44 protein-coding genes (2 of these 44 cut by a window edge) are annotated in these 57,671 nt (G+C 47.8%); 8 read left to right on the forward strand and 36 right to left on the reverse strand.

Annotated elements, in window-relative coordinates:
• From ABXS70_RS15405 to ABXS70_RS15460, 12 genes are all read right to left on the reverse strand, one after another.
• Nucleotides 1–242 carry the 5' portion of a hypothetical protein gene (locus ABXS70_RS15405; RefSeq protein ID WP_342555418.1) on the reverse strand. 64 nt of this gene lie to the left of the window's left edge, so only the first 242 of its 306 coding nucleotides appear in the window; its start codon is at nt 240–242; the stop codon falls past the left edge of the window.
• 234 nt (nt 243–476) lie between these two features.
• The gene (locus ABXS70_RS15410) at nt 477–3,527 is read right to left on the reverse strand and encodes a glycoside hydrolase family 2 TIM barrel-domain containing protein (protein ID WP_366288946.1); all 3,051 of its coding nucleotides are present in this window, start codon (nt 3,525–3,527) and stop codon (nt 477–479) included.
• Between the two features lie 173 nt (nt 3,528–3,700).
• Nucleotides 3,701–4,531, reverse strand: a complete 831-nt coding sequence (locus ABXS70_RS15415) for a carbohydrate ABC transporter permease (RefSeq protein WP_342555416.1) — start codon at nt 4,529–4,531, stop codon at nt 3,701–3,703.
• Nucleotides 4,524–5,423 carry a sugar ABC transporter permease gene (locus ABXS70_RS15420; protein ID WP_123064406.1) on the reverse strand — a complete coding sequence of 300 codons (900 nt, stop codon included), beginning with the start codon at nt 5,421–5,423 and terminating at the stop codon, nt 4,524–4,526. The genes ABXS70_RS15415 and ABXS70_RS15420 overlap by 8 nt, the downstream gene beginning before the upstream one ends.
• A 128-nt stretch (nt 5,424–5,551) precedes the next feature.
• Nucleotides 5,552–6,847, reverse strand: a complete 1,296-nt coding sequence (locus ABXS70_RS15425) for an extracellular solute-binding protein (RefSeq protein WP_342555415.1) — start codon at nt 6,845–6,847, stop codon at nt 5,552–5,554.
• A 330-nt stretch (nt 6,848–7,177) separates the two neighbouring features.
• Nucleotides 7,178–8,950, reverse strand: coding sequence for a sensor histidine kinase (locus tag ABXS70_RS15430; protein WP_366288951.1), 1,773 nt, complete (start codon nt 8,948–8,950; stop codon nt 7,178–7,180).
• A 64-nt stretch (nt 8,951–9,014) separates the two neighbouring features.
• Nucleotides 9,015–10,556 carry a response regulator transcription factor gene (locus ABXS70_RS15435; RefSeq protein WP_366288954.1) on the reverse strand — a complete coding sequence of 514 codons (1,542 nt, stop codon included), beginning with the start codon at nt 10,554–10,556 and terminating at the stop codon, nt 9,015–9,017.
• Nucleotides 10,557–10,839: 283 nt separating this feature from the next.
• Nucleotides 10,840–13,914 (reverse strand): X2-like carbohydrate binding domain-containing protein, encoded by a 3,075-nt coding sequence (locus tag ABXS70_RS15440; RefSeq protein WP_366288957.1) that lies wholly within the window; start codon nt 13,912–13,914, stop codon nt 10,840–10,842.
• Between the two features lie 383 nt (nt 13,915–14,297).
• Nucleotides 14,298–15,179: an SMP-30/gluconolactonase/LRE family protein gene (locus ABXS70_RS15445; RefSeq protein ID WP_366288960.1), complete on the reverse strand. Its 882-nt coding sequence runs from the start codon at nt 15,177–15,179 to the stop codon at nt 14,298–14,300.
• Between the two features lie 14 nt (nt 15,180–15,193).
• The gene (locus tag ABXS70_RS15450) at nt 15,194–15,853 is read right to left on the reverse strand and encodes an SGNH/GDSL hydrolase family protein (protein WP_342555410.1); all 660 of its coding nucleotides are present in this window, start codon (nt 15,851–15,853) and stop codon (nt 15,194–15,196) included.
• A 68-nt stretch (nt 15,854–15,921) separates the two neighbouring features.
• Complete coding sequence (locus tag ABXS70_RS15455) at nt 15,922–16,713, reverse strand: alpha/beta hydrolase (protein ID WP_366288964.1); 792 nt, start codon at nt 16,711–16,713, stop codon at nt 15,922–15,924.
• A 136-nt stretch (nt 16,714–16,849) separates the two neighbouring features.
• Nucleotides 16,850–17,683: an AraC family transcriptional regulator gene (locus tag ABXS70_RS15460; protein WP_366288967.1), complete on the reverse strand. Its 834-nt coding sequence runs from the start codon at nt 17,681–17,683 to the stop codon at nt 16,850–16,852.
• A gap of 125 nt (nt 17,684–17,808) precedes the next feature.
• Between ABXS70_RS15460 and ABXS70_RS15465 the strand changes: the two genes are divergently transcribed.
• Nucleotides 17,809–19,839 carry a beta-galactosidase gene (locus ABXS70_RS15465; RefSeq protein ID WP_366288970.1) on the forward strand — a complete coding sequence of 677 codons (2,031 nt, stop codon included), beginning with the start codon at nt 17,809–17,811 and terminating at the stop codon, nt 19,837–19,839.
• Between the two features lie 138 nt (nt 19,840–19,977).
• On the opposite strand, the gene ABXS70_RS15470 is transcribed toward ABXS70_RS15465, so the two are convergent.
• Nucleotides 19,978–21,492, reverse strand: a complete 1,515-nt coding sequence (locus ABXS70_RS15470) for an altronate dehydratase family protein (protein ID WP_366288973.1) — start codon at nt 21,490–21,492, stop codon at nt 19,978–19,980.
• A complete protein-coding gene (locus tag ABXS70_RS15475) occupies nt 21,489–23,006 on the reverse strand; it encodes a tagaturonate reductase (protein ID WP_366288976.1) in 1,518 nt (505 codons plus the stop codon). Before ABXS70_RS15475 ends, ABXS70_RS15470 begins: the two co-directional genes overlap by 4 nt.
• Nucleotides 23,007–23,191: 185 nt before the next feature.
• Between ABXS70_RS15475 and ABXS70_RS15480 the strand changes: the two genes are divergently transcribed.
• Entirely contained in the window at nt 23,192–24,070 is an 879-nt protein-coding gene (locus ABXS70_RS15480) for an AraC family transcriptional regulator (protein ID WP_366288978.1), read from the forward strand.
• Nucleotides 24,071–24,171: 101 nt separating this feature from the next.
• Nucleotides 24,172–24,849, forward strand: a complete 678-nt coding sequence (locus ABXS70_RS15485; RefSeq protein WP_342555403.1) for a tetratricopeptide repeat protein — start codon at nt 24,172–24,174, stop codon at nt 24,847–24,849.
• A 96-nt stretch (nt 24,850–24,945) separates the two neighbouring features.
• Here ABXS70_RS15485 and ABXS70_RS15490 read toward each other — a convergent pair whose 3' ends face one another.
• The 13 genes from ABXS70_RS15490 to rpiA all read right to left on the reverse strand — a co-directional run bounded on the left by ABXS70_RS15490 (nt 24,946) and on the right by rpiA (nt 38,392).
• Nucleotides 24,946–26,058, reverse strand: a complete 1,113-nt coding sequence (locus ABXS70_RS15490) for a phosphotransferase (RefSeq protein ID WP_366288981.1) — start codon at nt 26,056–26,058, stop codon at nt 24,946–24,948.
• An 86-nt stretch (nt 26,059–26,144) separates the two neighbouring features.
• The gene (locus ABXS70_RS15495; protein WP_366288984.1) at nt 26,145–26,771 is read right to left on the reverse strand and encodes a GDSL-type esterase/lipase family protein; all 627 of its coding nucleotides are present in this window, start codon (nt 26,769–26,771) and stop codon (nt 26,145–26,147) included.
• 194 nt (nt 26,772–26,965) lie between these two features.
• The gene (locus ABXS70_RS15500) at nt 26,966–30,133 is read right to left on the reverse strand and encodes an MMPL family transporter (protein ID WP_366288987.1); all 3,168 of its coding nucleotides are present in this window, start codon (nt 30,131–30,133) and stop codon (nt 26,966–26,968) included.
• The gene (locus tag ABXS70_RS15505; protein WP_366288990.1) at nt 30,133–30,588 is read right to left on the reverse strand and encodes a MarR family transcriptional regulator; all 456 of its coding nucleotides are present in this window, start codon (nt 30,586–30,588) and stop codon (nt 30,133–30,135) included. The genes ABXS70_RS15500 and ABXS70_RS15505 overlap by 1 nt, the downstream gene beginning before the upstream one ends.
• Before the next feature lie 208 nt (nt 30,589–30,796).
• Nucleotides 30,797–31,234, reverse strand: a complete 438-nt coding sequence (locus tag ABXS70_RS15510) for a GNAT family N-acetyltransferase (protein ID WP_342555398.1) — start codon at nt 31,232–31,234, stop codon at nt 30,797–30,799.
• A gap of 127 nt (nt 31,235–31,361) precedes the next feature.
• Nucleotides 31,362–32,081: a class I SAM-dependent methyltransferase gene (locus ABXS70_RS15515; RefSeq protein WP_342555397.1), complete on the reverse strand. Its 720-nt coding sequence runs from the start codon at nt 32,079–32,081 to the stop codon at nt 31,362–31,364.
• Between the two features lie 44 nt (nt 32,082–32,125).
• The gene (locus tag ABXS70_RS15520) at nt 32,126–32,455 is read right to left on the reverse strand and encodes a hypothetical protein (protein WP_342555396.1); all 330 of its coding nucleotides are present in this window, start codon (nt 32,453–32,455) and stop codon (nt 32,126–32,128) included.
• Nucleotides 32,456–32,535: 80 nt separating this feature from the next.
• Nucleotides 32,536–33,489 (reverse strand): alpha/beta fold hydrolase, encoded by a 954-nt coding sequence (locus ABXS70_RS15525; RefSeq protein ID WP_342555395.1) that lies wholly within the window; start codon nt 33,487–33,489, stop codon nt 32,536–32,538.
• A 79-nt stretch (nt 33,490–33,568) separates the two neighbouring features.
• On the reverse strand, nt 33,569–35,284 hold the full coding sequence (locus tag ABXS70_RS15530) for an ATP-binding protein (protein ID WP_342555394.1): 1,716 nt from the start codon (nt 35,282–35,284) through the stop codon (nt 33,569–33,571).
• Between the two features lie 15 nt (nt 35,285–35,299).
• Nucleotides 35,300–36,388 (reverse strand): cobalamin-dependent protein, encoded by a 1,089-nt coding sequence (locus tag ABXS70_RS15535; protein WP_366288996.1) that lies wholly within the window; start codon nt 36,386–36,388, stop codon nt 35,300–35,302.
• Between the two features lie 219 nt (nt 36,389–36,607).
• Nucleotides 36,608–37,069 carry a MarR family transcriptional regulator gene (locus ABXS70_RS15540; protein ID WP_342555392.1) on the reverse strand — a complete coding sequence of 154 codons (462 nt, stop codon included), beginning with the start codon at nt 37,067–37,069 and terminating at the stop codon, nt 36,608–36,610.
• Nucleotides 37,070–37,084: 15 nt separating this feature from the next.
• A complete protein-coding gene (locus tag ABXS70_RS15545; RefSeq protein ID WP_342555391.1) occupies nt 37,085–37,684 on the reverse strand; it encodes a GNAT family protein in 600 nt (199 codons plus the stop codon).
• Between the two features lie 36 nt (nt 37,685–37,720).
• Nucleotides 37,721–38,392 (reverse strand): ribose-5-phosphate isomerase RpiA, encoded by a 672-nt coding sequence (gene rpiA / locus ABXS70_RS15550; protein WP_342555390.1) that lies wholly within the window; start codon nt 38,390–38,392, stop codon nt 37,721–37,723.
• 531 nt (nt 38,393–38,923) lie between these two features.
• On the opposite strand from rpiA, the gene ABXS70_RS15555 reads away from it, so the two are divergent.
• Nucleotides 38,924–40,669: a HAMP domain-containing methyl-accepting chemotaxis protein gene (locus ABXS70_RS15555; protein ID WP_342556297.1), complete on the forward strand. Its 1,746-nt coding sequence runs from the start codon at nt 38,924–38,926 to the stop codon at nt 40,667–40,669.
• 40 nt (nt 40,670–40,709) lie between these two features.
• Nucleotides 40,710–44,411 carry an amino acid adenylation domain-containing protein gene (locus ABXS70_RS15560; RefSeq protein ID WP_366289001.1) on the forward strand — a complete coding sequence of 1,234 codons (3,702 nt, stop codon included), beginning with the start codon at nt 40,710–40,712 and terminating at the stop codon, nt 44,409–44,411.
• Between the two features lie 179 nt (nt 44,412–44,590).
• Here the strand turns inward: ABXS70_RS15560 and ABXS70_RS15565 are convergent, their stop codons facing one another.
• The 3 genes from ABXS70_RS15565 to fucU all read right to left on the reverse strand — a co-directional run bounded on the left by ABXS70_RS15565 (nt 44,591) and on the right by fucU (nt 46,433).
• Nucleotides 44,591–45,211, reverse strand: coding sequence for a TraX family protein (locus ABXS70_RS15565; protein WP_342555388.1), 621 nt, complete (start codon nt 45,209–45,211; stop codon nt 44,591–44,593).
• Nucleotides 45,212–45,258: 47 nt separating this feature from the next.
• Nucleotides 45,259–45,786: a GNAT family N-acetyltransferase gene (locus ABXS70_RS15570; protein WP_366289004.1), complete on the reverse strand. Its 528-nt coding sequence runs from the start codon at nt 45,784–45,786 to the stop codon at nt 45,259–45,261.
• A gap of 173 nt (nt 45,787–45,959) precedes the next feature.
• A complete protein-coding gene (gene fucU, locus ABXS70_RS15575) occupies nt 45,960–46,433 on the reverse strand; it encodes an L-fucose mutarotase (RefSeq protein ID WP_342555386.1) in 474 nt (157 codons plus the stop codon).
• Between the two features lie 208 nt (nt 46,434–46,641).
• Between fucU and ABXS70_RS15580 the strand changes: the two genes are divergently transcribed.
• Both ABXS70_RS15580 and ABXS70_RS15585 read left to right on the forward strand, forming a co-directional pair.
• Nucleotides 46,642–47,064 (forward strand): MarR family transcriptional regulator, encoded by a 423-nt coding sequence (locus tag ABXS70_RS15580; RefSeq protein WP_342555385.1) that lies wholly within the window; start codon nt 46,642–46,644, stop codon nt 47,062–47,064.
• A gap of 29 nt (nt 47,065–47,093) precedes the next feature.
• Nucleotides 47,094–48,434, forward strand: a complete 1,341-nt coding sequence (locus tag ABXS70_RS15585) for an MFS transporter (RefSeq protein WP_366289008.1) — start codon at nt 47,094–47,096, stop codon at nt 48,432–48,434.
• Between the two features lie 206 nt (nt 48,435–48,640).
• Here ABXS70_RS15585 and ABXS70_RS15590 read toward each other — a convergent pair whose 3' ends face one another.
• The 3 genes from ABXS70_RS15590 to yicI form a co-directional block, all read right to left on the reverse strand.
• Nucleotides 48,641–49,993: an MFS transporter gene (locus tag ABXS70_RS15590; protein WP_342555383.1), complete on the reverse strand. Its 1,353-nt coding sequence runs from the start codon at nt 49,991–49,993 to the stop codon at nt 48,641–48,643.
• Between the two features lie 95 nt (nt 49,994–50,088).
• Complete coding sequence (locus ABXS70_RS15595) at nt 50,089–51,123, reverse strand: aminoglycoside phosphotransferase family protein (protein WP_342555382.1); 1,035 nt, start codon at nt 51,121–51,123, stop codon at nt 50,089–50,091.
• 80 nt (nt 51,124–51,203) lie between these two features.
• Entirely contained in the window at nt 51,204–53,522 is a 2,319-nt protein-coding gene (gene yicI / locus ABXS70_RS15600; RefSeq protein WP_366289012.1) for an alpha-xylosidase, read from the reverse strand.
• Between the two features lie 183 nt (nt 53,523–53,705).
• Between yicI and ABXS70_RS15605 the strand changes: the two genes are divergently transcribed.
• Nucleotides 53,706–54,632: an AraC family transcriptional regulator gene (locus ABXS70_RS15605; protein WP_342555380.1), complete on the forward strand. Its 927-nt coding sequence runs from the start codon at nt 53,706–53,708 to the stop codon at nt 54,630–54,632.
• A gap of 140 nt (nt 54,633–54,772) precedes the next feature.
• Here the strand turns inward: ABXS70_RS15605 and ABXS70_RS15610 are convergent, their stop codons facing one another.
• The 3 genes from ABXS70_RS15610 to ABXS70_RS15620 form a co-directional block, all read right to left on the reverse strand.
• On the reverse strand, nt 54,773–55,702 hold the full coding sequence (locus ABXS70_RS15610) for a hypothetical protein (RefSeq protein ID WP_366289015.1): 930 nt from the start codon (nt 55,700–55,702) through the stop codon (nt 54,773–54,775).
• Nucleotides 55,703–56,157: 455 nt separating this feature from the next.
• Nucleotides 56,158–56,631 (reverse strand): IS200/IS605 family transposase, encoded by a 474-nt coding sequence (gene tnpA, locus ABXS70_RS15615; RefSeq protein ID WP_138227108.1) that lies wholly within the window; start codon nt 56,629–56,631, stop codon nt 56,158–56,160.
• 232 nt (nt 56,632–56,863) lie between these two features.
• Nucleotides 56,864–57,671 carry the 3' end of an adenine deaminase C-terminal domain-containing protein gene (locus ABXS70_RS15620; protein WP_342555378.1) on the reverse strand. Its footprint extends 1,043 nt past the window's final position, so 808 of the gene's 1,851 nt are visible here — the last part of the coding sequence; its start codon lies beyond the right edge, outside the window — the gene reads right to left on this strand; the stop codon is at nt 56,864–56,866.

Here is a 57,671-nt window from a genome sequence, read left to right on the forward strand (position 1 = left end):
AATACTTTGTTGCCATACTCTGTATCCTCTACATCAATCTTGCCCTCGTAGGTCTGAATCAGCTCACCCGAATTGCTGTACACCTTCACTACACGTTCCAACCCGCCAGCATTATTCGATCTCATCGTTTTAAGTGCGCGCTCACCGGAAGCCGTATTAAAATACCAGATAAATGATCCAACAATGATGCCTAGAACAGCCAGCACCGTCACCCATACCCCTGTTTTTGCTTTTCTGCTCATCCTGTCCCCTCCTCAGTCTCTTTGTCCAGTACTCTACGTGAATGGAGCGAGAACGGTTTCAACAAGGGAAATCTCAGGGCTCGTTAATGAGACTACTCTTGTATGCTAAACAAAAAACAGAGGCCCCTATCCAAGGGAACCTCTGTTTATAATAATCAAGCTTCAAGTCAAGTTACCGCTGCAATGACACCAATGGCATCAGCACCTGTTGTTCCAGCCATTTAAGCTTTCTGCTTACAGTGAACGAATAACGAATTCAAAGTTCAGCTCACCATTGGAAGGAATTTGATATTCCGGATGCACCGGAGCGCCCCAGCTGTCGTCACCGCCAACACCCATTTGTTTACCGGCTACCGTAACAACCGTGTAATGTACTGGTGGTAACTCATACACATGCTGAGCATTCTCCAGTTCGAACGCTGTATATGGGGATACATTCAACTCTACCGGTGTACCGGAAGCTTCGATTTTGAAACCGCGTCCTGCATTATCAGTCAGCTTAGCCCAGCGTACACCTGTGCGGTTACCCGACTCCTGCGGTACAAGATATGGAGCCATGGTATCTGCAACCTTACTGCCATGGATGCCCAGACGGGCGCCAAATGCACGGTCCGAATAGTTTTCCTCCGGTCCCATCGCCAGCCATTCTACGTTCTCATAATCCGGAGACGTTCTGAAGGAAAGCGCGTGGATTGGCAGGTTCGGCAGGCCTTCTGTGCCTTTGTATGTGTTGTGCACATGTACACTTCCATCGGCAAGCACCGTATAGGTTACTTTCACCTGTACATCGGACGAGATATTCAGTTTATATGTGAACTCGATCCGGTATTGATCCGGCTTCTGTTCATGTTTCCACTCTACGCAGCGCGGCATCAGGCTGGCAGCATACCATGCGCCAAGTTCAAAGCCCATCGCTGTACCTTTATCATTGTCTGTCGCCGCACGCCAGAACAGAGGTGCTGGCGGGACGGCAATTGTCTCACGTCCAGAGAACTTCAGGGAAACCAATGTTCCGAACTGCTTGGAGAACAACGCATGGGTTTGACCAACGCGGACACCGATGTTCACGTCACCTTCAACCACCTGAATATCGCTCACAACGTTTTTATCCGCTGCAACAGATGCTTGGCTTCCTTCCTGCGTGAAAATAAACTGCCCAAACGCCACTTCGTCACCTTTGTCTGCCCACAGCGCTGCTTCTTTCAACACGAATGCCACGTTAACAGCATATTCGCCGGACTCCAGGGCGTTTGCATTTAAAGGAAGCTCTACTACAGTTTCACTTTCCGCAGGGACATTTACATCCAGTGTGCCGTGCAATACTTCATGTCCTTCACGGTCCAGGCTGTACACCAGTTCATACGCGGAAGTATCTGCGAACAGATTCTGGTTCACAATTTTAACGCCGTCACGGCTTGGGAACAGCTTAATGTTTTGATACAGGAATTTAACCTCCTGCATTTTAGCTGTCACTTTACGATCTGCATGTACAATACCGTTGCCGCAGAATGAATAGTCTGATGGACGATCCCCAAAGTCCCCGCCATAAGCCAGGTATTCTTTACCGTAACGATCCTTTTTATAGATCGATTGGTCGATGTAATCCCAGATGAAGCCACCTTGATACATCGGGTACTTGTCTTCCAGTTCCGTGTATTTATGCATACCGCCAATGGAATTGCCCATCGCATGCATATATTCACAGCTAATATATGGTTTGGTCGGGTTATCGTTCAGGAACTCTTCGATGTCAGCCGGTTTTGCATACATCCGGGATTCCATGTCACTTGTATCATTGAAACGGCGGTCGTGGAACACACCTTCGTAATGAACCATACGTGTTGGATCTGCCTTTTTGAAATATTGTGACACTTTATAGATTACTTCACCACCATGGGATTCGTTGCCGCAGGACCAGATCAGAATGGACGGATGGTTTTTGTCACGCTCCACCATTGAAACTGCACGATCCATCACGATGTCATGCCATTCCGGCTTATCGCCAGGGATTACCCATGAAGGCTCAACTGCGCCAAGCTTTTGCCAGGAACCGTGGGTTTCCAGGTTCATCTCATCAATCACATAAAGTCCGTACTCGTCGCACAGTTCGTACCACAAGCTCTGGTTCGGATAATGTGATGTACGAACCGCATTCATATTGTTTTGTTTGATCGTACGCACATCCCACAGCATGTCTTCCTTCGTGATCGCACGACCGCGACGCGGGTTGAACTCATGACGGTTTACGCCTTTAAATACAATACGCTTGCCATTAATGTGCATCACTTTGTCGATCATTTCGAATTTGCGGAAACCAACGGCTTGAGGAACAACTTCCACAAGGCTGCCTGCTGCATCATATACACGGATGTATAAACGATACAGATACGGAATCTCTGCGCTCCAAAGGTTTACTTTACCGATTTCTTCACGAATCTGCACCAGACCATTGCCCACTTCATTAGGGCCAAAGGTTTTCACCACACTGCCTTCTTTGTCTCGAAGCTCCGCTTCGATCCGCGCACCTGCTGCCGCTTTTCCTTCCAGTTTCAGATCGAGTTCCAATGTACCATTCGTATATGAAGCATCCAAATCGGTACGGACATGAACATCACGAATGTGAGCGGCTGGTACTGTATACAGATAAACATCTCTGAAGATACCGGAGAAACGCCAGAAGTCCTGATCCTCCAACCAGCTGCCTGTGCTTCGTTGGTAAACTTCAACCGCCAGTTTGTTCTCTCCATCCTGCAGGAACGGTGACAGGTCAAAGTCAGATGGTGTGAAGCTGTCTTCCCCGTAACCTACGAACTGCCCGTTGAGCCATACATAAAATGCGGATTCCACACCTTGGAACGAAATGTATACCGGATTCGCTTCCCAGCCTTTAGGCAGATGGAATGTGCGAATGTAGCTGCCTACCGCGTTTTTATCCTGCGGCAGAGCCGGCGGACGAAGTTCATTCAATCCATCCCACGGATACTGCGTATTTACATATTGAATCTGTCCGTAACCCTGCAGCTGGATATGTCCCGGTACTTCGATATCATCCCAGCCTTCGCTGGAGTACTCGGACGTATAAAATAGTTCAGGACGGCAGTCCGGACGAATTGAATAGTTGAACTTCCATGTTCCATTCAGATCGTAACGAAGTGCCATCTCAGCAGAAGCCACAGCCTCTTCCATCGTTTGATAATAGCGGTGATCGGAATAGGCATGAAGACGGTTTACCTCAAATACACTTACGTCACCTAACCAGTTGATATCTGCCTTTGCTGCTTTCATCGGCTCTCTCTCCCTCTATAGTACGAATTTCGTTATGAGTTTTCGCTGCGAATTCATTGAAGCAATGCTTAGTGTTTAATCTGCATCTATACAAAAAAGATAGAGGTACGCCTGTACAGGCGTCCTCCCTTCTTTCCTGCATTCGTCCAGTTGGACGTGATATGCAATTATGCTTATTTTACGGAACCAACCATACCTGCAACAAAGTGTTTCTGCATAATGAAGAACACCAATGCTGTTGGAAGTGTTGCAATAACAACTGCGGTCATGATCACGCCGTAATCCGGAGCATAACCTGCGCCCAGGTTGGAGATCAACAGCGGAATCGTCTGCTGATCCGGCGTTTGCAATACGATGAGCGGCCATAGATAGTTGTTCCAGCTGCTCATGAATGTAATGATCGCTGCTGCCGCGTATGTTGTTTTCATCGTAGGCATATAGATTTTCAAGAAAATTCCCAGTTCGCTCAGACCGTCAATACGTCCTGCTTCCAGCAAGTCTTTCGGGAACATTTTGGTGTTCTGACGGAAGAAGAAGATCAGGAACGCTGTTGTGATGGTCGGGATAATAACCGAAGCCATCGTATTAATACCGATTGCCGGCGCTGCACTGGAAATGGTTGCAAACATTCGATAAAGCGGAATCATAATCGCTGCAAACGGAATCATCATCGACATGAGCAGGATGTTAAACACGACGTCGCGGGATTTTGTCCGAAATACTTCAAACCCGTAACCTGCCATGGAACCAATCAACAGAGCAAGAATGGTTGACACGATGGAGATAATCGCTGAATTGCCCAGTGCCTGAATCAGATTCGTGGTGTCGAGCAGTTTGTTGATGTTTTCGATCAAAGCAGAGCCCGGCAGCAAAGTGCCTCTAGTTACGTCTACCGATTTGTTTGTAGCGCTGACGATCATCCAGAAAAACGGGAAGATGGAAATAAAAGCGACGATGGACAGGAAAACATATGTGAAAATGCGTTTTGCTCTTGATTTAGCCATTTTTATTATCACCTGCCACTTTGAACTGGATGATGGACAAAATAATGATCAGAATTACGATGGAATACGAAACGGTTGCTGCATAACCGAAGTCCGGTGAATATTTAAACGAAAGGTTGTAGATATATTGAGAAATCGACATGGTCGCGTTACCTGGACCACCTTTGGTAATATTCATAATTTCATCAAAGATTTGCAGTGTACCAATCGTTGATGTAATGGACGTGAAGAGAATGATCGGTTTAAGCAATGGTACAGTGATTTTGAAAAATTGAGTGAACGCATTCGCTCCGTCAATCTTCGCTGCTTCATAGATCGATTGGTCGATGTTTTGCAAGGATGACAGATAGAAAATCATGTTATATCCGGTCCAACGCCAAGTAACGGCGATTATGATCGTAATTTTAGCCCAGAACGGGTCAGTAATCCATTGAATGGGTGTGCCGATAATGTGTAAACCCATCAAAGCCTGGTTTACCATACCATCCGGTGCAAACAAATACTTGAATACAACCGAGTAAGCAACAAGTGAAGTTACACAAGGCAGGAAAATTGCAGTACGGAAAAAGCTCCGGAAACGCAGTGTGCTGTCATTCAGCAATACGGAAATGAACAAACCGAGAATGATCATTAAAGGTACTTGAATGATTAAGTAAATGAATGTGTTCGATAAAGCCGTCCGGAATGTGGTATCCACGAGCAATCTTTTGTAGTTCGCGAGGCCCGAAAACTCAAGGTTGGCACCTTTGCCTGACTTGAATGATAAGAGCAGCGCTTGAATCATCGGATAGAAGTAGAATGCTACAATTCCGACAACAGCCAGCAAAACAAAAGCCCATCCAGTCAAATTATTTTTCTTTTGGAGACTGTCTCCTGTATTTATGGCTTTCACAGTATGGCTCCTCTCTCTCCATGCAACAAGGGTAGAACCTACAGAGCCTCTCGCCATGTCCAGCTCGACTTGCGCCAGACAAGGGAGACGGCTCCGATGTTTCCTAGGTTCTATAAGTTACCTTGGGATTAGTTTAATTGTGCCTCAGCTTGTTTTTGTGCATCATTCAGAACGTCATCGATGGATTTACCGTTCAGGTATGCCTGCATTTCAACAACCAAGATATCTTCGATTGCATAAGTGTTGCTGCCATAGTTTACTTTTGGAATTTCTTTTGTCCAGTTAGCGAAATCAGCGAAGATTTTTTGACCACCGAAGAACTCGTCTGGTTTGTTGTATGCATCACCGTCAACAGCCGGTGTGTACGTACCGATTGCACCGATTTTAGTCAACAATTCTTGATACAACTCTTTGTCGGAACCAAACGTTTTAGCCATGAAGTCAGCCGCTTGGTCTGCACCAGGAACATCGTTCATGATGTACCATGAGCTGCCGCCCAAGTTGGATGCGTGTACAGAGTTTGCTTGACCAGCCAATTTCGGCATTGGAGCTACAGCCCATTTACCGGATTGGGAAGCTTCTTGACGAACAGATGGTGAGAACCAGTTACCTGTAGGAATTGTTGCTACCGCACCGTTATTCGCGTTTGCAACGAATTGGCTCCAGTCGGAGTGCAGTTTAACAATGTTAGCATCCATCATTTTTTTGTATGTTTCAAACGCTTCTTTCAATGCAGGGTTGTTGTTCAGATCAGGTGTTTTACCATCTTCAGCTGTGTACCATTTACCTGCAGTTTGAATCATCATACGGATGATACCCAGGTCGTTCGGGTCAAGAGACAAAAGCTCTTTACCTGTTTTTGCTTTTACAGCTTCACCGATTTTGATGTAATCATCCCACGTGATGTCCTGCAGGTCAGCAGCTTTGTAGCCTGCTTCCTCAAGCAAGTCTGTTCTGTAGTACAAACCAGCTACGCCGGAGTCAAACGGAATACCGTATTGTTTACCTTCATAAGAAGTGGGTCCAATTTTATACTCTGCAAAGTCGGATGCTTTGATTGTGGAAGACAAATCTTTGAACGCATCTGGATAAGCGCTCAGGAAGCTTTGTGCACGGTAGTCTTCGATCAGAACTACGTTTGGCAAACCGCTGCTTGTTCCGGAGTTCAAGCCTGTGTTCAGCTTCTGAATGATCGCATCTTGAGCATTTTCAATGATGTTGATTTTCAGATCAGGGTTTTCTTTTTGATAAATGGCTTTAGCTTGCTCCAGAGCAGCGACGTTAAATGCTTTATCCCAAGCCCAAATTGTAATTTCGTTGGCTTTCTCGCTACCACCGCTGGCAGCTTCTTTACCTCCACCGCCGGATGAACATGCGGACAGCAGCAGTACGGTTGCGAGCATCAATACCCATATTTTTTTCAAAACATTCAACTCCCCTTCGACCTCTTTGTTTGTAAATTTGTTTGCGTTTTCTGAAAGCGGTTGCTTTCGATGTATTCATCTTATCATTCCCATTTCTCCATTCGTTAGTAAAAATTTTGTGCAGATTTGTCTTCTTATTGCCACAATGAAAACCTTTACAGAAAACGGTTGCACTAAATTTGGCTTTTTGTAATATCTTTTGATTTTGTACTATTTTGAGCTGAATATTTCACAACTATGCAGGCTGCTTATACGTTTGCAACTGAAAAACCCCTCATTTCCGAACATCAGGAATGAGGGGTTCAATATCATGCGACGAATATTTCTTGTTTAACCTGTAATCAACGGCAGCGTTACGGTGACTCTCGTACCCTCACCAACCGTGCTCGTAATCGTCACACCATATGGTGATCCGTACAAAAGCTCGATTCGATCATGTACATTCCGAATCCCTATGCCGCTGAACAGCTGCCGATTATTTTGGGGATTGGGCAGCGTTCCTCCCGTATTCAAGCCTTCAATGCCATCCCCGTTATCCATAATCTCACAAATTAACGATTCCCCTGCACGGGACACCATGACACGGATCGTACCGGTTTCCTTTTTAATAAATCCATGGAAAAAGGCATTTTCGATAAATGGCTGGATCACCAGCTTGGGAACATGATAATGTGTGCAGTCTGGAGCCACGTAAAAGGCCGCTTTAATTCGTCCGCCATAACGTACATGATTAATGAAGACATAGTTTTTCAGATTCTCAATCTCCTGCTCCACCGTCACCGTTTCCCTGACATCACTAATCGTATTTTGCAGCAGCCCAATCAGCGCATTAATGGTCTCGGCAGCCCGATCTTTATTGCCCTGCTGTACGAGAACTTTGACAGAGGCCAGTGTGTTATACAGGAAATGAGGATTAATCTGGCTCTGCAGTGCTGCAAGTTCCGCATTACGCTGTTCCCGCTGCGTCTGCACGAGTTGATCCACGTAATCGTGCAGCTCATCGAGCATGTAGTTGTAAGCATGGCCAAGCTGCCTGCTTTCATAACTTCCGCTGACCGGAATGTAGTTGTCAAGATCAGACTTTGTAATGTTCGACATCTGTTTGACCAGTCTGCGCAGTGATTTGGTCATCTGACTTGTGATCAGGAATACCAGCAGCAGGGCCCCAAACACAATCGCAGCACAGATTAAGGCGACCGTTTTCAGATCGATAAGCTGTTCCATTGCAGATTCTTTATCAACGATGTTGACCAGATAGAATCGGTAGAATGGCAGATACTCCGATAATATAATGCTTTCCTGACCCATTACCCGTGCCGTGATGTTTTTGGGTGCGGTTTCCTTAATCTTCTCCGCGTAAGATAACAGTTCAGGTTGGATCGTCCCCATCCAGTCTTCCCGGTTAGAGGATACGATCTCTCCTTGTTCGTTCATGACGACGACATCATTGCCTCGGCTTGTAAAATTAGCGTAGAACTGACGGAAAGCCTCTTCTCTCATCGTAATATAAACCATGCCATAGATCCGGCTTCTTGTTCGATCCGTTAAGGCCTTGGTCGCAGATATCATCTGCAGTTTGCCTTCCTTGGTCTGACTGTAGTAGTCATCAAAGATCAGCCGGCTCGGCGACTGGACCGCGGCTTTTGTAATGGGTTCCTGCTTCAATTCCTCACCCGTCTTCTGAATGTAAGAGGGATTGGTCGAGAAACTTCGCCCATTCACACCCGCTATCGTAATACCTACCTCGTAAAAGTCAATGATGGTTTGAACACGTTTCATCGTTTCCCGCATATTATAGTATGATTTGGACAAAGCGACGGAGTCTCCGTCCCCCTCCGACAAAAAAGTGCGGATCGCACCACTTTGAGCTACGTTGTTGGTTACTGCGGCGATCGAGTCGTTAAATGCATCAAAATTAGTCTTGATCTGGCTGAGCACCTTCGAGTTTGTAATACTGAAGGTTTCCGTAAACAGGTTGGTAGACATATGAATCGTTGTCCATAATATGAGTACAGATACCAGAACAATACTGACGACCATAACCAAAATCAGCTTGGGAAATAATCCGAGACGAGACAGGCCGTTGTTGATCCACTTTTTCATGAAATAATCTCATCCATTTCTTTATGCTTCTATCCATACACTCTTGGCTGCTCAACTTGAGATCTTATGCCCAGAATTTACGCCGGTAACGGCTGGGTGATAATCCTGTGAATTTTTTAAACACCTTACAGAAGTAACTGTGATCAGAATACCCTACCATACTGCTGATTTCTGATATCGTAACATCATCGGATCGCAGCAGTTCTTCCGCTTTTTCAATACGAATCTTGTTTAGATATTCATTAAAGCCTTCTTTTTTATGGGATGAGAAATAGCTGGACAAATACGACGGATTAAAATGGAAATGCTTGGCCACTTCGGATAGTCCTAGAGGCTGATCATAATGTTCATGCATGTAATCCAGCAGCATCTTCATATTCGGATCACTTCGCCTGCCGCCTGCACCCGTGACACACTCCTGAACCTCATTCATAAATTGATCCAGCACCTGCATAACTTCATTCAGACTTGAAGCACTGTCGACATTTTTGAAATACGTATATTTGCTTTCTTCCAATCCAGAAGATTGAACATCCATATCCGCCAGCGTAATCGTAACATTGAAGATCAGGTTGCCCAGAAACGACTTGATCTCAAATACATCCGCAACGTAGTCTTTCCCCAGTGATGCTGCATGATCATGCAGATACTCTCTGGCTGCCTCCACCCGGTTACGTTTCACATGCTGCAAAAACATATTGACATTGAATTGATATCCTGCAGGATGCATCGGTGGAAGTTCACCATCAATCAGAATGGAACGCTTCGTATAATAGAAGCAAAATTCCATTAATTTAATCAGGCGCTCGCGGTAAACCTCACCCATCTTTTCAAATGAATTAAATTTTTCGCTAAGCACCCATACCGGACCATGCTGCCCAGCTCCCACTTCACCAGCCCACGCTCTGATTTGCTCAACCATATTTTCATCCTGCTCAGGACTAACATTCAGCAGCATAACAGGTAAACGGCTTTCGGCAGGTAAAACGGCACATTCAATCTCAGGCATCCGCTTTCGAACCTCAGTTTCAATCTGTTCATGATCCTGATTTTTCATAGTGCGGTCAGCGGGCTGGAAGGCAAGTAAACGGAAAGCGCCTAACGGGAAGCTTTCCCGAATGGTTGGCATTTCCTTGTCTTCGTCCAGCGTGAATCCGGACAGCATCTTTTCCATCAGCTGCCCAAGCCGCCAGCCTTCATGTGAAGGCTCGTACTTGAGCTCAGGTATTTTGCCGGCGGTACGTCTCAATACTTCCAGCAGTTCATTTGTGTCCAGTTTAGGTTTGAGAATATAATCCGCGGCCCCGTGCTGCAGTGTGGATCGAACATACTCGAATTCACTGAAGCTGCTCAGTACGATGACCTCAATATGCGGATAACCTGCCTTGAGTGTGCGGACGAATGTTTCACCATCCATAACCGGCATCACGATGTCAGTTATGACAATATCCGGTTTTAACAGCTCCACCTGCTGCAAACCCTCTTCACCATTGGAGGCTTCTCCTACAATATTAAATCCTTCAGCTTCCCAGTTCATGTGGTGTTTGATACCCTGTCTAACCAGAAATTCATCGTCAACAATCAGCACCTTGCACAGCCGGTTCATGATCGCGACCCCCCTGTCTCATCTATCACTCTATTTCTCTACAGTCTCACCCTTTATATGTCTGTAAATGAAGTCTGCCCTTGTTAGCGGTTACATTAGTATTAAAATAATTGTACATCTTGTTATATCTTAAATCCTATGTTTAAGCAATAGTAACTACCCATAGTTTACACTATAATTCGACAAAACAAGAAGTCCCAAAACGCCGCTTCCTATTCCGGCGTCTTGAGACCTCTTAATCTTTTCTACTGCAATAAGTTCATCAAAAACCTGGAGCCTGACGTTACGGCTCCATACCCCATTGAAGCTGATCCGCAACATATCCGGTTACTTTGGACCAGTCCGCATAGGATGTGAGGGAATCCGCGAAGGAATAATCATCTGTTTGAGTATAGCTCGTCCAGTTCTCTTTGGAAAAACGAGTCTGTATTTCCGTGTTCTGTCCCGGGTTCAGTGTTCCAGCCGAGGTCTTGAATCCAATCTCAAGCATGTGATCGGCTCCAGGAAGAGCCGGGCTTAATGAACGAAATGTACCGATAATATTGTCGTTACCGACAGCTGCCCAGTCACAGAAAAACTGTTGAGGCTGACTGTCGTCTATCGTGTAATAATACCGAATCTTCACATCCGACAGATTCAGTGGATCCGTACCTGTATTGGTCAATCTGAACTTGGGATTAATAGAGCTGCTGGATGCGGACGTTGTTCCGTTGTACATTTCGATACGGATGGTTCCATCCGGCACAACCACCGTTGTATCTTTAACCGTCAGGTTCAGCACTGCAGGGCTGCCTGCGCTGAATTGGAATGTGAACACGGCAGCTCCTTTTGGCAGTGAGGCTAGATAGGTTTTATTTAATACAACCTGATTGCCTGTCACAGTATAGTCCGTACCGGAAGCAAGTACCGTATTCCCGTTACGAATGGATGTCAGTGTGTTGCCATTGAGTGTTAACGTCACTGGAACGTCGGCCTGATGCTCCGTATTCAAATCAAACTGTGCCGTTACAGGGGTAATGGTAGAATTCGGTATCGTCGGTGTACCGCCATTGCCGTTAACCGGATCTGCATACAAGATTCCGCGTCCATTTGTACCCAGATACACTCTGCCATAAATACGTGGGTCTCCTGTAATCGTCGTTACTCGAGCATATTGGTGCTGGTCATCATTGATCCGTACCCAGCTTGCTCCACCGTCATCCGAGCGGAAAAATCCACGGGTTCCATCGATTTGTGCCACCGTATACAAGGCGACAACACTCTGCCCAGGTGCTGCCTTACCAAAACCGATGCTGTCAGCTTCCTCTACATTGGCAAGCTTTGTGAATGTGGCTCCCGAATCAGTCGAATGCCACAAGCCATAAGGCCCTTCTTCTTCATCTCCTCCTGCAAACCACAGTTCACCTTCTACCCCCGGTACAGCATCAAGATCCGAATTGCCAGAAACCGGAAGCCCGGCAGCCGGAGATACACTAAACGACGCTCCGCCATTAACGCTGACGTAAATTTTCCCTGCGGCGAAGCCATAGAACTTGTTCGGGTTGACCCGGTCGGAAATCACTTTAGCCCCTGCTGGTATACCTGTACTTGCTGTCCATGAATTACCGCCATCAGAGTGGAATACCCCGCGATCCGATGTGCTCCAGACCAGACGGCTGCCTGTCGCCGAGATGGCAACGGTCCCGCCTCCGGCAGTGCCTGACGGCTCTGCGCTTGCTTTGTACCACGTTTTTCCTCCATCACTGGATAAGCCAATAGACTTCGCGTTGGGATCAACGGTGTAATCTGCTTTACCCACACGTACCATCGTGTTTGGATTCAATTCCGCAAAGTCAATGCTCTCCGTTGAAGGATAGTTTGGATTCGTGAACATCGTTTCCGGAGCTTTGGTCAGATCGTCATGGCGGAACCCGGCAACGTCACCCAGAGCACTCAGCAGATTCGCTCCGCTTGGCGGGCTGATCAGATCCATGACGTTGGTTTCTTCAATGCCTTTAGCCATAACGGAGAGGTTAATCTTCTTATCTGCATCCCAATCCGTAAGATTGTTTGTTCCGTAGATGGTGGCCCCCGTTCCATACATCAACCGATCGGAATCAAAGGGGTCAATCTCCAGCGCGTCAATCATCCAGCCCAGTTTCGGTGTGATCTCAGGCGGCGCAGGATTCACACCAAACGTTAACCAAGGGGCTGCCGAAATATCCTGCGTATATCTGAATTTGCGATCAGGATATCCTTCAAAATCCCATATACGTGTCCAGGTGTCTCCACCGTCTTTACTTCGGAACAGAATGGCATCCGGCCACCAGGAATTCAGTGTGGCAACCATTATTGTACCAGGTTCCTGAGCGTCAATGGCCAGCCCCCCGTAACCATAGTAGTTATCTGAGCTGCTGCTCGGCACAGGGCTGATATTTTTCCACACCCCTGTCGCTGTGTTCAGCTTCCAGACTTCCCCCTTCGTTCCGTCGTAGGGTCCAGCACCGTTGCTGTAAGTAATATACAGACTTCCATCCACATCCATTTTTCCATGATGAGGCAGGTAACCTGTCGGCTGCCCAGGAACCGCATCCCAGGTCAAACCACCGTCTGTACTGCGGTATATGCTTTCACTTTTGTCCGCCACCCCGACATAAATCGTCTGGGATGCCTGTCCGGCGGTACCGCTCGTTTCATCAAAGGTGATCCAGGCCAAGCCTATAATGTCACTCGTATACTCGTTGGCTGGGTTTTCAACATAATTACCTGGATTCGGAAAACTGGTGACTTTACTCCAGGTTACTCCATAATCCGTACTTTTCCATAGTCCGTTACCGCTGCGAGCTCCAAAGTATAAAATCCGGTGATCGTTCGGGTCAATGGCCAGACGCTCTCCCATGGAACGTCCAGGCATGTTGCCGCCTACCTTGAAGGGCAGCTCTGTTTTTTCCCACGTATCTCCCCGGTCTGTGGAACGAAAAATATAACCGTTATCCTTCACCCATGAGTTGGTATACGTTCCTACCGCCATATACACGCGGTCGGGATCGACAGGGTCGGAGGCAAGTGCGTCGACTCCGTTATTGTTCCAGTCATCCCATCCTACAAAATCCGTCAGAGGAGTCCAGCTGCTGTCTGCCGGATTCCAGCGATAGGCCCCTCCGATATCTGTTCGTGCGTAGATTAAATCCTTCTCGGACTCATTAAAAATGATACCTGGAATAAAACCTCCGCCTCCGCCAGTGACAACGTTTTTCCATTCATAAGCTTCACTCGGCGCTGCCGCGGAAGTTCCAGCCATCCCCATGCCGCCCAGTGAAGCCGCCACAATCGCTGCACTCAAACTTATCATTCGCAGCTTGCTCATCCATGATCTCATCTCAATATACCTCCCTTTCCTGTTTGAACGTTTCAGGCAACCCGGTCTATCCCCGCTGTCTCATCCTGCTGATGATGGCGTTTCAGACGAAATCACAGCTGCTTCTTATAGGGAAAATCCACCTCCCTTCATTTAAGATTAAGCGCTTACAAAATCTCTCATTCAAAAACCATAAAATGTATTATTTTTTCAATAATTAACATTCGATGGAAAACGTTTTTTTCCTTTGTTTGAAAACTCTTTTTTTAAAAAGTTTTCTAGCGATAGTTCTAACAGAGATGACATACCAGGCGTGCACGACAAAAAAGGGGGAAATGAACTCAAAAAAAGATGCTGTTCTCACAGCATCTCTGATCCATTCGTATTTTGTCGGTACACTTTGCTTACGCTTTACGTCCATAGACATGTGTTTCCTGCCCTTTTACGCCAGGCTTCACCACAAATAATGAGCCTGCTTGCGGCGTTTCCTGTAATCGTTCTTCCTTGATTCCGATCCGTGCGGTAGTAATATACAGATCTTCGAGGTCAGGCCCGCCAAAACAGCAGGACGTTACCTGATCTGCTGGCACGTCTATCTGCTGCAGCAGTTCCGATGTATCGGGATTCCAGCGGGTAACTCTCCCGCCGCCCCAATGTGCAACCCACAGCATGCCTTCAGCATCTACAGTCATCCCGTCCGGGAATCCCATGTCTTCCGGAACCGAGACGACGCTGGTCCGATTGGAGATCGTGCCGGAAGCCAGATCAAAATCAAAACGGTCAACGGAACGTGTCGGCGTATCAATATAATACATGAACTTGCGATCCGGGCTCCAGCCGAGACCATTGGATGTAGATACGTGCTGCACCATGGTCCGTACGGGCTTCCCTTCTTCCAGACAATAGAGTGATCCAGCCTTTTCCTCATTGTTCAGACTCATCGTGCCAGCCCAGAAACGGCCATAAGCATCGCATTTTCCATCGTTGAATCGATTCGTTGATTTGTCCTGCTCCGGGTCTGCAATGGCCTCCCGTTCACCCGTGAGCAGATGGTATGTATAGAATCCGCTGCGAAGAGCAGCGATGACCTCATCTCCGCGATAGGGAACGACTGCTCCGACATGCTCACCCACGTCATAGGCTCGATCCTCACCTGTGAGCGGATTGTATGCGTGTATTTTAAAACCTTCAATATCTACCCATAACAAACGGTTATTTTCTGCATCCCAGCTTGGTCCTTCTCCCAATTGTGCCGGCGTATCCACAACTACAGTTACATTACTCATATCCTCGTTCCTCCTCAGGATTTTGGTTTCCCGGACCACTCAAAGCCAATCGCATCCAGGAAAGCCTTGCTTAGTACCATGTGACCTGCTGCATCCGGGTGTACTCTGTCATGTGTAAGTACGGATGTATAAAAATGTTCCCACAGCGGCTCGAATGCTGCCTGTGTATCTACAAACAGAGCATCATATTCAGACGCCACTCTGCGAACAGCCTCACCATAGATATCCATCGTGGCCCGCATCGGATCTTCCGGGTTCGCTTCAAGATAATACGGAGTCATCAGCACAAGCCCTTTTAGATTAGGGCGAACAGATGCGACCAGTTCCCTTAGTGTTGTCTCGTATTCTTCCAGAAACACATGTGAATCTGCCAGCGGATGATCAAACTGACGCCATACATCGTTAATACCGATCATCACTGTCAGCCAATCGGGCTTCAATTCGAGCACGTCTCGTTCCCAGCGCTGCTTCAAATCACGGACGGTATTCCCGCTATTACCCACATTCTGTACACGAAGCAACAATTCAGGATAAATCGAACGTAACAGTGCATTAACCTGGCCCACAAACCCATGACCAAGCCCCGAGCTTCCTTCCCCGACAGGATGTGCACGTCCGCAATCCGTAATGGAATCCCCGATAAAAAGAAGCTTGTCATTCTTTTGCAATTTCATAGTTCTGTTCTCCTTTGCAGATAAGAAAGTACGATATGGTTATTTGCAGAACGGAATACGTACTGTTATTACCAGCCTTGATTTTTAAGCCATGTGAGGCACAGATCAGACCATACACGCACGGCATTATCGTTCTCCGCCAGCCCCAAGCCGTGTGGACCTTTTTCAAATACATGCAGATCATATGGAATTCCATGTGTCCCTAAAGCCAGAGCATATCGCAAACTATTCTCTACGGGTACAGCCTGATCATTACTGGTGTGCCAGATGAATGCTTCCGGAGCATCCGCTTTAACCTGCTGCTCTGCACTAAAAGCCCGAATCTGTTCGTCCGATGCATCCTCGCCCAGCAGATTGATACGTGAGCCCTCATGTCCGTAAGATCCCATCGTAATGACCGGATAGCAGAGAATGACACGGTCTGGACGAGAGCTGCACCGTTCAATCCAATCTTCATGGTCCGGTTGTCCATCATCATACTGTGTTCCCAACGTTGCTGTTAAATGGCCGCCCGCCGAAAAACCAAGCACAGCGATCTTGGACGGGTTGATTCCGTATTGTTCTGCATGGGCTCGAACATAGCGGATGGCTCGCTGTCCGTCAGCCTTAGGCGCTGGATGACGATGCGGCGCTACCCGATACTTGAGTACAAAAGCACTAATCCCGGCACGGTTTAACAACGCTGCTATAGGTGCACCCTCGTGATCAGCGAGACCACCATAACCGCCTCCTGGACATACAATGACAGCGCTCTCGGAACCAGGTTGAATAAAAGGGATCAGGTGCGGCATTTCGTCTTCACGACCTGCTGCCGCATAGGGGGCCGCCTGCTCCCACAAAGGAATAATTGAACTCATCATATGGCTCATCCTCTCTCGTTGGCACGGATTACATCCGTTTAATCGTTTTCGATTCTAGGATTCGATACCATCATAACGGCAACAGGAGGAAGCATCAATACCCTTCTGTATATCTTTTTGTTCAACTTGGTCCTAATTAGTACAAGTTACGGAACTGCTCCGGTGTGACCCCTTCAATTCGCCGGAAAGTTGCAACAAAATGACTGGCATCCCGAAATCCGGCCCGTACCGCGGTCTCCTTAATCGTAAGGTCTGTACTTCCGGTCAGCATTTCTTTGGCTTTACGTAGACGAAGCAGGATGAAATAACTATAGGCGGTTATACCGAAGGACTGTTTAAACAGCGTATTCAGATACCTGGACGAGATTCCGGTAATGGATGCCATCTGCTCCAGCCCAATGCCAGGGTCACTATAATGCTGCTCCATGAACGCAAGGAGCGGAGCAAGTCTGGTTACAGCATGTGAGATGGAGAAACGATTGCCGGTCATGCCGTGTTTTTTGAGCAGAATTAAAAAACGGTACATATCGGCCGAAGCCTCCAGTCCGGATAAATCCTGGTCGCTCCCGATTGAATCCAGCACCTGCTGCGCATAGTCGCCCAGCGGACTATTCCCATCCCACTGGCGCAGAGCGGTCTCATTTAAACCAAGTGAGTCGACAATGGCGGCACATTGAGAACCACCGAATGTAATATAGATCGTCTCCCATTCACTTTGAGCACGAACATATTCATGCGGCAGGTTTGGCGGAAGCAAAATGCCCGAGGCCGCTCCTATCGTTATGGAAGCGCCGGACAGCTTAAATTCCCCTGCTCCTTTTACCGTCTGGAGCCAGTGATAACACGGGTAACCTGCTGGTCTGGAGACTTTCTCCTGACTGCCGTTATAACCTATGCTCTCAATGTACAGCGGCAGCGGCTGATCCCGCGGTGTCATAAAATAACGTTGATGCCCGGGTGAAATGAGCATAAAGGCCTCCTTGCGTACCGTAATATTAAGTTCCGTATTCTTATATACTTCATTACTTTTATTATATTTTAAATGTCATAGGTATCATATAGTATTGGATTATTCTTATACAAGAGGTGAGCGCGGTGATCAGCAGCAAACTACCCAAAATGTTTTATGGAGGCGATTACAACCCTGAACAATGGGATCACGAGACCCACTTGGAAGACCTCCGTATGTTCAAACTGGCAGGCATTGATATGGCAACCATTAACGTCTTTTCCTGGGCACTGATTCAGCCTGATGAAGTGACTTATCGTTTTGAAGATCTGGATCAGCTGATTGATCGTTTGTACCAGAATGGTGTGTACATCTGTCTTGCTACGAGTACCGCTGCACATCCAGCCTGGATGGCCAAAAATTATCCGGACGTGCTGCGCGTGGACACGGACGGGCGCAAACGAAAATTCGGCGGACGACATAACTCTTGTCCGAACAGTCCCACCTACCGCAAGTATTCCGAGATCATCGCGGATAAACTCGCGGAACGATATCAAGATCATCCGGCTGTTCTCGTCTGGCACGTATCCAACGAATACGGCGGCGAGTGTTATTGTGAAAACTGCGAAAAGGCATTTCGTGTCTATCTGAAAAAGCGCTACAAGACCATTGAGCAGGTGAATAAAGCCTGGAACACAAACTTCTGGGGGCATACGTTCTATGATTGGGACGAAATTGTGCTTCCGAGTAATCTGAGTGAACATTGGGGACATAACAGCTCTTCTTTTCAGGGGATCTCGCTCGACTACTCCCGCTTCAACTCGGACAGTATGCTGGAGTGTTATCTGCTTGAGTATCATGCCATTAAAAAGCATATTCCCGATTCGGTGGTCACAACCAATCTGATGGGCTTTTTCAAACAGTTGGACTACTTCAAATGGGCAAAATATATGGACATTGTCTCCTGGGACAGCTATCCCGGTCTCTCCACACCGATCAGTTATACCGCAATGGCCCATGATCTTATGCGCGGACTCAAAGACGGTCAGCCGTTTATGCTGATGGAGCAGACACCAAGCCAGCAGAACTGGCAGCCTTATAATTCGCTCAAGCGCCCTGGTGTCATGCGTCTGTGGAGTTATCAATCCATCGCACACGGCGCGGACACCGTCATGTTCTTCCAGCTCCGCCGTTCAATCGGTGCATGCGAGAAATACCATGGCGCCGTCATTGAACATGCAGGACACGAAAACACACGGGTATTCCGAGAGGTCACGCAGCTTGGCAGGGAGCTGCAGCAGCTTGGTAATACCACACTAGATGCCGCAGTTCAATCCAAGGTGGCGATTGTATTCGATTGGGATAACTGGTGGGCTATCGAGAAATCAAGCGGGCCAACAGTGGCGCTAAAATATGTCGATCAAATCCATAAATACTACGCGGCCTTCTTTCACCGCAATATTCAAGTGGATATTGTTAGTGTTGACAGCGATATCAGCTCATATGATCTGGTCCTTGCCCCTGTTCTTTACATGGTCAAACCGGGCTTTGCGGCGAAGCTGGAGCAGTTTACAGCTGCAGGCGGTACATTCCTGACCACTTTCTTCAGCGGGATAGTTAATGAACAGGATCTCGTGACCACCGGCGGTTATCCGGGCGAGCTTCGCAGCCTGCTTGGCATCTGGGTCGAAGAGATTGATGCCCTGCTGCCCGATCAGAAAAACAGCATCGTTCTGAAGGAAAAGTTTGGCTCACTTGATGGCGTGTATGAATGCGGAATGCTGTGTGACCTCCTGCACAGCGAAGGTGCGGAAGTGATTGCTGAATATGGCGAGGATTTCTATCAAGGAATGCCTGTGCTTACTCGTAATCCTTTTGGTCTAGGGGAAGCCTGGTATGTCGCCTCCGATCCGGATGACATTTTCCTGGACGGTTTGCTTGCTGAACTGGCAGCAGCCAAAAACATAGAACCTCTGCTTGAAACTCCCCGGGGTGTAGAAGTCTGTGCGCGAACTAAAGACGGGGTAGACTATCTCTTCGTTATGAATCACCACGATTCCGCACAGTCCTATGATCTGGGGGATACAGAAGCTCGTGAACTGTTAACGGGAAAATCGTGTGCAGGACTTATCGAGATTGAAGCACGCGGAGTGCAGATCTTTGAATTCACAGCATAGCGATTCTTCCTGTGCCGAGCGGCTCATCCATGCGTAAGGCATCAAACCTGAATAAGGCAGCAATTCGGCTGTCTGCTGCAAGCAGAGCCGGATTGCTGCCTTATTTTATTTTGCAGCAGGTACGTTTAGTTTAGAAGTTTAGAGAATAACCCCATCTTTGAAGATGGCGATCTCTCGAAAACCGTGCTGCTCACTCAATGTCTGCGCACGTCCTGAAGCAATATCAATGATCTGACTGAATAATTGCTCTTTGACTTGATCCATCGTCTGTCCTTCAAGCAGCTGACCTGCGTTAAAGTCAATCCAGTGCTTTTTACGATTCGCCAAATCCGATTGCGTAGCAATTTTGACCGTAGGGACCGGTCCGCCAAAAGGTGTACCGCGCCCTGTCGTAAACAGCACAATGTGAGCGCCTGCCGCAGATAGAGCCGTCACGGAAACCAGGTCATTGCCGGGTGCCTCGACAATGTTGAGCCCGGTTTTGGTCACTCGTTTACCATACCGCAGCACATCGACGACCGGGGAACGACCTCCCTTTTGCGTACATCCGAGTGATTTCTCTTCAAGTGTAGTGATGCCGCCTGCCTTATTACCCGGTGAAGGATTTTCATAGATATTTTGACCATGATTCACGAAGTACTGCTTGAAGCCGTTCACCAGATCGACCAGATCGTTAAATACATGCTCATCCGCAGCCCGATTCATCAGAATCGTTTCCGCACCAAACATCTCCGGAACCTCCGTCAGAATTGCTGTCCCCCCCGCAGCAACGAGCATGTCGGCAGCAGCACCTACGAGCGGATTCGCAGTAATGCCGGATAAGCCATCCGAACCTCCGCATTTCAAACCAATTTTCAATTTGCTCAGCGGCAGCGGCTGACGTTTCTCCTGCTCCGCAGCCTCCACCAGCTCCTCCATCAAACGCAGTCCTTCTTCAAGCTCATCATCGGTCTCCTGTGCTTTAAGAAAACGTACCTTCTCCCAATATTCCGGTGCGATGCACTCACGGAATTCATCCACTTGGTTGTTCTCACATCCCAGACCGATGACGAGCACACCACCCGCGTTTGGATGTTCCACGAGCGAAGCCAGCAGCTGCTGCGTATATTTCAGATCATCCCCAAGCTGTGAGCATCCGAAAGGGTGCGGAAAATGGTATACCCCGTCAATCCGGCTGCCAAATTGGGACTGTCCCATACGTGCAAGGGCTTCACACACCTTGTTAATACATCCTACCGTATTCACAATCCAGATTTCATTACGGATTCCCGCTTCACCATTCGGACGCAGGTAACCATCGAAAGAGCGTAAATGTTCCGGCGGCATGTCTACAGCCATTGGCTGCCCAGGCTGATATTCATATTCAAGCAGTCCATGCAGACCCGTCTTCAAATTATGGCTGTGAATCCAGCTTCCTTGGGCGATCGGTTCCTGTGCAGTACCGATGGAGAAGCCGTATTTCATAACATCTGCTCCTTGTGCGAGATCGTGCACAGCGATTTTGTGTCCTTTCGGCACATCATCCCGCAGTGTAAACCCCGCCCCGTCCGGCAGATCAATACGCTCTCCCTTTACATAATCCCGAAGGGCGATGATGACATCGTCCTGAGGCTGGATCGCAATCCATTCACTCACTGTACTAGTTGTATTCATTTCCCTTCACCTTCCAGTTTACCGATTTCATGGACAAGGGCTGCTCGCAGTCCTTCTTTTTCATCCAGATTCTCTCCCCAGATCCTTTCATCAGAGAGCACGGCAGCAGCTCTTTTCTCCAGCTCAGCTGCCTTATTATTCGAATCTTGGTAACCATCCCAATGTGCCGCCAAAGCCTCCAGCACGTCCGGGTCGTCTCTTAGAGCTATGGATTCACCGTTTAAAAGGTAGGCCTTGTACCCCTCCTCCGTATGCACAGGGCGATATAGGTACAGAAATCCTGCAAAACCTTGGATTAACCGCTCAGGCCAGCTCCCCTGACTCTGTTCGTAAGCGAGAAGAGTAGGCAGTACACGTACTTTGAATTTGCCAGCCGTATTCAGCGCAATGTCCTGCAGCTTGTGATCAATGTAAGGATTCAGGAAGCGTTCAAACACTTCTTCCGCATAGCGCTCCAGTTCAAGCTCAGGCATATCCATCGCAGGCACAATCTCTTCCAGTACGGCTTCCCTGATCCATGAGCTGAACTGCGGGTCCTCCATTGTTTCCCTTACATGCTGTTTACCGCGAAGCAGGCCCAAAGAGGACATCAGCGTATGTGAACCGTTCAGGATGCGAACTTTCCGCAGCTGATAGGGTTTCAGATCTTTTACCCAATGCACATTCAGTCCGGCCTGCTTGAGCGGAAGGCGCTTGTCCAGTGACTCCTCGCCTTGGATCGCCCAGAAATGATAAGGCTCCGCCGTATTGATTAACTGATCTTGATATCCCCAGCGCGCTGTGAGTGCATCCGCTTCTTCCCGAGAAGGTGCACCCGTTACAATGCGATCCACCAGGTTATTCAAGAACAGATTGTGATGCTCAATCCACAAGCGGAAATCATCGGAATATCCGAAGTCTTCGCTATGACGCAGTACACAGCTGCGCAGGACGTCACCATTCCCCTCCAGCAGCTCACATGGAAGATGAACCAATCCTCTGGAAGGATCTCCGTCAAAGCGTACATACCTTTGATGCAGGAAAACGGTTAATTTGCCTGGAAACGATTGAACCGGTTCACCCGGGATATAGTCTGATTGTATATATTTCAAGCCCGATTCCGTTGTGTTCGAGATGACAAACTCAAGCGATGGCAGTTCCGCAAGCTCCAGAAATGTCTGCCATTCCTCATATGGATTAATAAACCGTGAAAAAACAGAAACCATTTCCGTTCGCTCCACACGCTTTCCTTCAAACAGACCTCGCGTAATCATCGTATACAGTCCGTCCTGATCCCGAATCTGCTCAAGCTTGGCCTTTCCCCCAGGCCGAGGCTGTGTAACAGCTACACTGCCATGAAACTTGCCCTGCCGGGCACTTTCATGAAGCATCCAGTCTGCGAATCCCCGTAAAAAATTACCTTCTCCGATCTGCAGTACTTTGACGGGACGTTCAATCATTTCTTTGCATTTGCGCTGACTATCATTACCGAGCAGATGCATCTTTAATCTTGGCCGCTTAGTGCTTGCAGACATGGACACTCACCTCACCGATTATTTGGGAACTCAGAATGCAGCTGCAGAAGCAGCATCCTATTATTGTAAACGCTTTAAATTCATTGTATCATCAATAAAAGGAAATTAAATTGCTTATTTTGTGTTAAATATACTCTTTCATGACTTTATCACATTCAGCGAATCTCGTCTCCAAAGGAGCCCTTATGGAACAATCACCTGTGCGCACGACCATTCATACCGAATCCGGCATTCCATTTCGCCTTGTCTATAGTGATACCAAATCTCCGCAAAATGAGCTGCCGGATCATCTGCATGACTGGCATGAGATTATCTATGTCTATCGGGGACAAGGAAGTATTTTTATCGATACGGGTCTTGAAGATATGCAGGAGGGAGATCTGTTTCTTATTCCTGGCAGCACCGTGCACCGTGCTCTGCCGGATGCCGGCAACCCCGTTACTTCTTCGGCTCTCTTTTTCAGTCCAGGGCTGCTTGCCTCCACGGCCGGAGGAATGTCCTCCTCCCTACTGCATCCGTTCGAACGCTGCCGTCAAAGGCGTGTATACAAAAGACATCTGAACAGCAGCGATCGTATGCAGGTATCTGCACTGATCGACGATATTCATACCGAATTTCGGTCAGATCATCATCTAAGCGCTCACGCTGCACTGCTCCGCCTGCAGCTGCTGCTTATCTTCCTGGAACGACTGGAATCTGCTGCGGGACCCGCTCGCACCGCACCTTCACTTCCTGCTCCGACCTGGCTCTCCTCAACACTGACTGACATCGATCATAAACTGCGAAGCGGGTTATCCTTACCAGATCTCGCACAGCAAGCTGCGGTGTCTCCCGCACACTTCAGCCGCGCTTTCAAGCGATATACAGGTATGACACTGACTGATTATGCCTTGGCCCGCAGAGTCATTATGGCCAAAGAACATCTCGTACAGAGGGATGAAACGATGGCTGCTGTCGCAGATGCTTGCGGTTTTGAGAGCCTGCCCCATTTTTATAGACAGTTCAAAAAACTGACGGGTACTACACCCGCTGCTTACCGGAGAACCATGGTGCGTAATCGCTGAACTATATAGACACACATATTCTTCCAAGAGGGGATATGCTATGATATTCAGGGCGTACGCAGCGTACCGGATACGATTAAAAAGGTACTGGAGTTGAATCTGTGATTATTAAATTCCTCATTTTTGGTCTGCTGTGGCAGATCATTGGCAATCCATTCCTTGCCATTCTGATCCTGCTTGTCATTCTATACTTTCTGGATCGGCGGTTTGTCGGCGTGTTCCCCAGCTTCACCAAACCGTTCAAACGAATGCGCAGCATGTCCCGGCTCAAGCAGCAGCTTGCACTGAATCCGAACGAAGTCTCTTCCAAGCTGGAACTGGCCAGACTGCTGATCGAACGCAAACGTTACGGTGAGGCTCATGCTCTCCTGCTTGAACTGGAACGTCCGTACGAACAATCCGCGGACTATTGGGAAGCTTTGGGTACCGCTGAACTGCACTTGGGCAGCGTCGCAGATGGCGAACGTCATATTTTACATGCGCTTGAGATTAATCCTAGAGTAAAGTACGGCGAGCCTTACCTGAGCCTTGCCGCAGCCTTCAAAGATACGGACCGTGACAAGGCGCTTCATTATGTGCAGCAGTTTCAGGAGATCCACTCCTCCTCCAGTGAAGCCTTCTATCTGCTTGGCTCCGTATATCGTTCGCTGGGCCGCAGCGAAGATGCCAAACAAGCTTTTGAGCAATCCATCCATGTATATCGGACGCTGCCAAAATATAAAAAGCGCCAGGAGCGACGCTGGGCTGTTCGAAGCTGGTTCCGTAAAAGGGGCTTGTAGAGCTGTATTCATGTATGCTGGGTGTGAAAATGAAAAGTGCACGGTCTCTACTTAACCAAAGCAGAGATCGTGCACTTTGTTTACATTAGTCACAAGTTATTCCATTAACAATTGGCGTAACCGATCCTCATGCTGCCTCATCCAGTCGATTCGCTGCTTCAGCTTCACAATCTGCTGTACCGCTACCCCTGGCTCATCTGTTCCTTCCATCATTCGGCTGATAAAATGCATCACCACATCCAGACTGCGAAGCAGGATTAACTGAGGAATGGCCTTCAGTTCCTCACCTGCGAGTCCAACTTTTTCCCGGAATCCCCGAATCAAGCTCGCCTGCGCCTGCCACATCCAATCTTCACTCTTGTCCATGGTCAGCATATCAGACATCGGAACAGCCAGTTCCATAACCCGCAGATCCCAGGTAGCAAACTCAAAATCAAGAATCGCACTTGGATTCCCTTCACGATCAAACAGCACATTCGATGCGTTCACATCGCCATGTACGAGCTGATGCGGAAGCTGTTCCATTCCACGCAAAGCTTCGAACAAACCTGGCAGCTCATGCCGCAGCTGCTCCAGTTCTCCCGAACAAGCTGCAAGCATCTGCGGCGGCGAAGCACACAGCTCCAGCAGATGAACGGGCGTACAGAGCGGATAAGCTTCGTCAATCCGATAATATGGCGGATAAACCGGTTCAAGTGCCAATTCAAGTCTTGCGAGGGCTGACGATAACTGGCCTGCCGCCCGGCCTAATTGAAGAAGCTGACCCGGAGAATCCCATACGGGGTTGACTCCCTCCAGATAACGAAACAACGTTACGATTTTTATGGCGCCCGTGTTATGATCTCGAATGACTTGGTACGTCTTCTTATTTTCTTTGTACATTTCTTGGTTTCCCGTAGGGACCTGATCCGTTGTCTCACTACCATTAGATAACGAGATGACAGGTTTGGGCACATCAAGTTCAAACGCTGTATCCGACAGTGCGATCAGCAAACCGTGTTCAAAAGCTATTTTCATTTGATCATTATGTGTTTCGTATTGTCTCATAATAAAATGTGCTTCACTAGTGTGCAGCACAAAGGTGGTGTTGTTCATACCGCCCTTGCTGCGTTCGGCCTGCCACTTTGATGTGAATCCGTATAAATCGAGCACGTTAGATATCAGCTGCTGCTCGGACGGAAGAAGAGAATGCTGCTGTTTGTTAGACACCGGTTATAACTCCTCTGTTACGATAGTTTGAATGAACCCTTTCATCATATCCAAAGTTATCTGACCGGTCCAGTCATGTTCAGCATTTAGGCAAAAGGAACATAGCCCGTTCGATTCAACTGCTCCGCGATCACCCGATATCCCCTAGCATTCGGATGGACTCTGTCCCAGAACAGCAGCTCCCGCTCTCGTCCTTCAAACTTGTCGTATACCTGTGCACAGGCGTAGTTACCTGAGCCGGCACTATTCAGATAAACATTGTACTGCCGTACCCAATATGCAGCTTCTGTCGATTGTGGATACGGGTTGTACAATCCGATAGAACGAACAAAATACTTATGATCCCCTTTTAACTGCCGAATTTGTCTCATCACCTGGGATACGTGCTGCCGCGTTTCACCCAGTACCTGTGTCATTCTCCCGGCACTCGGAATCCCGCCGCTGGCCTTAAACGTACGGATGAGGTCGTTGCCGCCAATGGATAATGTGATGATATCTGCTTCACGCAGTGCTTGACGCACCCGCGGATGGGCATTGATCATCTGCAGCAGTTCCCCGGATGTCAGTCCGTTCACTCCTAAATTGTCCATGGAAACAAACGTACGCAGATTCATCTCTGCCATACGACGATAGATTGGAACAAAACCGGTCCCGAGGAGCGCTCCTGTACCCACGGTCAAGGAATCTCCTACAGCCACATAACGATATACCATCCCGCCACCCCTCTCTCTGCTGATCTTCCTGATTATTCATTAACTGCCATATATCATATGAAAGCCAATCAGCCAGAGCGCGGGATAGTGTCCTTAGGCAGAAACCTTTCTTTGGTTAAGTGGATTGTCACGAAAAAGAAGCCCCACCGCATCATGCGGCAGAGCCTCTTTCCCGTATTACATATCGATGATGATTACATGCCTACAGTATGATTGGAATCATTGGATTCTGACTGTTCCTTGTTACGGAACGGCCACCAGTTCGCCCGGCCGAACATCTTCACCATTACAGGTACGAAGAATGGCAGGAATAACAGGGAATATAAAACCAGGCCGCTGAGCACAACAGTCGCAATTTGCATCATCGAGAGCACCCCTGAAGGGTACATCGCGGCAAAAGTTCCACTTAGAATAACCGCTGCCGACAAAATGACGGTTCCCATGTTTTTCATCGCATACAATATCGCATCCTCGACTCTCATGCCTTTGTTTTCATTGAAACGATCCATGAGGAAGATGCTGTAATCCACGCCTAGAGCAATCAGCATCACGAAACCAAAGAAAGGAGTAACCCAGCTGATTCCTGCATAACCCATAATATTTACAAAGACGACCTCCGTAAGTGCCATAGCTGTAAAGTATGCAAGAAGCAGTGAAATAATCAGGTAGATCGGCATGATCACAGAACGCAGCAGGATAACCAGAATGATAAATGTTCCTGCCAGCATCAGCATAACCGTCCGTGTATAGTCTTTATTTGAAATCGACTGTAAATCTGCAAACGTACTGGTTACACCACCTACGGCAATGTCAGCTTTCTCAAGCGCACTGCCCTGAACGGCACGATTTACTGCCGCTTCAATATCGGGCACACGGTCAATCGCTTCTTTACCATACGGATTCTCTGCAAAAATAACATCCAGCATCATCGTCTTGCGATCCTTGGACAGATACGTATCAAATACCTTCTTGAAGTCCTTGTTATTCAAGGCTTCTTCAGGAACATACCAGCCTGCAAGATCGGAATCCGGTGAATTTTGCAGTTGTGTCAGATAATCCTGAGCGGAATCGAGACCACCCGACACCTTCTTGATTCCATCGACACTTTGATTCAATCCATCCGTCAGCTGCGTCAATTGACCACTCAGATCCGAGAAGCCCTGCTGGATCTTCTCCTGTCCCCCCTGAAGCTGACCGAGACCATTCTGGATAGAAGGGATTTCCTTAATCACTTTACCCTGACCGTCCGCAGCCTGCTTCAAGCCTGATTCCAGTTGTCCAATACCTGCTACAATCTGGCCCAAACCGTCAGTCAGCGCCTTCTGCCCGGATGCTGCAGAAGCAAAACCTTCATTCGCTTTATTGATCCCGGCCGCAGCCGCACTCAGGTTCGTCTGAATTTGGGACAGTCCCTGTGCAAGCTGTGCTGTGCCTGAACCTGTTTGACCGATCGTGCCTTTGATCCGTTGATAGTCGGCGTCCTGCTGCAGCTCTGGATAACGCTCTTCAAGCGTGGAGAAGGATTGGGACAAACTCGTCAATGCCGTTGAAACACCAGTCAACTGCTGCTCCAGCTCCTTCGTTCCATCACCCAGAGCAACCACACCAGCTCCAGCCTGGCGATAGGCCTGCAGTAACTGATCATTCGCTTTGGCAAGCTGGTCTGCGCTGGTTTTTGCCTGCTGCAGTCCCGCTTTCAGATCCCCCGCCCCGGAAGAACCATCGCGAATGCCTTTTTCGATCCGTTTCAGTCCATCGCTGAGCTGTGAAATACCGGATTGCAGCTGGCTTGTGCCCTTGGTCAGCGCTCCAGCCCCATTCGCAGCTTCTTTGAGCTGAGGTTCATTTTTACTCAGTTCACTGCTGGCTTTGCTCAGACCGTCGCTGATTTTGTCCAGACCTGTCTTCCCTTCGCCTAAGCCATCAGATAAAGTACCTACTTGTTTAGTCACTTCAAAATCTTTGATCTCGTCCCCTGTAGGACGTGTCATACTGCGCACACCCGCAACCCCGGGAACCTTTTCTACTTCGCGGCTGATCTTCTCGGCTGCAGCCATATATTTGGCGTTATCCATCGTTTCGTCGTTTTGAATGACGATCTGCCCCGGCAGGGATTCACCCGGCCCAAAACTGTCCGAGATAATGTTAAACGCTTTAACCGAATCGTATTTGTCACCAATTTCATCAAGACTGTTAAATGATAACTTCCCATCATATGTTATGAGAAGAGGAACCGTCACTGCGGCAGCAATCAGCAGGGCTGCCCACGGTCGTTTAAGTGAAAATTTGCCTGCTGCGCCATAGATTTTACTCTCGGCATGTTCCAGGGAGCCTTTCGATGGCCAGAATAACTTCCTGCCCAGCACGGCCATAAAGAACGGCACAATGGTCACAAGTGCAAGCATCATCACGGCGATTCCCACAGCTACAGCTACCGCAGAACGATACAGCATAAACTGCGCGAAACCGATCGCCACGAATCCTACCAATACCGCCAGAGCTGAGAAAAACACCGTTTTACCTGCCGTACGATATGTAGCAATAATCGCATCCCACGTGTTCTCATGGTGTGCCAGCTCTTCCTTGAACCGGCTGATGAGCAGGATACAGTAGTCTGTTCCAATCCCGAACATAACGGCCACCATAAAGATTTGTGTGAACGTGGAGAGCGGGAAATTAACTCCGTCTACCAGGAATGCAACAATCTGCTGAGATACGATATAACTGATGCCCACTGTCAGCAGCGGTACAAACGGAGCTACAAACGAACGGAACACCAGGAAAAGAATTAGCAAAATGAAGACTACCGTAATGTACTCGGATTTCTTGAGTCCTTCCTGAGAACTCTCAATCGTATCTTCATCAATCAAACCTTTACCTGTAATATAATGCTCAACATTGACTGATTTCAGTGCACCATTCAGGTCATTTCGCATTTCCTTGACGGTGCGATCACCCTTTTCAATCGAGAGCGAAGTCAGAATAGTTTTACCATCTGCCGAAATCATTTTGTCTGACAATTCCGGCTGTGAGAACGGCTCTAAAACAGACAAAATGCCGAGCTTTTCTTTATCGGCTTCAAGCAGTTTGACCGCTTTTTCGGCCTCTTGTCTGCCCGTTGTGCCAAGACCATCCGGATTATGAAATACCAGTGCAATGGAGGTCCCTTTTTGTTCCCCATTTTGGGCTGCCGCTTCATCCAGAATCTCCGCAGCTTTCGTGGAAGAATACCCATCCGGGACAGAAAACTGCCCCTTTTCGCGAATCAACTCACTCATGTTTGGCGCGGTAAACATCAATACGGCGGCTGCGGCAATCCACAGCCCCATGATCCACCAGCGCCCTTTTAATATCGCTCTCATTACTTCTCCAGCCCTTCTTCTTGTGTTAGGAGTGCTGCCAGCTTCTCGAATGAATCAATAAAATTCTGGACCGCTTCCGGCGTAAAATGTTCCAAATAAGGTTCCAAAACCTTCTGAATCTCTAATTCTGTCTCCCTGTACAGCTCATGACCAGCATCCGTCAGCGTCAGATAGATGACACGGCGGTCGCGTTCGTCCCCTGTACGATGTACCAGATTTCGGTCAGCCAGTTTGTTGACCAGAGCCGTGATGCTGCTCTTGCCTACACACAGAAGCTCTGCCAGATCCGAAGGCGTGCATTCCGGTTTCTCGTGAATCAGACGCAGTGCACAGAACTGATCTGTCGTAACGGTCTGACCTACCTTTTCACGTATCCGCGTATCAAAACGCTTGTTGACCAGAAACGAAGCATCCAGATAACGATTCACTAAGCTTTTGGCGTCCGGAGTATTCATATCCTTTCCTCCTCTCAAAATTAGTTCACATAACGAACTATTCATGAACAAAACTATTCTATAATGAAACTATGTTGTAGGGCAATACTTTTTTCCTATGTTTAAAACAAAAAAACAGGACATTCAGCTCAGCACATATGCCAAGCCAAACATCCTATCTGATTCATCTGAATATAATGTTACGCTGTACTCGTCACACACTTCAGCTTTACAAGTCTTCCTCGTCTTCCTTCTCAAGTACACAGCGAAAACGTTCAATACCCGGATATAATTCGCCGAGACTGTATACAACAAATCCGCTGTTACGGTAAAACTCTACCGCTTCCTGATCCGTCTCAGCAATCAATGTGTCGGGATTGTGTGCTGCAAGCAGCTGGGAGATCATGCCCCGACCGTAATTTTTGAACCGGTTCTCTGGAAGCACTGCAATATGGCGAATCGTAATTTCACTCGCTCCTGTATGTTCATATCCAATCAGACCGACCAGCTGATCTTCGTCCTCATAACCGGACAGGAACAGAGCATCCTGTTCTGCATACTGCTGGATCGCTTGATCCACCTGATCCGGGTCCGGAAAGACCGAGTAGGACAGCAGTTCCTGCACTTCCGGCTCCTGCAGGCGTGGTTTCAAATTTTTCAACAACACAATTCCTCCAATACTATTAACGCTCACTCCAACCTTCGCATTTATAAGACCTCATCGAATCTGCGAAGATTACCAATAATGAAACCCGTTATCGTATTGTAGATGTTAACTATGCAAAGTTCAAGACTTAGCGATCCATTCTTTGAACAGCAAACCGAAGCAGCTCACATCTAAACTCCGTTGGTTCATCATACTTTTCTTCTTCAATCGTCTGGGTCACGTGCTCCTGAAAAAGAATGTTCCATCCCTCATATGCCTGTTCCAGCAAGGTAATGGCTTCGGATGTAGGCAGATTCAACTCGATTAACGGTTCGATCTGACGCCCTGTTCGAATTTCCTTCTCCTCCACGCTGGTGCTCATCGTAATACAGTGGATGCCTCCCAGCCTGGTGCCTGCTTTTAACCGCTCCACCGTTTCAAGAAAAGCCTCTCTGCTCGATGTGTGTTCAAGACATGAACATGCCGCAATAAAATCAAAATCATCCGGTTGAACCGGATAGTGTTCGACATCTCCCTTTTCAGCCTGTACGATCTGTTCTACCTGATACTGCTTCGCATATTTACGGAGCCCATCGACAGCTTCATCCAGCAGGTCAACACCGATGACCTGACTGTTAGTCTGTGCCAGACGCTGGGCAATGGGGATCGTATGTCTGCCCACCCCGCATCCGAGATCAAGTACACGTAATTCCTGCTTGTGAACAAGCAGACGTTCCAGCATATCCATCACCATGGGCATCGGTCTGGACATCCATGTTCCTTCTTCAAACAGTTCATTGTTTTTATAAAAGTCAGAATGATAACCCGCTTCAGCTTGTCGTGCAGCCTCAAATTGTTGTTTTCCCATCCCTGGTACCTCCTGCAAATGGAATTAGACGTTCACAGTAACGTTCACCAGAAAGCGAAAAAAAGAATCACATAGACAACCATCATAATCAAACTGGCCGTAACCAGGATTTTCCCGGCGTCTCGTTTGCCTGCGTGGTCATTAAATAACAGCACTCCACCGACGGTCATGGCAATGGGAGCAAAAAACAGCGTCATAAGCACAAGCAGCACCATCGAGTACTGGTCCAGTACCGATTCGTCATACTCCGCCATGTAAGGCTGTTCCGGCTTAGCCGTCTTGGTCGTAACCATGTTGCCGCATGATTTACATTTGAATTCATCCGCTTCCATAGGTTCATGACAATAAGAACACTCTCTTGAGATGCGCGGCATGTTTATCTCCTTCCAAACAAAAACTTGATTCAATAATACATGAATACCCCGAATCCACTCTGGTAATTGAAATCAGCTCATCATTGGCTGGTGCTGTGAATATGTTTCTGCAAAAAAGCCCCCAGCACCGACTTGTATTTGTCTCGATCCACCTGAAAAGCCGTTCCGTGGCCCGCACGGGGAATCGTTAGTAATTCCTTATCCGTAGGACAGGCTTCGTACAAGCGATAGACCATTTCCGTGGGTACAAACATATCTGCCTCACCATGAACGAACAGAACTGGAACATTGACTTTGGCGAGCTGTTTTAGAGCCGATGCTTCTTGAAAAGAATAGCCCGCCTTCCATCTTGTAATCAGACTGGTAACCGGAATGAATGGAAAGGCCGGCAGCTTGTACAGCTGTTTCAATTGAAACGTCAATTCCTCCTCAACCGAGGTATAGGCACAATCCGATACGATGGCTCCGACCTGAGCCGGGAGTTCTTCCCCGCCTGTCATCAGCACAGTGGCGCCTCCCATCGATATGCCGTGCAGCACAATATCAGCAATTTTCCCTACACGTTCCAGCACCCAGTTCACCCACTGAACATAATCCTTCCGATCCAGCCAGCCGAATCCGATCACATCTCCTTCGCTCTGACCGTGGCCCCGATCATCCGGCATTAATACGTTGTAACCAAGGGTCTCTGCGTAAAATCTGGCGAACCCCGCCATTTCTCTGCCTTTTCCGGAATAACCGTGGGCGAGTATAACCGTTTGGTCAGACTCTTCCTTCGCAGGGAGCCAGATGCCATACAGCTTCAATCCATCGTGGGACTGAATCGTAACCGTCTCGACATGCTGACGATCAAGCCAGTTCAAATCAGAAGCACTGCTGATCAGCTCTTCATCCGCCTCCGTCTTCAGGTTCGGATTATCTGCCAAAAATGTTTTCGGGGTGCGGCGAATCGCCGTCTTGAAAAAATAAAGTCCTCCAGCCCACAGAAGAGCTGCAATGATTAGAACCAGAGCCGCAAGACCATACAATATCATGAAAAGAAATCCTCCCCTGCTCTCAGTAAGTTAAAGCGACTCTGTACATGACGTTGACGCAGCACTGCTGCTTCATACTTCAATCTTGGTTGGTTTGCTGCAGTGCTGCGCAGGCAGCCTGATATGCCGGAAGAAGCTGATCAAGCAGTGGTTCTGCCTGATGTGTCTGCTCTGCCTTGGCATAATCCTCAATCTGACTGAACAAGGTTGAGAGATGGCTGATCCCCAGACTCAGACTTCCTGATTTCAAATCATGAGCTGTCTCGGCTGCCGCACCATGATCGGCTGAAACGACATGTCTGCGCAAATCCTCGATTTTCCCCGGTGTTTCCGCACGATACATCTCCAGGAGCATACTCAGCAGTGTTTCGTTCCCGTCCGTATTTAATTCAGCAATTTCACGAACAACGTTCATATTCAGAATGTCAACAGGCTTCGAAGCCGAATGCCACTTTCGAATAGTCGTGCCCAGCACTTCCAACGTAAACGGTTTACCGATAAAGTCATTCATTCCGGCTTCATAACACTTGTCTTTCTCGCTCTGCATCACATTGCCAGTCATCGCAATGATCGGTGTCGGCTGACGCATTTCATTCCGCTCCATTGTGCGTATCTGACGGGCAGCCTCCATGCCGTCCATAACAGGCATCATGCTGTCCATCAAAATCAAACTGTATGTTTTATGACGAAACGCATTTACAGCCTCTTCGCCATTGTGTACACATTCGACTTCGGAAAACCCCAGCTTTCTGAGCTGCAGCAGCACAAGCTGGCGGTTAATGGCATTATCGTCAGCCAGCAGAATTGGCAGGGATTGATAGTCTTCTTCGGGTGTATCTGAATGCGTTGAAGATGCGCCTGCATCAGCCTGCTGCACAGCCTCTTCGTCCTCTTCCATACCTAGTCCAAATTCAAGCTCGAACCAAAAGGTGGAGCCCTCACCTTCTTTACTGTTGATTCCAATCTGTCCATTCATTAGAGTGACAAGTGACTTACAGATCGTTAGACCCAGTCCCGTGCCCTCATACTCTTTTGACCGTCCCTGTTCAGTCTGCATATAAGGCTGGAACAGATTTACCTGGTCCTCTTCTGAAATCCCTATTCCCGTATCCCGCACCTCAAACCGAACAATCTGGGTACTCACTTGATGCTTTACAAGTTTAACCTTCACTTCAACCGAGCCATCCGTCGTAAATTTGTTTGCATTTTGAATCAGATTGATCAGAATTTGTGTAATTCTGGTGGGATCGCCTTCAAGAACAGCAGCGATCTTTGAATCACAGTCAATAATGAGTTGATTTCTTTTCTTTTCAACCTGCGGTTTGAGCAGATGCATAATGTGGTCCAGAATGTCCTTGAGCTTCACTTCTCCCCGTTCAAGGCGCATCTGTCCCGCATTGAGTTTGGAGAAATCCAGCAGGTCCTGTATTAATTTCAGCAGGAGTCTGGCTGCATCCTGAATGACCGTAACAGAATTTTTTTGCTCCTCTGACAGAGGAGACAGCGCCAACAGCTCAGCCATTCCCAATATTCCGTTCAGCGGTGTACGAAAGTCGTGGCTGATGACTGCCATAAAAGCACTTTTTGATTCGTCAGATGCCACTGCCAGCTGCCGAGCTGATTCAAGGCCTGCATTGTTCTTGGCCAGTCGCCGCTGGAGTGTAGCCAACTCATTGTTCATTTCCGAGAATTCGGACAGTGTGCGCTCCTCCTGCTCCTTGCTTCGAATCAGCTGGTCGGATAACTGCTCGATTGTGCTTCGCAGCCTCTGTATCTCTTCATTGTCATTAGACATCACTTCATCCCTTTCCTATTCACTTGCCGTACTTACATTGTCAAGCGACACCGGATGAATAAGCAGACGCTCTGCAACTGCAACAGCCTCTTCCGCTCCCGGAGCATAGCCATCAGCGCCGACTGTCCTCCATAATTCTGGGTCTATGTTAAACGGATAACCACCAACCATCACTTTGACGTGGGCCGTTTCTGGATGATTACGAATGCGTTCGATCAGATCTTTAGCCAAATGAAGATGATAAGTCATTGTCACTGAAATCGCCACCACATCACTCTCATGCCGTTCAATTGCCTCCACGATGCTTCCATTCGGAACGTTGGCACCGAGATAATACGTATCCCAACCCTCCATCTCGAATATATCCGTAAGCATACGCAGTCCAATCTCATGCTGTTCACTTCCGACACAGGCAGCGACCAGTCTTTTACCCTGATTCGGCTGAATCAGCCATCTGGAATACAGCCTGGAAATAAACGATTGCGTTGCCGCTGTGCAAAAATGTTCTTGTCCCACACTAATCTGCCCCTGCTGCCACAACCGGCCAATTTCATATTGGACGGGTTGAAAAATGTACCGGTACACATCACGAATAGATGCTCCATCATCCAGTTCCGCTTGGATCATTTCGAAAGCTTCCGTTCGTTTATTTTCAAGCAGATGCTGCAAATAAACCTGTGCCTCCAATCCATAGGGCATGGAGGTATGGATAAAACTGGCCTGGGACTGTGCATGCCTCGTTACATCAATGCCCATCTCCAAATATTCCAAAAGGAATTCACGGTGAGGATGCTCGTACTCTTTTTCTAGTGCCTCTTTGATCAGCAGAAGATTCGTTTCCAAATCTTCCGCCGATACCCGATATCCTGCAAGCAGCACTTTTAACCACGATATATAATGAGTGAACAAACTTGGACTTTTGACGAGTACACTTTCTGCCAGATAGCTGAGGCTGTACTGTGAGTCCTGCTTGGTTCTAATTTTTCCGATCGTACCGAAACGCTCCATTAAGTCGGGCTGCAGCCGATACTGCATTTCGGTTATTTTCTCAGCCAAGATCCCTGCATCTTGAAGTAGACGTTCTCCGGCCTCCCGATGGCTCATCGACGCATTCCTCCTTTGTCTGCAATCTACTGCACATCCATCTGCTTCATCTATAACTATATGAATTATGTCTTAGGCAGCACTACTGCTCTATTATACATGATGCGGTATATACATTTTCGGGCGCTGTAAAACAATCTTCCTATATTATGAAGCTGTACGCAAGTCATACAGCTAGGAGTAACGCCATTTAATAGGCACAAAAAAAACGGATCTACGTTAGGAACGCAGGTCCGTTTTGCCTTCTGCAGCAAGCCCCAATTTCTTCAGCAGGCGTATCGCATCCACTTTCTCGGAAGGCTCAAGTCCTTCCAGAATATCAATAATGACTTGATGATGCTGTGGAAATATTTGCGTGAATAACTGTTTACCTTCCTCCGTTAATTCGGCATAAATCACCCTGCGGTCCTCCTTGGAGGGGCGGCGAAACAGTAGATTCTTGTTTTGTAACTTGTCGACCACATACGTAATATTGCCACTGGACATCAGCACTTTTTCACCGATCTTTTGCAGCGCTTGCGGTCCTTTATGGTACAGCAGGTCAAGTACACCAAATTCCGTGGAATTGAGTCCATGGCTCTGGATGTCCCGATTGGAACGTGATGTCACCGAATTGTAAGCTCGAATTAGAACGACGAACAACTGCAGTGACAGTTCCCGGTTATCCTCCGTGTTCAGCATTTCTATAATCCTCCATCAGTTGTATACATTTCCGTCCGCTTCATTAGACGGCTGCTGCTCCCACTCTTCACGGAGCATCCCCATCCGAATTGAATCATAATATACGCCTTCAACGATCCTGCACTTCCGCAGCCTTCCCTCGATCTGCAGTCCAGCTTTGGCAGCAGCCCGCATCATTCGTTCATTGCCAGACCAGGTCGTCAATCCAACCCTCACAATAGGCATTTTTCTAAATAAATGGCTCGACCACAACTGAAGCGACCTTGTGCCAATTCCCTTCCCCCATCGGGATGGTTTATAGATTACAATACCCATCTCAAGCCACATGGATAACGGATCTTCAATATAATAACTTATCATTCCCACGATTTCTCCGTCTGCTTCAATGACCCGGATGGAACAGGGGCGCGCAGCTTTTTGATCCGTTTCCATGCGCCCAAGCGTCTGCTGCTCGAAATGCTCGTAACGTTCACGTTCAAGTGGATAATAAGGCGCATCCCATTTTTTCCATTCAGGATCTTCATCGCTATAGATCAGTTCATAGAGTTCGGACAGGTCTTCATGCTCCACCGAGCGTAGAACGAGTTCCTCATCTCTTAGCGGCAGTTCTTTCATATACAGCAGGGCACCCTCTTCCCTTTTAAAAATTCATTACGGACGGTGAAGCTCGTCAATACTGCCGTCTTCTTTGGCGATGACCACAATGTTGGCCATGTTCACAAACAGTCCATTGTCGACAACACCTGGCAGCATGTTCAGCTGCACATTGAGTTCTTCTGCATGATCGATCGCTTCCAGATGACAGTCTGCAATCAGATTTCCGTTATCCGTAAGATAGCGTTCCTGCCCGTCCATTCTCCACTGCGGCTGGCATCCCATGGTTTCAAGTGCCTGAAAAGTCCATTCGGATGCAAAAGGTACAACCTCAACCGGCAGCGGAAACCTGCCCAGCTTATGTACAGCCTTGCTTCCGTCAGCGACAATAATCAGTTTATCGCTGTTCGCTGCTACTATTTTTTCACGCAAAAGAGCCCCGCCGCCGCCTTTGATCAGGTTAAAATCAGGATCTACCTCATCCGCTCCGTCGATGGTCAGATCGAGACGTCCGATCTGGTCAAATGGAATGATCGGGATTCCCCATTCCCGTGCGAGCTTGTCCGAAGCCTCCGAAGTGGCTACGGCCTGAATGTTCAGCCCCTCGCGAACCCGTTCCCCGATCCGGCATATCGCATAATACGCGGTAGAGCCTGTGCCTAATCCAACTTTCATTCCATCTTCAACGTACGATGCCGCATGTTCTGCCGCTATCTGTTTCAGATTCATTATTTAACACCCGCCTGCTCGTAATTTGTAAACAACCATATGTAGTTATTATAGATAAAACCTCTTCCGATGTATATCCATGCTTATCAAGCTGAATGAAGACCTTTTATCTAGTAACTTATCTAGCAACAAATGAATGATAGATAGTGTATTTTTCCTCACTATGTTATAGAATACAGAATGAAGCTAAAAATTGGTAATTTTTAATAATAAACAGTACTAAATACCTATAAAAAGAATGATGTGTCCATAAATACGTAAAAAATTAAAAAACTTTTAACAAAACTATTCAATTTAACGACATATTGCACGACATAATAGGTATAGATGTGTTTTAATAATTAGACACATGAGGTTTCATAAGGTACATAAGTCTCTCACAGTGACTAAGAAACCAAGACCATTGTCGCATACTTTCCTTTGAAGGAGATGACCTAATGAAGTAGCTTTTGTACAAGAGCATACCTTAGAGTTTTTAATTTACAGAAGATCAGGAGTGGAATTTAAGTGAAATCATTAAGTTGGAAAAACATGTCGTTTTTCTCCAAAAACCTGCTGCTATCATTCACGAACATTATCATTATCGGCGTGGCTTTGATCGCAAGCAGTTACTACTTCCAAAGAACGATTCTGGTCGATCAGCTGCATGGACAGGTCGCACAGATTACGAAAAAATGGGCCCAGGATATTAACCCGGCAGAGGTACAAACCGCAATTACTGAACGCAGCTATGATGGTACAGCACAGACAAAGCTCAGAGCTTATTTTGACGAAATGCAAAAATATTATCCTAACATTGCACAAGCCTATATCTTTGGTGTGGAGCTTGGCGGAGACAACAAACGGTTAACTTCCCTTGTTGCGATGCCAACGAACCTGAGAGAGGCTTTTCAGAGTGATAAAGTAAATATTGGCGATATGTACGAACAACCGGTCGTTGTAGCTAATGCTCTGAAAGAAATGCTGAGTACAGATCGTCCGACGTTCACAACCTTCTACTCGGATGACTTCGGAACCTGGACAACCATCGCTTACCCGATTAAAGACAGCAACGGCAAAATTTTTGCTTATTTCGCGGTTGATGCAGATGCAAGTGCCGTTCCAGCCGGCCTGAATTCGTTGTTAGTCAATGGCATTATTATTCTCGTAGCCTTTCTGCTTCTGTTCCTGATTATTCAATACCTTGTCGTTAAAAATACCCTCTCACCTATCCGTCACCTGATCAAAGGGATTGATGAAGTCAGCAGAGGTAATTTGGATGTCACCATTCCGACGGGAAAAGACGATCTGGGACTTGTTAACGAGAAATTCAACGTCATGGTACGTAGAATCAACGATACAATCGTAAAAGTGCAAATGACTTCCCAGGAAGTGAATCAATCTGCGAAGGAACTCTACGAAGTGTCAGAACGCAACAGCGACAATGCAGATACGATTAACAATAACGTAACGCAGATCACTTCTAACATTCGTTCACAGGAACAGGCTACACGTGACAGTGCACGTGCCATGTCCGAGATGGCCACGGTGATTCAGACCATCGCAAGCAGCTCCGCAAGTGTTGCAGATGAAGCCTATGAGATGGAACGGCGTTCACAGCAAGGTAACAGTGTGGTTCGCCAGGTATCTCAACAAATGAATCTAATTACAGAATCCGTAAAAAACACAGCAGCTGCCATTGAAGTGCTGGAGAGCCGTTCGCAAGAAATTGGCGATATCCTGAATATTATCTCAGGCATATCCAGTCAAACCAATTTGCTTGCCCTGAATGCATCTATTGAAGCAGCGCGTGTAGGTGAAGAAGGAAGAGGGTTCGCCGTCGTTGCTGGAGAAGTACGTAAGCTCGCGGAACAGTCGGAACAGGCCACCAGCCAAGTCGGTGTATTGATTCAGGAAATTCAGACGGGCATTAAACAAGCAGTCCGGGCGATGGAGCAGGGCACTTCTGAGGTCGATACAGGTCTCTCCGCAGCAGATCAAACCGGGCAGTTATTCGATGAAATTCTGGAAGCGGCGAAAAAGGTTTCGCATCAAATTCAGGAAGTGTCCAGTGCAACCCAGGAAATTTCTGCAGGCACAGAAGAAATGACAGCTACAGCAGATGACTTGTCCGCAAGTGTAAGCAAGACAGCAGACAGCAGTGAACAGATCTCCGTATCGGTGGACGAACAGAAAGCATCCCTGATTACGCTCGTGGACTCCTCCACTAGGCTCAATGATATGTCTGAAGAACTGCAGGAACTGATTGCCCATTTCAATGTAAGCAAGCAGCAATAAACTAAACCGACATTCGGTTAAACCAAGGAGGAAAACTGAAGTGATTGAAAACCAATCATCATCCCGTGTGGAATCTGGCTTACCCGTTCTTCAGATTCCACTGGATTATGGGCGCCGCCAGCAAACTTTTTCTTATGAGTCTACTCATATAACATTGGAAGCGTCATTGAGTCGTGAACTTAAAAAGAAGTTTGGGGAGCAGATGGTCTACCCCGCATTCCTTTCAGCGTATGCAGCCTTGATATTCCGATTGTCTGCAGAACAGGAACTAGCGATCGGCGTACTCGCTCCGGATCAGGCCGCTTCTTATCTTTCATTACAGCTGGGGGGTACGACAACGTTCAGTGAACTCCTTGAACAAATTGTGCAGCAGCTGCAGATTCATTACACACAACAGACAGGTGGATATCCTGAGACCGTGTTTATGCTGAACAGCGTACAGCTGCCTCAGTCTCCTCAAGTGATGAACTGGAACGTTCGTTATGATCAGAATAAGACCATACTCGACCTGTTTTATGACTGTTCGTTATTAAAAGAATCTACTGTGCTGCGGTATGCAGCGTATTTCCAGACACTGCTGCTTGCACTCCTGCGTGATGAAAATAAAGCGATTGGCTCAGTGGATATACTGTCCGCTTCAGACCGTCTGCTCTATCGTGAGATGAATGACACCGCGGTACTCGAACCCGTCCATTCCACCATTCATGGCTGGTTTGAAGCCACTGCCGCAGCGTACCCGGATTCCCCGGCGATCACCTCCCTTGCAGCAAGTTATACATACAGGGAATTAAACGAGCGTGCAAACCAAGTGGCCCGTGTATTGATGTCGAACGGCCTGAAGCAGGGTGAATTCGTCAGTATTTTTATGGATCGAAGCCTCGACACGATCATTTCACTACTGGGTATTCTTAAGGCAGGTGGTGCATATGTACCGATTGACCCTGAACATCCGCAGGAACGCAACAGCTATATTGTCGAAGATACAGCTTCATCGTTTGTATTAACAACAGAAGCCTCGTATGATCAGGCGAAACAGTTGTTTTCCGGCATCTCTACAGTACGTCAAATTCTCTCGGTAGACGGCAAGCTCGCAGGGTTCGCAGCCAGCAATCCTAACCTGGATATTAAGCCTGATGATCTCGCCTATATTATCTACACTTCGGGTTCTACCGGCAAACCGAAAGGCGCTCTGATTGCGCACAGGGGCGTAACCAATCTGGGGAGCGTCGTGCAGCGTGACTGCGATATTCAACCGGGTGATGTATTAACACAGTTTGCAACGTACAGTTTCGATGCCTCTGTATGGGATACGATCGGCGCCTTGTTCTATGGTGCTGAGCTCTATCTGTTATCGGCAGAAGAACGCGTATCTATCGAAGAGTTTGCAACTGCAATTGAGCGAACCGGCACAACAGTTATTACGATTCTGCCTACGATTTTCTTTAATCAACTCGCCTCTTATCTATCTGATGAAGGCTTTCATAAGCTGGCCAAAGTACGGATCATCACCGTAGCGGGGGAAGCTCTCTATGGAGAACAGGTCCGGTCATTCCAGCGCAAGTTCGGCAATCAGATTGATATTGTTAATGTGTACGGTCCTACGGAATGTACTGTCGCTACCACTACGCACCGGATCAGTGAGCAGGTTCCGGAACACGTCGTCAATATTCCAATCGGGAGACCGATTCATAATTATAAAGTGTACATTGTCAACGAAGAGCAGCAGCTCTGTCCTGTAGGCGTTCCAGGCGAAGTGTATATTTCTACTCCGGCGCTCGCTAAAGGTTACTTGAACCAGCCAGAACGTACGGAACAGTCTTTTATTGAAAATCCGTTTGCAATCGGCGAAAAAATCTATAAGTCTGGTGATATTGCCAAACTGCTGGACACAGGATATTTGGAATATGTCGGACGAAGCGACTCTCAGCTCAAAATCCGCGGTCACCGGATAGAAATCGGGGAAATTGAGGATCATTTGGCCCGCCTGGAGCAGATCCAGGACGTTGCTGTTATCCCGAAAAAAGAAGCGGATGGTCAGAACATGCTGGTGGGATATTTCACATCCAAAGATGGAAGCACCCTTTCGGCAGCCGACATCAAAGCAGCACTCGCCGAGAAGCTTCCATCGTATTTTGTACCGAAGTGGATCTGCCAGCTGGATGAGATGCCAATTGCGCCGACTGGAAAAATCAACCGCAAAGCGATGGTATCCATGCCGCATGTGGAACGTCATACAGAGCAGCCTGATCGAGTGATGCCCGAGACAGAAACGGAACGAGTTCTCTATGACGCGTGGAAACAAATTCTGCAGCATGACGATTTTGGTGTCGAAGACAGCTTCTTCAGCATTGGAGGCGACTCCCTGCGTGTCATCCACGTGTTGGTTATTCTGAAGCCTCATTATCCGCAGCTCAAGATCGCCGATTTCTTTGCCGAAAAAACGATCTCTGCACTAGCTCGCCGGGTTGAGACTTTAGCGGAGCAGCGTTCAGCTGCTGCACATACTTCTGTCCATAAAGGCACTATTACCCAGTTATCCGAGCATCCAGTAGAACTGTCATCGCAGCTGGGCTACCCTGCTATCCTTAAACCTGAGCACGTGTTGGTAACCGGCGCAACTGGTTATCTCGGTTCCCATGTGCTGCAGCAGCTGATTGTGAAATCTGCGGCACGCCTCTATGCTCTTGTCAGACGTCCGAGCGATGGAACGACAGCCATGGAGCGTTTGACTTCAGTCATGCAGGGCTATTTCGGCAAACAACTGGCTGACCAGCTTGCTGATCGGGTTGTTATTGTCGAAGGTAATCTGGAGGAAAAAAACCTCGGTCTTTCCAGCGAGCAGCAAGCTTTAATTGAATCCAACGTGGATCGCATTATTCATTGTGCTGCCGATGTTCGGCATTTCGGGGAGGCATCGCAGTTTGCCAAAACCAATGTGGAGGGCACCGTTGCTCTGCTCAATCTGATCCGTAACAAATCAGGAGCTTCATTCCATCACGTATCCACCATGGGTATACCGGAAGACCTGGCACTTAGCGGACAGTGGGAGTCCACGCTGCAGTATGACCGTTTCCCGGCAGATCTGCATGTGGACAACCTCTACTCTGACAGTAAACTTGAAGCGGAGAAAGTACTCATGACTGCCGCAGCAGAAGGTGTACCTGTCAGCATCTACCGGGCAGGCAATCTGACGTGTGATTCTCGTACCGGCCGTTTTCAGACGAACATTGACAGTAATGCTATCTACCGCATGATCAAAGCGATGCTGCTGCTGGGCAGGGCTCCTGCTGCAGACTGGATGATGGATTTCACGCCGATCAATTATGCCAGCGAAGCCATCGTGCATCTGGCCCTGCGCGAAGATACTGCCGGACGTGTGTTCCACATCTGTAACCCGGAGCCGATTCGTTATGACGAATTAATCAAGGCCGTGAAACGTGCTGGTTATAACGTCGAAACGATGCCGTTTGAAGACTACAGCAGCTGGCTGTTCGATGCGAATATTCCTAAAGAGCCGGAAGCTTTACAGCTTGCGATCGCTCAGCTGGAGGGTGATGGAGCAAAGGATTCGGCATATGCTTATGCGTCGCCGGTTACAACGGCTTACGTCGAACCAGCCGGAATTACCTGCGCCAAAACCGACGATCGCTTCATTCAAAGTATGCTGGACTATGCTGTTCAAATCGGTTATTTCCCGGCGCCGATTCGTCCAAACTACGGCACAACCCGGATTGCCGATTAAACTGAAGCGAACAAATCTATAAATGGATATGAAGTTAAAAGCCACTCTCTCGCCAATCCCGGCGAAGAAGTGGCTTTTTTTTGCCATAAGCTGAGTTGAGTGACAAGCTCACATGCAATTAAGCTGCGCAGTGACTTAAACGACATACCGCTGCAGTATCTGACCTTCCACCGCACCGGCTAGATCCAGCGAATTACGGCAATGATTGCGAGATGAGCCGGGTAGAAATAACGCCATATCCAGCGTGGGCCTTTCAAGCGAAAATCTGCCTGATTGTATTGTGCAATGGCAATGCCGATCGATGCCAGCACGCTGAACATCTGTAGAGAGCTGTGGTGGAGCAGCACATAAAGTGCATTCAACACGACATGTGCCATGACCAGCACAGGCCCTTTGAAGTAACGGAACAGCAGCACGAGCAGCAGGCCGTACATCCCATAGTCCATATGTGTCCATTCCATCACCAAGCCTGCCCCGATCGCCAGCGGAATACTAATCAGCTTCGAAGGAATCTTGTCCAGAGCGAGCAGCACAAGCAGTGCAGACCATAGGGTCCAGACGACATTCAATGAGAAATGATTAAACGCTGCCATAAACGGCACTTGGGAAATAAGCGCAATCCAGAACAAGCGCCATATGTATTTCTGCACATTTCTTGTATGTTTATAGCCCATATATATGGAAAAAGCATAGATGGGAAAAGCGATGCGACCGATGATTCTCAGTTCTGTGATATGCGGATAAAACACCGCTCCAATATGATCAATCAGCATCGTTATCATGGCAATCCACTGCATCATAACGACTCCTCCTTTCTTCCCCGTTTCCGTACAGGTAACTTAGTGTATCACAGCATTCCACCCTTTACGCTGCATTCATAATACATGAAGCTCTGATCCTGGGCATATCCTTCAGATTCGTATAATGCTTGAGCCTGCTGATTACTTACAGCCGTAGAGAGTGTAATACGAAGGATTCCATGATCCGCCGCCTGCTTCATCACCGCCTGCATCAGCTTTCTTGCGATCCCCTGCTGACGGTAATTCGCATCCACGTACAAATCGTTCAAAATCCAGATCGGCCCCATCGAAACAGAGCTGTAGCTGGGATAAATCTGCACCAGCCCCGCGGCCTGTCCTTCCGCTTCATTATACTTCCCTTCATTGACTGCCTGGGCTGCACCTGCTCTTTCTTTCCGGTCTTTGATACACTGCGCAATAAAAACAATCGATTCATTATTGTTCATCCGTTCTTCCATGAAACGGCTCGCACCTTCGACATCGGATGACTGTCCATAGAACATACGGTACTCGTTAAACAGCCTGGATACTTCAGTCATATCGTTTAAATTCGCTTGTCTGATTTCAATCTCCATCTTATCCCTCTTCTCCATGTGATCCACTTCGTGAATTTATTGTATAAGAAGTGATGCTGTTCTCCCATTCACCAAGCGGAGTAAAGTTTGCAGTAAATCTATCATTGATCGCTCGGATGAATGTAAAAAAGCGACGAAAGCCTCGCCAGCATCGTCGCCTTGACCGTATAACCTTAATTGGATTCTGAGTTCATGCGCATCTGAGCCGCGCTAGCTTCGGGGAAAATAACGCCTTTTTTCAAAATCAAATTCGCATATTGTGCCCGTTCCCCTGTTGCAATGATGACGTACGCCTTAGAAGCACGTTCATAGAAATCAAAACGCTCTTCGTATTCCAGTGCATCGCTCATGTCCTCGTACTCTTCCATTAACCGCCGGTAATCTTCCCAAATAATCGGTATGACCGGATCTCCCTTAACGACCTGCATCACGGCGGCTGGGTAGTCTGCATAAGTATCCAGCGGGAAAAGCTGTAATATCGCTTCCAGCAGCTCCACAGTGCCCAGGCCATCACAACGTATCAATCGCCGGGCATGACTTGCTGCCGGAAAATGGGCATCAGAGAGCACAAGTTCATCACCATGTCCCATTTCGGACATCAGTTTGAGCAGTTCGGGTGGAAGTATGGCAGGAATATTTTTCAGCATCGTTAAACGCTCCTTACCTGGCAAATTTAATTACTTTGGAAGCCGTTTCATCCTTATTCTAGCAGGATTTCAGCTGCTTTGCACGGTCAGAGAACTTCCCTGTGTATCCATAATCGGCTTTGACAAAATTAGTTGTTTCACATATAGTTGTTATAACAATCAAATGAATTTGAGAGATATTCGAGTACGAAAGCGAGGTTCCCCACTCATGGATTATGATCTTGAGCAATCCGTTGGATTCATGCTCGGACTTACGCACCGCAAAACGGCTGCGCTGCTTGCAGCTCAGTTTAAGCCCTACGATATCACCACAGAGCAATTTTCAGTACTGTTTAATGTGGTACGTAAAGAAGGCGTTAATCAGAAAGAAATGGCAGGATACGTGTTCAAAGACCAGCCCACTACCGCACGCATCATCGATTTGCTGGAGAAGAAAGGCTGGGTCGAACGCCGAACAAGCGAACAGGACCGGAGAGCATATCTGCTGTACCCTACCAAAGAAGGTAGAGCATTAATCGATGTGCTTGTTCCAATCGAAAGAGAAATGAATAAAAAACTTGCTGAAGGTATACCGGAAGACCAGATGGAAGCATTTAAGCATACTCTTTCCCTCATTAATCACAATCTGTAACGATCAAAACTCAGGGGGAATGTATCACCATGAAAGAACAATCTGTACCTGTCCGATTATGGACGACCGATTTCATTTTGCTCATGTTATGTAACTTTTTGCTGTTTCTGCAGCTGCACATGATCGTTTCGCCACTGCCTTCCTATGTACAGGATCGATTTCAGGCCAATGCATTTCAAGTCAGCCTGTTCACTTGTCTGTTTGCCTTAAGTGCTATTGCAGCACGGCTGTACTCTGCGAAAGCGCTGGAGAAGGGTCTGCGTAATGCGATGATCTATATCGGCTTGTCCGTAGCCCTGCTCGCCACGCTCGGCTATTATTTTGCTGCGGGCATTGCTGTGCTGCTGCTGCTCCGAATGGTATTTGGAGTTGGTTTTGGGATGAGCAGCACCGCTTTTCCAACAATGGCCTCCGATATTGTACCCGTAAAACGAATGGGAGAAGGCATGGGTTACTTTGGACTGTCTACAAGTCTGGCCATGTCTATGGGTCCTATTATTGGTGTAACACTGCTGCAGGGAGCCGGATTTGTCACTCTGATGCTCTGTACTGCTGGTGTGATCGCCGTGATCTATCCGCTCAGTTACAGTTTGACGCGCAGAAAGACGGCCCGCACTTCCAAGGGTGCCGCAAATGCTGCAAATCAGCCATTGCACCAAAGCGCGGGGATGACTGCATCTGTGTCGGGAGCCAATACCGGCTCCACGGTGAAAACACCATTTAACCGCAAGCTGATCCTGCCTAGTATACTTAACGGTTTACTGTCCATCACCTATGGTGGATTGGTCGGGTTTATCGTTTTGTTCGGCAAGGAAGCACATTTGGCGAATCCAGCGCTGTTTTTCCTGTTTAACGCCTTGGCGGTTCTATTGGTTAGACCGTTTGCAGGCCGGATTTACGACAGTAAAGGACCCAAAGCCTTGTTGATCCCAGGCGCAGTATGTATCGCACTCGGACTTATTATGCTGTCATGGGCGACAACGATGCCCATTCTGTTTGCTGCTGCTTTTGTGTACGGTATCGGTTATGGCTCCATGCAGTCTTCACTGCAGACCTGGATGATTCAGGTCGTCTCGCCTGCCCAGCGTGGGATGGCAAACGGAATGTTTCTGAACACACTTGATCTCGGCATTGCGACAGGGGCCCTTCTGCTCGGTTCCATCGCATCCCTGACCAGTTATACCGAAATGTATCGGTACTCCGTCCTATTTATGGTCCTTTTTCTGCTGATCTATCTGATCCAAGGCAAGCGAAGCGGCAGCTTCCAAATCGAAACGCATCCGCTGCTGGCTCATACCCATATTCCTGCGGCACAGGATGCTGCTTCAAAGGATTCAATGGATACGGAATCTGAACCGGAGAAAAAATGAATGAAACTTTAATCACCAGACACATGTCCCGCACCTTAAAAATCATGTGTTCCTGAACCTATTTTATCCTGATGGCATCAATATAAAATCATTGCAATTGTCATAAACACGCGTTTACACCCGGCAAGCAGTCTCCTGCTTGTGCGGGCGTAAACGCGTTTTTGATCTGAATGCTGCAAACCAGGACATCGATTCCGATGCCCTGGTTAGTATGGACTTTTTTTACGGCGCAGGGGAGTCGGTCGGTATCCTTGATCGGTTTCACTTTCCTGCACACGCCTCTTCTGCAGCTTATCCTGACTCTCCTGCTTCTTCTGATTTTCCTGATCCTCCTGCTTCGAACCACTCCCGGAAGAGGGCTTCTCGCCTTTCTCGGGTTTTACTGCGAGCAGGGTAAGCAGACCACCAACTGCACCTGATGCTGCCAGAACACCAAACAACAAAAAGTGTTGAGAACCGATCAGTAGAGACACCACAGGGGGACCGAGAGATACCCCGATGAATCGCATACTGCTGAACAAAGCTGTGATCGTGCCCCGCTGCTTCTTGTCTACCCCTTCTGTGATCAAGGTATCCAGACATGGCAGTGCTGCACCAATACCCGCACTACCCAGCGTAAACAGACCAACCACGACGTAGATATTATCAAACAAGCCGATAACAGCCAGCGCGACGGTCACCAAGGCAAGTCCGGCAAAACCGAGCCATTTCATGCGTGATTTATGTTTACCGATCCACTTTCCTGCCAGAAACGAAGCCAGACACAGTGAAGCAAGCGGAATGGCCAGAACGAGCCCTTTGACTACGCCCTTCAGAGCAAATTCACTCTCCAGCGTCTCGGAAAGATAATAAAGCACGCCAAAAATGAGAAACATGCAAATCCCACCGATTGCAAACAAAGCGTACAACCAGCGTCCTTTTTCTTTTAACACCTTACGGATGGAAGTAACGAATTCTGAAAATGTAGGTGGTTTTTCGTTCCTCTTCGGTGTTTTCACCAGAAATATAACCAGAATCAGCGAAATAAGGCAGAGAACCGGGATTGCGAGAAATGGCGAGTACCAAAACCATACCGCAAGCGCAGCGCCTAGAATGGGACTCAGCACTTTACCAAAGGTGTTCGAGGTTTCGATGATCCCCAGACTTTTGCTTACCTCATCTTCATTCTTAAACATATCTCCCACGAGAGGAATGACAATTGGAAATGCACCCGCAGCTCCGACTCCCTGCAAAAATCTGCCTGAAAGAATAGTCCAGTAAGCGACATTACCGTTCATCATCCATGCAGCAGCTCCTGCTACTGCTCCTCCAACGGCAGCAATGACAAGGCTGGGAATGATCACTGCTTTCCTGCCGAATCGATCCGATAAATATCCTGCCAGCGGAATCAGCAGAATGGCTACTACAGCATATACCGTGATCAGCATACTGACCCTGAATGCAGATACCTTAAGTTCCCGTTCAATCTGTGGCAGAATCGGTATAAGCATGGAGTTCCCTAAGGTCATGATCACAGGGATAGAAGCAAGTGCGACGAGGTCCCACTTTTTATCAGACATACCCTAACCACCTTCGCAGATTTTACACACAACAGCATTATTGTCGGTTGATCGGGGGTTGATTATGCAGCCTATGTCAAAATGGGAAGATCAGATTAGCGGAAACCAAGCTGTTTCCACTGAGCCAGCAAATCCATTGTCCGTTCAGCATATTTTTGGCCATCTTCTGGCTGATTCACCTGATGCTCATGCACGTATGCGTTAAAATAGGAGGATAACAACCGGTATGCCAGCCTGCGTGCTTGTCCCCCTGGAGACGCATCAAGCGGATGACCATAACCATCATGAAAAGCTTCTGATTCTGTCGAAAGAATCGCCTCATACTCCCGATCAGCATACATGGAGCGGTCTCCATCGATGATCGCAGCTATGCTCATACAACCTTGTTCGCCGTGCACCAGCACATTGGCTGCCCACAGATCATTATGGACAAGCACGGGCTGTTTGATTGAATCAAACAGCAATCTATGCTGTTCAAAAATGGCCGTGATCTTTTCTCCTACGCCAGGCATAAATGCTTTTTCATGTGCTTTTCGGGTTGTCTCGTCGGCAAACATGCGAAGCACCTCAGACCACTGACCTGATCCGCGAATGGACCCGTCAGCCTGCGGCCAGCCAAACGAAGCTCCTCTAATCTGATGCATAGCCGCAGTGTACGCACCAAGCTGTTTATACAAACGCTGCTTGTCCAGCTTGTTAATAGCTGCATGATCCAGCTGCACGCTTGGAATAAATGTCATAAACATATAGGTTCGCGGTACATCGAGACCGCTGTCATCACAGGCCAGCACTTCAGGCGCCGGGATTCCAGCCTTGCGGTATCGTTCATAGACAACAGGCTCTGCAGCCATCATCGTGCGTTCAAACGAAAATAACGGATCGCTCCAGGCAATCTCAGCGATCGTTTCGCTGCTCGGAATGTCTACCTGTTCAGGAGCAAGTCGTAGAATGACATCCGTTACAGATGTATGTTCCAATTGAATGCGGTAGGTCGTATTGAACAGACCACCCCGGAGCAGTCCAAACTGTTTAATGAAAACATGATTTCCAAAATGTTTGTGCACAAGTGCATGAAGTACCTCTGTTGATATTGGGCTGTGCAGGCCCGAATGTGGATGTGAATGCGGCATATTGTTCCCTCTTTCCTATACAAATAAACAAACAGACGGCGCCATCAGGCACCGTCCTTTCATCGTCTTATTGTAACATGTTACATCTCGATTGTAAGCGTACTTGCACCTGCATCCGCAGTGACGACAACTCCTTGTGCGCCTGCCGCCTGCAATCCGCCTTCCACACGGGATACGGAATCAACACCGCGAAGCACGAGATTCCAAGGCTTGCCTGCACCTTCGGCACGCACTTCGAGCTTCGATCCGCTGCGAGTGACGGTCACCTGCAGTTCACGTTCTGCTCCTTGGTTTACAACAACGGCTTGTGCGGTCTGTCCTTCTGCCAGTTCAAATAAATGCAGGGATACATTATCGGCAAAATCATAATCCGGTCTGCTGTCCACTGCACCTACCGCGATCAGACTGTTCGGTTTGACCATCATCGGCAGCGTTTTGAAGTCGTGAATTTCGCTAATCCAGCGTCCGCCTTCCACTTTGGTCCCTGTCAGATAATTCGTCCAGGTTCCTTCAGGCAGATAATAACGCACGTCGCCTTCCTTGTTGAAGATCGGCGCAACCAGAATCGAGTCACCAAACATATACTGCAGGTCAAGAGTCGCACAGGTCGGATCATCCGGGTATTCCAGTACCATCGCGCGCATCATCGGCAGCCCCTGCACTGAGGACTCTACCGCAGCATTGAACAGGTACGGCATTAAGCTTAGCTTCAGCTTCGTAAAGTCACGTACAACATCGACAGCCTCTTCATCAAATAACCAAGGCACACGATAAGACTCATTGCCATGCAGACGGCTGTGCGAAGAGAGCAGTCCGAACTGCACCCAGCGTTTGTATACGTCCGGCTCGGCTGTCGCTTCGAATCCGCTGATGTCATGGCTCCAGAAGCCAAACCCCGAAAGACCGAGAGATAATCCACCGCGCAGCGATTCGGCCATGGAGGAATAATTGGACGAGCAGTCTCCGCCCCAGTGTACAGGGAACTGCTGCCCACCTACGGTTGCAGAGCGTGCAAACAGAGCCGCTTCATTTTTACCGAGGTTCTCTTCGAGTACATCAAATACCGCTTTGTTATACAGGAACGTGTAGTAGTTGTGCATTTTCACCGGATCGGAGCCATCATAATACACCACATCAGTCGGAATTCTTTCGCCGAAATCCGTTTTGAAGCAGTCTACACCCTGATCGATCAGACCTTTCAGCTTGTCCTTGTACCATGCGGTTGCTTCTGGATTGGTGAAATCTACGAGCCCCATACCTGCCTGCCATTTATCCCACTGCCATACACTGCCGTCAGCCGTTTTGACGAGGTACCCTTTTTCCATGCCTTCATCGAACAGAATCGATTTCTCTGCAATATAAGGGTTGATCCACGCACAGATTTTGAGTCCTTTATCCTTCAAACGCTGCAGCATGCCTTCCGGGTCCGGGAACAGGTCTTTATCCCATTCAAAGTCACACCACTGATACTCCTTCATCCAGAAGCAGTCAAAGTGGAAAACGGAAAGCGGCAGATCACGCTCCGCCATGCCATCGACAAAATGATTCACCGTCGCTTCGTCATAGTCCGTTGTGAACGAAGTCGTCAGCCACAGACCAAATGTCCATGCGGGCGGCAAAGCCGGCTTACCTGTAAGCTTGGTGTAGTTATCCAGCACCTCTTTGGGATTCGCACCGCCGATAATAAAGTATTCCAGCGTTTCGCCCTGTACACTGAACTGTACTTTGGATACATTCTCGGAAGCAATCTCGTAAGATACTTTTTCAGGATGATTAACGAATACCCCGTATCCTTTGTTGGAGAGATAGAACGGAATGTTCTTATAGGCCTGTTCACTGCTTGTACCGCCATCCTCATTCCAGATATCCACGACCTGACCATTTTTCACAAACGGAGTAAAGCGTTCACCAAGGCCATAGACATACTCACCCACGCCCAGCTCCAACTGTTCTCGGAAGAACGTACCTTCGGACGCCGACTCGATATATGCCGGACCTCTCCAGCCGCTGCCAGTGAGACGTTTGTCATTATAGTCGAAGCCAATGTCCCAGCCTTTTGTTTTATTCACGGTGACACGCAGATTGCCGCTTTTCAGGGCTGCTCCGCTTTCATCCTGAGTAATCTGCACATCCGTATTCAACGTGTTCAGCGCAAACTCCGGGCCTGGATTGACTTTACCCTTGTGATGGTTCAGCTGCACACGAATGACATCAGGCATTGGTGAGCTGTAGGTTGCCTTGAGCAGCGTTCCGTTCAGGGTATCCCCTTTGCGCTCAATGCGTTTGGTTGCTGCGTATACAGTAAAGGAATCGCCCTTTTGTACAATATCTCGAATATCCGCCGGATTTTGAACATGATATCCATCACGGATCTGCCAGTAGCCATCGGTAAATTTCATCTTGGATTACCTCCTTCGGTTATACTATAATGATATTGATATAAATCATGAATTTCTTCTTTTATTTTGATCAATTATATAAGTATTTTGATATTTTTAGTGTTATGAGGGCTCATTTCAAATATATTTTGCAAACGATTACATCATTACTAAGCAGCATATTCAATAAGGAGGTTTTCTTGGATGGAGCGTGCACAATTAAGGGAAGACCGAATTCACGGCAATGCCATGTATCCGGTTAGTGTGTACCCTGACATACAGCAGTTAAACGGGGACAGCATTCTCGACTGCCATTGGCATGATGAGATGGAATTCACGATGGTGACGCAGGGCTCTGCGGTGTTTCAGATTGATATGAACCGATACGAGGTGAAGGCCGGAGAGGCTATCTTTGTTCACCGGGGGGAGATTCATGCGGGATACCTTAAGGGCGATGAGCCTTGTGTCTTCTCTTCCATTGTATTTCATTCCGATCTGCTCGGCAGCCAAAGTTTTGATGCAGTCCAGGAGAAGTTTATCGCACCTATACTTCGAAAAAACATACTGCTTCCTTCTCACATTACAGCCGATGGAGGCTGGGGCTCGGAAGTTCTGGCGTACCTGAGGCGTATCTTTGCAGATCACGATAGTGGAACTGACACCTGTGAAATAACAACAAAAGCACACCTCTACCTTATGCTTGCCCGCATGGTTGAACATCGGGCGGCACTGCCGCTCAAAGGCGCGGTAAACGGGGGAAGCCCGGACAAAGTGGAGCGCCTGAAGACGGTGCTGGGTTATATTCACAAGCGTTACCCTGAACCGCTTAAACTAAAGGATCTTGCGGATGCAGCGAATATGAGCGAGGGACATTTCTGTCGTTTTTTCAAACAGATGGTGCAGAAAAGTCCTGTGGACTACATTAATTATTATCGGGTGCAGCAGGCCTGCAGACAGCTGGAGAATACGGATCATAAAATTGTCGATATTGCCATGGATGTTGGATTTGAGCATCTCAGTTATTTCATTACCACCTTTAAGAAACATAAGAACACCACCCCGTCCCATTATCGCAAAATGTTCTCCAAAAATGTAACAATTGCGCCTGATGTCCTTACACAGGTACTCTAATTTAGAAAGAGTGATTATATCCTTATATCGCGATTAATTTTGACGGAATCCAGGGATAAAACGACAGAAGGTGCTTACAGCGCATTCGCTGCAGGCACCTTCTCATTTTATTTACGCGCTAGAACCATGCTTCTTTGCAGTTATTTTCGTAATGTCTTCCAGGATGAATACTCATGAACCGAAAATCCGTTAAAGGAAGCATGCACACTCGCCATCTGCTCCACCAGCTTCAGCTGCTGCTCCATATACGCATCCCCCTCTTCGAAGAACGTAATAAAATCGCCTTCTTTGCTCTGCTTGGTTTCCACCGCAATCGATATTTTTTTGCCAACGGAGGCTGCATCGATCAGTTCGTCCTTCGCCACGCTGTATATAGCGGCAGCTGTATCCCGATAAGCCATAATGGTAATGGAATCAAATTTGCGAATCATCCAGCTGCTTACCGCCATCGTCGAACCGGGAATTTTGTAATTGTCCAGCCAGAACGGCAGATCCGCGGCCACGGGCATCTTCATAGCGGAGGCACGCTCGACAATATAATCCACATTGCCCTGCCACTGTGTAATGACACTGGCCTGATTGGTTTTCCACTGCGGATGCACATGAGGTTCGATATCCAGATGAATCCCTGCGAATTTCTCGTTGGACAGCGCCTGTGCTTGATACGATTCGATCCAGTCCATAAAGGAGGCAATATGTCCTCTGCTTTCGGTCAGCCCCCAAGCTGAACGTCCATCCATAATGTCAACAGCTATATGCTGCGCCCTTGCCAGACGGATAAAATTTTTGTATTCGGGTATTTTCACATCCCGGTTTATCTGCAGGTAGATCGTATTAATGCTGTTCTCCGCTGCAAAATTCAACACATCCTGAGCACCGTTTCGGATCTGCGTAGTATCCCACACCCATGTAGCCCGCACAGGACGATCCAGATTCCCGTGAATGGATGCGTAACTGTCTACAGGTTCGACGGAACCTACAGCAGCCGCTTTGGTGGAACAAGCAGTACTCAAACACAGGATCAGACAACTCATCAGCAGCAGGATACGGAATTCTTTTTTGGTTTTCACATTTGTACACTCCCTTGAAGTTATAGCAGCTCTTACGTATAAATCCGGATGAAATATTGTCGTTTCTATTCATTTTTTGCACTCTGATGGAAGTGCTGTGAATTAAATCTTCTTCTATACGCAATATCATCTATAAGACTCACGACGAAAGAATCATATAACTATATTTCGGGAATTCACAGTTCCGAATACATAGTCCAAAAGTCTCAATATTTCATATTCCATGTAAACATGTATTAAACTTCACGACTTCTGTCTATATTTTGTTTTAACTCCCAGCTTCTGTAGACCTAGAGAGCGTTTTCTTTCTTTAAATCAGGACCACCCGTCCAACGGGTGGTTTGCTCTTGGGGTATAACCCCCTGTTGCCAAACTGCGCCTAAAGACGCTAGCCTGACAGCAGGGCTGTTCAGGCTCAGTGTAATTTGTCTCTTTCACTTACCAGTAAACTGGTTTTACTTCTTTTTGCTTCGATTACTGCTGAATGGATCTTCGTATTCTTTTACACTCAGCTTATCTACCGCCTGATCATGTGCTTCTTGCTCACGAATATACTTTCTTACGGTTGCTTCATTTAGACCCACTGTGCTCACATAGTACCCTTCGGCCCAAAATTTTCGATTTCCGTATTTATACTTAAGCTGGGCATGTTTTTCGAAGATCATGAGCGAACTTTTTCCCTTTAGATATCCCATAAACGTGGAGACCGCAATTTTTGGAGGGATGGCTACTAACATATGGACATGATCGGGCATCATGTGACCTTCTATGATTTCGACTCCTTTGTACTTGCACAAACGTTTAAAGATTTCGATTAAATCTCTTCTCACTTGATTATAGATTTCTTTCCGTCTATACTTCGGGGTGAACACAATGTGGTACTTACACATCCACTTTGTGTGAGCTAGGCTGTAGCTCTTGGTTGCCATGAATGACCATTCCTTTCTTTTTGAGCCTGAACATCTCAATTGTATTGGAATGGTCATAATGGTCAAACCCTTCATCCCTCCACCCGCATAGCGGGTGGTTTTTTGTTTCGCGCGTTTCACGCACTCAACTGGCTAAAGCCATAACCAAAAAGCCGCCCGAAGGCGGCTCAGAATGCAGTATTTATTTTCCTTTCGTTATCCGTTAACGTTTCTTTTCTCCGAAACACCCGCTTCATCCCTCATTAGGTTGGTCAAACAGCGAAACAAGTTCAATTCCCTCCGCAGAAATACGCACCAGGCCAATATCGGACAAACGAAGTTCTGGAATAACCACCAGTGCGAGCAGCGACAAGGTCATAAAGGCGTTGTTCAACGTACAACCTGCGGATTGCAGCGCTTCGCTGACTGCCGCAGATTGGGCCGCAACGACTTCAAAAGGTTCCACCGACATCAGCCCGGCTATCCGAAGCGGGAATTCCGTAACCCCCTTATCCGTAACAACGGCTACGCCGCCCTGCATACGAATAACACGATTACCAGCCTCCGCCATAAGTGCATCATCATTGCCGATAATCAGCAGGTTATGGCTGTCGTGAGCAACAGTCATCGCAATGGCTGCCGGTGAGGTGAACCCGATCCCGCCAACCAGTGCCACCGCACGATTTCCCGTTTGTTTATGACGCTCCAGCACGGCAATTTTGCATACTTCACCTGCCGCAGGTAGAACCACCCTGCCGCCCTGCACATTCACCTGCACTCGTTTCTCCTTCGTCTCAACGTGATTCTCCGTCACATCAATGATGCGCGCGCCTATGGCTCCATCTGTAATAGGTGCAGCCAGTTCCAGATCCTGCGGCTGGATGTTAGCTTCCAGCTTTACCGTATTCAGAGCCTCTTCAGGATAAGTAAACGTGTCCCAAACGGCTGTCATTTTTCCATTCTCGGCGACCACCTGTCCCGCCGCAATCGTCATCTCTACACGTACGTCTGCAAGGCGTCCGTCTAACAGAATAATATCAGCAAAGCTGCCGGGAATAACT

The organism is Paenibacillus sp. AN1007, assembly GCF_040702995.1.
In the GTDB taxonomy this organism is placed as follows: domain Bacteria; phylum Bacillota; class Bacilli; order Paenibacillales; family Paenibacillaceae; genus Paenibacillus.

Bases quoted from the DNA above. Each gene is read 5' to 3' on its own strand.
- ABXS70_RS15410 (WP_366288946.1), bottom strand. From the start codon at position 3,527: ATGAAAGCAGCAAAGGCAGATATCAACTGGTTAGGTGACGTAAGTGTA.
- ABXS70_RS15415 (WP_342555416.1), bottom strand. From the start codon at position 4,531: ATGGCTAAATCAAGAGCAAAACGCATTTTCACATATGTTTTCCTGTCC.
- ABXS70_RS15430 (WP_366288951.1), bottom strand. From the start codon at position 8,950: ATGAAAAAGTGGATCAACAACGGCCTGTCTCGTCTCGGATTATTTCCC.
- ABXS70_RS15435 (WP_366288954.1), bottom strand. From the start codon at position 10,556: ATGAACCGGCTGTGCAAGGTGCTGATTGTTGACGATGAATTTCTGGTT.
- ABXS70_RS15440 (WP_366288957.1), bottom strand. From the start codon at position 13,914: ATGAGATCATGGATGAGCAAGCTGCGAATGATAAGTTTGAGTGCAGCG.
- ABXS70_RS15445 (WP_366288960.1), bottom strand. From the start codon at position 15,179: ATGAGTAATGTAACTGTAGTTGTGGATACGCCGGCACAATTGGGAGAA.
- ABXS70_RS15450 (WP_342555410.1), bottom strand. From the start codon at position 15,853: ATGAAATTGCAAAAGAATGACAAGCTTCTTTTTATCGGGGATTCCATT.
- ABXS70_RS15455 (WP_366288964.1), bottom strand. From the start codon at position 16,713: ATGATGAGTTCAATTATTCCTTTGTGGGAGCAGGCGGCCCCCTATGCG.
- ABXS70_RS15460 (WP_366288967.1), bottom strand. From the start codon at position 17,683: ATGCTCATTTCACCCGGGCATCAACGTTATTTTATGACACCGCGGGAT.
- ABXS70_RS15470 (WP_366288973.1), bottom strand. From the start codon at position 21,492: ATGAATACAACTAGTACAGTGAGTGAATGGATTGCGATCCAGCCTCAG.
- ABXS70_RS15475 (WP_366288976.1), bottom strand. From the start codon at position 23,006: ATGTCTGCAAGCACTAAGCGGCCAAGATTAAAGATGCATCTGCTCGGT.
- ABXS70_RS15480 (WP_366288978.1), top strand. From the start codon at position 23,192: ATGGAACAATCACCTGTGCGCACGACCATTCATACCGAATCCGGCATT.
- ABXS70_RS15495 (WP_366288984.1), bottom strand. From the start codon at position 26,771: ATGGTATATCGTTATGTGGCTGTAGGAGATTCCTTGACCGTGGGTACA.
- ABXS70_RS15500 (WP_366288987.1), bottom strand. From the start codon at position 30,133: ATGAGAGCGATATTAAAAGGGCGCTGGTGGATCATGGGGCTGTGGATT.
- ABXS70_RS15505 (WP_366288990.1), bottom strand. From the start codon at position 30,588: ATGAATACTCCGGACGCCAAAAGCTTAGTGAATCGTTATCTGGATGCT.
- ABXS70_RS15515 (WP_342555397.1), bottom strand. From the start codon at position 32,081: ATGGGAAAACAACAATTTGAGGCTGCACGACAAGCTGAAGCGGGTTAT.
- ABXS70_RS15520 (WP_342555396.1), bottom strand. From the start codon at position 32,455: ATGCCGCGCATCTCAAGAGAGTGTTCTTATTGTCATGAACCTATGGAA.
- ABXS70_RS15525 (WP_342555395.1), bottom strand. From the start codon at position 33,489: ATGATATTGTATGGTCTTGCGGCTCTGGTTCTAATCATTGCAGCTCTT.
- ABXS70_RS15530 (WP_342555394.1), bottom strand. From the start codon at position 35,284: ATGTCTAATGACAATGAAGAGATACAGAGGCTGCGAAGCACAATCGAG.
- ABXS70_RS15535 (WP_366288996.1), bottom strand. From the start codon at position 36,388: ATGAGCCATCGGGAGGCCGGAGAACGTCTACTTCAAGATGCAGGGATC.
- ABXS70_RS15540 (WP_342555392.1), bottom strand. From the start codon at position 37,069: ATGCTGAACACGGAGGATAACCGGGAACTGTCACTGCAGTTGTTCGTC.
- ABXS70_RS15545 (WP_342555391.1), bottom strand. From the start codon at position 37,684: ATGAAAGAACTGCCGCTAAGAGATGAGGAACTCGTTCTACGCTCGGTG.
- rpiA (WP_342555390.1), bottom strand. From the start codon at position 38,392: ATGAATCTGAAACAGATAGCGGCAGAACATGCGGCATCGTACGTTGAA.
- ABXS70_RS15555 (WP_342556297.1), top strand. From the start codon at position 38,924: ATGTCGTTTTTCTCCAAAAACCTGCTGCTATCATTCACGAACATTATC.
- ABXS70_RS15565 (WP_342555388.1), bottom strand. From the start codon at position 45,211: ATGATGCAGTGGATTGCCATGATAACGATGCTGATTGATCATATTGGA.
- ABXS70_RS15570 (WP_366289004.1), bottom strand. From the start codon at position 45,786: ATGGAGATTGAAATCAGACAAGCGAATTTAAACGATATGACTGAAGTA.
- fucU (WP_342555386.1), bottom strand. From the start codon at position 46,433: ATGCTGAAAAATATTCCTGCCATACTTCCACCCGAACTGCTCAAACTG.
- ABXS70_RS15580 (WP_342555385.1), top strand. From the start codon at position 46,642: ATGGATTATGATCTTGAGCAATCCGTTGGATTCATGCTCGGACTTACG.
- ABXS70_RS15585 (WP_366289008.1), top strand. From the start codon at position 47,094: ATGAAAGAACAATCTGTACCTGTCCGATTATGGACGACCGATTTCATT.
- ABXS70_RS15590 (WP_342555383.1), bottom strand. From the start codon at position 49,993: ATGTCTGATAAAAAGTGGGACCTCGTCGCACTTGCTTCTATCCCTGTG.
- ABXS70_RS15595 (WP_342555382.1), bottom strand. From the start codon at position 51,123: ATGCCGCATTCACATCCACATTCGGGCCTGCACAGCCCAATATCAACA.
- yicI (WP_366289012.1), bottom strand. From the start codon at position 53,522: ATGAAATTTACCGATGGCTACTGGCAGATCCGTGATGGATATCATGTT.
- ABXS70_RS15605 (WP_342555380.1), top strand. From the start codon at position 53,706: ATGGAGCGTGCACAATTAAGGGAAGACCGAATTCACGGCAATGCCATG.
- tnpA (WP_138227108.1), bottom strand. From the start codon at position 56,631: ATGGCAACCAAGAGCTACAGCCTAGCTCACACAAAGTGGATGTGTAAG.